Genomic DNA, 57,671 nt, shown 5'->3' with positions numbered 1-57,671 from the left:
CTTGCGTCCGTCGAGATCTCTTCGCGACAAGCCATAGGCCATCAACGCTGTTGTGAACATGCTGAACAGGGTGCCGACGATCGTAACGCCGGTCGATACCGTCATGGCACGAAAAATCGTATTGGTCGAGAAAATGAATTTATAGGCATCAAAGCTCCAAATCGTTGGCACGAGGATGAACTTCTTCATCGCCATCTCGGCGCTTGTGGTGAATGATCCGGCAACAACATGCAGAAACGGAAGCACCGTAACGAGCGCGATAATGGCAAGGAGCGTGAAGTTCACAATGGAAAATAGCCGCCCGCTAAACGTTTTATCCTCTACCATGCTGAATCCTCCTTAAGTTTTTGTAGTGAAGCTTCTGGCGACTTAACCTTCGAGCGCCTTATCCTAATAGATGCCTTCCTCGCCCATCTTCTTCGCGAGCCTATTGGCCGTCATTACAAGCACAAGCCCGATAAAGGATTTGAAGAAGCCAATCGCCGTGCTGTAGCTGAATTTCCCCTGTCTAAGTCCAGCCGTATAGACATAGGTATCGATAATCTCAGCAACCTCACGATTCATCGAGTTCAGCAGCAGGTACACATGCTCGAACCCAAGCTCAAGCACATCGCCGATCTTTAGAATGAGCAAAATAATAATAACGCTACGAATGGCAGGCAGCGTAATATGCCATACCTGTCTAAGCCGGCCCGCTCCATCCATCCGTGCTGCCTCATAGAGGCCAGGATCGACGGAGGCGATGGCCGCCAAATATATGATCGTTCCCCAACCCGCTTCCCGCCAGATCACCTGAATGATATAGGTTGGTCTGAACCACTCGGGACTGAGCAGGAAATTGACTTTTTCGAATCCAAAGTACTCAAGCAGCTCGTTCACAATACCGCCGTCCGACGTTAGCATGACGAAGCTGATCGACACAATAATGACCCAAGACATAAAATGCGGCAAATACACAAGCGTCTGAAACGTCCGTTTGAAAAAAGAGAATCGAACCTCGTTCAGCATAAGCGCCAGCAGGATCGGGATCGGAAAATAAAATAATAAATTCATGCCAAACAGCAGCAGTGTATTCGTTAAAATGTTCAAAAAATCAGGCTCGGTGAACAAACGTTCAAAATGCTTGAAGCCCACCCATTCACTCCCGCCAATACCCTTGAACGGCTTATAGTCTTGAAAGGCAATAGCAAGCCCAAACATCGGAATATATTTAAAAATAATGAAGAAAAGTACGCCCGGCAGCAGCATGACATAGAGCCATTTGTTTTTCCAAAGCCGCTTCTTAAGCTCGCTCGTTCTAGGCTGAGGTACCCTTGCCAGTTGAACCGCGTTTTCCTGATGAGCTTCTTGCATATGGGTTCTTCCTTTCCACGGGAGGTTATAGAGACTGCTCGAGCATGCGAGCAGCCTCTATGGGCTATTCTTTATTTTTTGTAAGCAGCATTGTATTCCTCGATAATCTGAGCCCCGCCGCGCTTCTTCCAATCCTCAACCGCTTTGTCGAATCCAGCCTTATCAATCGATCCATAAATATATTTGTAAGTGGCATCCTTTATAATTTCCTGAAGCTCCGTGCCCTTCTCGGTATACGTTTTCGAATCAAGCGGCGCAGTAGGATCGGCAATGGCGATCTTCTCGTTCTCGATAATGAGCTGCTCCGCATGAATTCTCGCCGGAAGCTCGTGGAAACCATCGTACATACCGTTTGTTTCCGGCTCACCAATAACGCTGTCCTTAAAGCCTTTGACCTCGCGCTCCGTCAGCTCTTTATCTGCCGATGCTTTTGCCTTGCCATCCACTACCGTATAATGAGTGCCTTCAATGCCCCAGAACATCATGTTCGCCACTTCCGGCGTCATCAGCTTATCGAAGTAAGCCAAAATCTTCTTCAGCTCGGCTTCATCTTTAATCGCAGATTTCGGGAATAACGCTACGTTGTTGTAGCCCGGAATGGACCATGATGCCAGCTTCCCGTCTGGTCCAGCAATCATGCTGTGTGTATCAACGACTGCGGTCGGCACGTTTTTAACAAGGTCCTTCACTAGTGAGTCCACATCCTGCATGGAGCCGATGTATACGCCTGCCTTGCCGCTCGTGAACATATTGACTTGATCTGTTTTGCTTGTCGCTGCAAAGTCTACGTTCATCGCTTTGGCGTCGCGAATTTTTTTGATAAAATCCATCGTGGCTGCATATTCAGGCGTCGTAAACTCTGGAACAAGCTGGCCGTCCCGCTCACCCCAGTTGTTCGGCGTGCCGAACCATGCGGAGGCCGTTTTGAACGCACCATATACGAGATCGTTCCGGTCAGCTAAACCAATCGTGTCCGGCTTGTTGTTGCCATCCGGGTCGCCTGTCGTAAATTTCTCCATCATCGCAAACAGCTCATCCACGTTAGCAGGTGCGGCGAGGCCAAGCTTATCTGCCCAGTCCTTGCGATAAATAATGCCTTGGCGAGCCAGCGGTCTGCCGATGTATAGCGAATATAGCTTGCCATCCACTTTTGTATTGTTCAAAATCTCTTCCTTCAGCTTGCTCAGGTTAGGAAACTCGCTGAAATAAGGGCCAATTTCCCAAAACTGACCGTCTCTGATCGCTTCCTTCATTTGAACGAAGGTCGCTTGGTTCTTCAAATAAGTAACCTGCGGCAGCGAACCCGTCGCAAAGGATGCGTTCAGCTTCTCCTCATACGTGTCTGCCGGAAAAAATTGATACGTTAGTTTTGTGTTCGTCAGCTTCTCCAGCTCGTTTTTGATTGTATCTGGCGGTGTCTCTGCGATGTTAAGAGGCAGCATGATCGTAATTTCAGTCGGCTTCTCCGGCTCTGCCGGTTTGTCTGTCTCTTCCGTCTTTGCTGCGCTGTCATTGGTTGCTGCTGGCGGCGTACTATTTTTTCCGTTATTGCTGCCGCTTGAGCAAGCTGCGAGCAATAAACTAAATGTTAAAACTACGCCCATCAGAATCGAAAACGATTTTTTCTTCATACAGCGTTGACCTCCATATATCGTTTTGGTTGCTACCTCTTCAAGCTACCACCTGGAAGAAGAGTGCCGAAACAATCATTTGTTCATATGGCATATCGTTTTAGAGGCATCTGAGCTAATGATTATTGCCGCTTCTGGTGACACTTTTGACTAAATACCGCAACACAAAAAGGGTGAAGATCGCTCTTCACCCTCAAATCATGTAGTTTATATGAAATGGCACTTATTTCATGGCGCCCTTTACTTCCAAGCAGAAACCTTGATCTTCTTATATTTGTTCACGAATCTTCTCTCCAGCTTCTTAAAAAAACCTTGGGTCTTTTTCTCTTCTTGTATGTTGCGCAGACCTCGTATAAGCAGCTGGTATCTCCATTCGTTATCATATCCGAGTTTATGTACTTCTTGGAAAAAATCAGGTTTCATCATACGTCACACTCCATGTCGTCTTATTCACTTCTGCCAATACTTAAGCAGATTCTTATTATATACTGCTGTTCTATGCAATTTCTAAACAATTTACGGGATTTTTCGACAATAATATATCTTTTTTATTTTAAAATCGATATTTATACCTAGTTCTTTGTGCTCATATGAATTCACTTCTATTTTTTATAAGCAAAAAAATAGCAGCCACGCAGGGAATAAATAACCTGCTTAGCTGCTCTATAAATAATGATATTGCCTACTTCTCTTTTAATATGCTGTTACTTGGAATCCGGCCCGCTCATTGCTTCTTGAAATATGCATCCGTATACTCGCTAATCATTAAGCTGCCTCCGCTGCGCTTCCAGCGTTCGACCTCCTGATAAAATCCTTCCATACTAATCTGTCCGAGAATATATTTGTATGTCGCGTCGGAAATGATTTTGTACAGCTCCATGCTCTTCTCATCGTAAGTCTTCGATTCAAGGCCAATAACCTTATCCGTCACGAGAAACTTATCGTTATCTGCGCTGAGACGCTCCGCCATCTCCCACATCGTTTCTTTCTCTGCTACCTTAAGTACATTCGGATTGCTTAGATCGGCAATCATAAGCGGATAAAGCGCGTTGACCTCTGTTACGCGCAGCTGCGACGTCTCTTCAGGCAGTTGAACCTCTTCACCCTCCATAAGATAGTGCTTGCCTTCTATCCCATACCGCATAAGATTGGCAACATCCTTATCCATCGTACGGTCGAAGAACGCAAGCTGCTCCAGCAGCTCCTCCTCCGTCCGAATCGCCTTTTTGGAAAATAAATATAGCCCGTTATAATTCGGAATCGACCAGACACGATACCCTTCCGGTCCTTGAATGCGATTCACCAAGGTGAAGCGCGCAGCAGGATTGATCTGCTTCGCTTCATCCGAGAGCCGCTGCACGTCGGTCATGCTGCCGATATATACGCCTGCTGCACCTCGTATAATGTTAGCCCGCTGCATCTCCTTGCTCGTTACCGCAAAATCCGCGTTAATGAGCTGCTCATCATACAACTTCTTCATGAAATTCATCGTATCCATGTAGGCTGCCGTTTCGAACTCTGGAACTACCTTCTTATCGACGATACCCCAGTTGTTCGGCGTGCCGAAATAAGAGCTCAGCGTCTTAAAGGCCCCAAATACCAAATCATTACGGTCAGCCAGCCCGACGGTATCCTTTATCCCATTGCGGTCCGGGTCACCGAGCGTAAACTGCCGAATGACCTCATACAGCTCCTCAATCGTTCCCGGCTTGTCCAGCTTGAGATTATCCAGCCAGTCTTCCCTTATAATAACGCCTTGTCTAGACGATGGCCGCTCCGTGTAAAGCCCGTATATGCCGCCATCTATTGCGGATTGCCCCAAAATGCCGCTATTCAAATGCCTTAAATTCGGGAACCGCTCCAAATAAGGGCCGATCTCCCAGAATGAGCCCGAGCGAATGGCATTTTTCACAAAAATATAATCGGTATGCTTCACGAAAGTCGCCTTCTTCAGCGAATTTGTGGAGAGGGCTGTGTTCATTTTATCTGTGTAGATGCCGTCCGGTACCCAGTTAATATCAAGCTTCACATTTGTTAAATCCTCGATGAGCGCAATGATCTCTTCACTTGGCGGATGGGGAAAGTGCAGCGGTGCCATAATGGAGATCGTCGTTTTTGTGTTTGCGTCTTTTCGCTCATTTGGAGCAGAAGATGCGGTGCATGAAGCGCAAATGAAAAGGATAAGCAGCACGATAAAAAAGCGACAGCCTGCGCGTACTCCTATGTTCCGTGAATGGATTACCACCTTAATCCCCCTTGTCTTATCAGCCTTTTCTCTTCATAATCTAAGGAAATGATTATTTGCGCGATAGATGATTATTGCTCAAAATGTATGCGTTTACTAAAATAAAGCTAATGCTCGCTCATTACTAGACAAGGTGTTGATAGCTGTGCGATCTTTAACCTTTTTAAGCAAGATGACGATCTTCGGCTTTCTGCTCAGCACGCTTCCCGTCATTTTTATCGGTGCATTCTCGTATGCGACCTCTTCCAGTGAAATTCAGAAAAATGTAAACCGTGGGAAAATGCAGCTTATCATGCAAATCAACTCCAATGTAGAGCAGAAATTGACGACTGTCAACCACACGCTGAATCAGGTTATTAACTCGACCGTGCTCAAAAAAGCGATGAATCAGCCGCTAACCGTCAACGATTTTGTGATGTATGATGACCTGCGGAACGAGATCCGCCATATGCAATCCTTTGACACCAAGCTTGAGGATGTCATCCTGATCAATGAGCGCCATAACTGGATGATCAAAAATTCCGGACTATATTCGTTTGAACAATATGCTTATTTCGATGAGCTGTCCAGCCTTATGCAAATGCCTGAAGGAACCTCATGGGTGCTTAACCCATCCAGCTGGTTTTATAGTGAGGAAGCCGCGGAAAGTGCTGCTTGCAGCTACAGCATCAGCCTCGTAAAGAAGCTGCCGACCAATGGGCTTGAAAAATACGGCTTGGCGCTCGCCAACATTCCGACCTGCAGCTTGCAGGAGCTGCTTAAGAGCGATGAGGACCCTTTTTCGACGATTATGATTTTGGATGATCAATACCGTATTCTGCTCCATCCCGACCAAGCGTTGATCGGCAAGCCTGTGCTCGAGAGCGGACTGCATATGGGACAGCTCACTGAGCCCTCCGGACAGTTTACACAATCGATTGAACAGAAGGATTATTCCGTCACCTATTACCGTTCCGATCTAAACGGCTGGACCTATCTCTCAGCCACGTCCATTGCCGGCATGACGAAGGAATCAAATAAAATTGGCACGTATACACTTTATGTATGTCTATTTATGCTCACGCTATCCATGCTGCTCGCTTGGATCGGTTCCCGGCATATGTATTCGCCAATTCAATTGCTGCTGAATCAAATCGGCGAGCGTCTGACCGACATTCAGAAGCGGAAAACAAATGAATTCCAAGCGATTGGGGAACGCGTCACCCATTTATTCCAGTCCAAAACCGAGCTTGAAAAAGAGGTTAGGCAGCATATTCATCAAGTGCGCACCTTCTTCTTCATGAAAGCCTTCCAAGGCAACATCAAGTCAAGTGAAATCCCGGAGAAGCTGGCTCAATTCGGCTATGGCTCTCAGCTAAAAGAGTGGAAAACGATGGCCGCGATTACGCTGCAAATTGATTTTCCTGATAACAGCCGTTACTCCAAAAGTGATTTGGAGCTGCTCCTATTCGCTGTCCATAACATCATCGAGGAGCTTATTCCCTTCGAGCAGCGACTCGCCCCGATCATTATGGATCAAACGATTGTGACGATTATCGGCAGCGCAGAAGTGGGCAAGGACGCTTTCCACAATGCCAAATATGCGTTAACGGAGCATCTGCAGCAGCAGATCGCAAGCTACCTAAACGTGCAGGTCAGCATTGGCATGAGCTTGCCGTTCGACTCCTTCTCATCGCTGGCGACAGCTTATAAAGAAGGCCTTGAGGCACTGAAGCAGCGCATGAAATTAGGCGAAGGCATCATTATTCAGTATGAGAATGTAAATGCCGGCAAACATTATTTGAATCTCAACTACCCAGGGCATATCGAGAATGAGCTTATCGATGCGATTAAGCTGGCCGAGAAGGATAAATCGAAGGAGCTGCTGCGAGCTTTTTTGCAGGCGGTATTTGTCGTGGAGCTATCGCCGCAGGAATATCAAATTCCGCTTGCCCGGCTGCTCAATAATCTGTTGATCGTTATGCAGGAATCAGGCGTAAGCCTTAATCAAATCCATCCGTTAAAGGGTTCCCTGCTTGAGGAGCTGCTTGAGCTGCATACCTCTGCCGAGATCGATGATTGGTTCTGGACTAGCGTTGTTTATCCAATGATCAACATATTCAAGGATCGTCAGGAGGCGCAGTACCACAACATTTCGGAGAAGATCATTGACCTCGTACAGCATTTGTACGACACCGATCTTACGCTAGAAGAATGTGCATCGCGGCTTCACTATAATGCCAATTATTTAAGCAGCGTTTTCCGTAAGGAGACGAATTATTCGTTTAGCGAGTATTTGTCGATGTACCGTTTCAAAATGGCAAAACAATGGCTCGCTGATAGCGAGCTGCCAATTAAAGACATCGCTGCAAAGCTGTGTTACAATAATCCGCAAAACTTCATCCGTTCCTTCCGCAAACAAGAGGGAATTACTCCAGGGCAATACCGCTATAAAAAACGCAGCGGATAGCCGATAAAAATAATGAAAGCTTTTGGAAAATAAATGCTCTTCAATATGAATGGGAGGCTTTACGCATGACACAACGACCGTCACGGGATGAATACTTTGATTATTATGAACAGTATATCGGCCTAGTAGGCGAAGGATCTGTTACGGAATGGCTTACAAAACAGCTCGCAAGCACAACTGAATTGCTTTCCGATATTCCCGAGGAGCAGGCTAATTACCGCTATGCGGAAGGAAAATGGACGCTTAAGGAAGTCATCGGTCACATCTCGGATAATGAGCGCGTCATGAGCTACCGTTTGCTTCGAATCGCACGGGGTGACAAGACACCTCTTGCCGGCTATGATCAGGACGAATTTATGAACGGCGCCACCTTTCAAGAATGGTCTTTATCACAGATTATCGAGGACTACATCTCGGTTCGCCGGGCTACTCTCGCTTTGTTGCGCGGCTTGTCGGATGAAGCATGGCTTCGCATTGGCGTAGCTAATGGCGGCAATATCTCCGCTAGAGCTCTCGCTTACATTATTGCCGGACATGAGACTCATCATTTGAACATCATTCAAGAAAAATATTTAGGAAAATAAATCGTTTTCTCTTATTCGCTCATTAACTTAATGAATAGCTAGATAAAATCCTATATGTAAACCTTTTATTATGATAAAATGGTTAACATATAGGATTTTTTTGCATGAGGAGCGGTACTTCTATGACGATTCGATTACGAGGACACCATCTGCTTTGTCTACTAGGCTACCGAGGTATGGGTTATTCGGATGATTTCTGCGTCAATATGACTGCCATTTACGAATTGCTGCTCGCAAAGCCTGAAACTGAAATTGAAATTATTTTAGGCCCAGACGATGTTTGCAAAGCATATCCGCCGGACAAAGCCTATCATTGCGAGGGAACCGTCTACAGCTTGGATGCAGCGATACTCGCAAAGCTTGGGCTCCAAGTAGCTGAGCGAGGAAGCTGGCAGTCCATATGTGACCGCGTAGCTAAAACGATGGTGCCTGAGGACATCAGTCATCTATGTATGACCTGCCCTTGGGAAAAATATGGCGTCTGTGCGGAGGGTGTTGGCCTCGTTATACAAGGCAAGTCTTTGCCTAAGGTAGGCATTAAGTAGACCTATGGAGAAAACATCAATGCAGCTATGTTATATTCGTTACAAACGAAATACAGCTAAATAGAACTAATTAAATTATTAATTCCCACAAGGCTGCGCTGAAACTGGCGCAGCCTTTTATTTAGTGCGCAAAATAAGCTGATTAATGCCTAATTATTAGTACAATTCCCACCATGCTTATTAAAATATAGTAAAATAGAAGGTGCTGCTATTTAAATTTCCGGAGGAATATTAATCATGAATGCTGGTCTTTCTATATTTCAAAAGCTGATGCTAGGGCTACTGCTCATGTTCTTCTTAATCATCATTATTTTCTGGATTATATATCGGCTTAATGTAACGGACATCCAAGAAGAACTAAAGAAAAACAAAATTGGTGAAGTCAAATTCATGACCTCACAACTCTCCACCCAGTTCGAGCAAGTCCTTATGAATACGACGACCATGTCTGAAGACCATTCGGTCAGAGGATATCCCTATGTCCTGCAATTCGGGGATGCCTATTCCAAGTACGAGGCGAAATTAGCTATTATTGACAAGCTCGCTCTCAACAGTGCCTCTACATCCTGGAACAACACGATCACTCTCTACTACCCTGATTTGAAGGAAACCGTCTCTTCCGACAGTACATTATCCTTCTCAACCTATAATCCGCCCTCCCAACGGCTGAATAAGTGGGTCGTGCACTGGGAGAAGGATGGTACTGGATATTATTCTAATTTGACCCGGAGCCATATCGGTCCATTGCTTATTGAAACAAGAGTCTCTTTGGATAATCTACTTAAAATGATGAAGCAGTACTCATCCGGAACCCCTTTGCTTTATGATTCTTTTAACAAAACGATTATCCAAACTGGTAATTCCCCTCTACTGGAGGATACGACAGGCCGAATTATTCCGTTAATTGAGGGAAAGAGCGGCTTTTTATCGGTCGACGACAATGGAACTGAATACCTGCTCAACTATATGAAATCTGACTTGCTTGATTTGTACTTTATAGATTACCACCCTATGCGTCAGTTCATTGAGCCTATTTCTCAAAATAATATTCTTTTTATATTTTCCATCATTGTGCTGCTGCTTATTTCACTGATGTATAGCCTCGTGCTGCGCAGGCAAGTGCAGACACCTGTTATTGTACTAAGGAAGGCTATTGACAAATTTGATCGCGGTGATTTTTCTAGTCGTGTCATCGATCTTCATGCAACCGAGTTCAGAATGCTTGGCAACTCCTTTAATCGTATGGCCGAGAATACGCAGCGACTCATTGAGCAGGTGCTCGTTGCAGAGCTGGAAGTTACCGAAGCAAGACTTAAGCAATACCAAGCTCAAATTAATCCCCATTTTTTGTATAACTGCTTGAATTATATTCAGAGTAAAGCCAGCATCGAGGACCATGAATCCGTAACTGCGATGACGCTTCATCTCGGAGCTTATTGCAGATACGTTCACAAAATTGAAAATATCGATTCTACCATTAACGAGGAGCTTGTCTTCGTTGAGCACTACCTGTCCATTTTACAGTTGCGTAAACGGTCGATGACCTTCTCTATTGATATCCCACCATCCATGTGTATGTATCGCTTGCCTAGAATGATCCTTCAACCGCTTGTCGAGAATTGCATTCAGCATGGCATAGAACCCTCTCTGCATCCCGGTCAGATCAAGATTAGTGCGGAGGAGGACGAGCAGTCCCTGCGTATATTCATTCAAGATAGCGGAGTCGGAATAGCGGAGGATAGACTCTCTATCGTTAATCAACATATCGAGGAACGCATATTTTCTGAGAATAAGGTAGGTACAGGCATGAGGAATGTACACCAGCGTCTCAAGCTATATTTTGGAAAGAGATCTGGGCTGACTATTCAATCTAAATTAGCCGAAGGAACTTGTTATATCATTACAATTCAAAAGCAGGAGGACAACCATGCTACAAGTATTATTAGTTGATGACGAATCCTATGTCGTCGATGATCTAGAAATTGCCTTCCCCTGGACCAAATATGGGGTTGAAAAGGTATATACAGCTTATTCCGGCATAGAGGCGCTGCAGGTCATTGAACGGAATTCTATTGATATTCTCATTACAGATATTGCCATGCCAGGAATGACTGGACTAGAGCTCATTTCACGAGTTAAAGAATTTAATAAGGCAATCAAATGCATTCTGCTTACTGGCTATGCGGAATTCGAATATGCCCAGGAGGCGATAAAGCAGGGGGTCGTAGACTATTTAATTAAGCCGCTTGATCATAATAAGCTCGGCCTCTGTCTTGAAGAAACGATAAATATCATGAAAGAGGAGATGGAGCAGACCGCATCCTACGAGCAGGCTTTATTCACGTTCCGGGAGCATCTTCCTGTCATGAAGGACAAGCTCCTTAATGAGCTGCTGCAAGGCAAGAACTACTCGGAGGAGGCTCTTGTCGACAAGCTTTCCAGCTTCTCACTGACCTATGGGAAAGACGATGATGTCTTTCTTCTTGTCATTCGTCTGGAGGAGCATTTCAACCGCTATGGACAAAACAGCCTGCTACTTTTCGAATATGCAGTGACAAACATCGCTTGCGAGCTGCTCGAGGACTCCTTCGAGACTTGGCATTGCCGAGATGCTTATGATTATCTTATATTTACGCTCAAAGCAAAACAAACAGACGGGTTTCAGAACTCTGAAAGTCTATTAAAGGAGCTTACCAGTCGTTCACTCCAATTGCATCGTAATGTGAATGAATACTTGGGGGGCGGCATATCGGTCATCCTTACCTATCCGGGAAAATTCAGTAGTGATCTTCGCCATATGCATGAGAATGCAGTCACAGCAATCAGAAAGCAAGTCGGAAACGGTACAGGCTATTTTCTAGCGCTTGCCGAGCAGCCGTCACAAGTATCCTACGTTCGATCCATGAACGTATTATATGATCCGCCTACGTTTATCCATCTGCTGGAAACCAGCCAATGGGACGGATTTGAAGACAGATTGAACCAAGTTGAGGAAGCTTTCAGCGCTTTATCCGAGCAAACGGAAGAGCATTTGGATGCAATAAGTACGGTGCTCATGTCCTCCTTCCATTACATAGCTCATAGAAACAATGTTCTCCTGTCAGATGTAGCGGGAAATGCGCTTATGTATAGACAAACGTTCCGCTCACTTTGTCAGCTTATTGAATGGGCAAAACAGCTTGCCTTAACACTAAAGGAGAAGCTGGAGAAAGACGTTTCTAGTCAACAACAAGCAATTATTCGAGAGATCCAAGTATTTATTTCATCTCATCTGTCGACAGTCAGCCTGCAATCGATAGCCGATTGCGTATCCCTCCATCCTGTTTACGTATCCAAGCTGTTCAAGCAGCTGAGCGGCAGCAGCCTGAGTGAGTATATTCTCAGTGTGAAGATGGAGCATGCCGTTGCTTTGCTCCGAAATTCAACCGATAAGGTATACGAAATTTCGGATAAGCTCGGTTATTCAAATTCACAATACTTCATTAAGGTATTCAAGGAGCAGCATGGTATGACCCCTCAGGATTTTCGGGATAAGACCTAGTTGAATTAAATAACAGCAAGAAGGGCAGCCCATAAATGAGCCGCCCTTCTTGCTGTTATTTATTTTGACTTAATTTCATCGTACCATTTGTTGACTTCTTCCGCTATTTTCGCTCCGCCTGAAGAATTATATCTTTCAACAAAAGCATCGAATTCATCAACCGAGGTTTTATTATAAATGATTTTGTTCAGTACTTCCTTCTCCAGCTTGCTTAGCATATCGCCTTTGGATAGCTGCGTCTCCGTAGGAGTACCAGTAAACATACTAGGCATAATAGCATCCTTCTGATCAACAACAATCTTCGCCGCTTGCATTTGCTCTGGAATAGAGGTAGTAAGCGTCTCTTCATACGGCGTGGACGGCTTTTCACCGTTCGCTAGTTTTGCTAACCCGTTGATACGAAGAAAAGGAATGATGGCTCCATCAAAGGTTAGTGTATATCGTATGGCATCTACCCAACCGCCAGGGATTTTATCACTATCCTGCTCGCGGTAAATCTCACCGTTCGGGCCAATATCATAGTCATACCCTTTTGCGAAGCCTTTAGAGAATGGACCATCCCCATCAGGGTTTGCCCAGTTGTCAAATAGGTAATTCTGATAGACGAAGAATGCATCTTTATTTTTCATGTTTTTATTGATAAGAACCGCACCTGTGCTAATTGGAGTTCCATGACGGCCAACCTTGCCATCAGGACCAGCAGGCAGCGGATACGGCTTATATTCAGAAGTAGGGACATTTGTTTTCAAATCGGGAATTGGCCAGCCTGTCATCCAATAAGGGCCAACAATGATACCTGATTTGCCAGCTGTGAAAGCTTCTGAAGCCTTTACTTCATCATACAGTCCCGACTCTTGCGAAATGTAGCCCTTCTTCATCCAATCCTGCAGCTTGGAGAGTGCAGGCTTCATCTCTGGCTGAATAGAACCATAGGCAAGCTTGCCATCGGCCCCTACGTTCCATTGGTTTGGCATTACGCCAAACATGCCAAACACCCATCCTGTCTCGGACATCCAAGTATTCAAATTGTTTTTAAAGCCAACGGATAAAGCTGTGGTATCCTTCTTGCCATTACCGTCTGGATCCTGATTAGTAAAGGCCTCCATTACCGTTTCAAGCTCATCGATCGTCTGAGGAGCCTTCAAGTTTAATTTTTTCAACCAATCTTCACGAATATACATGACTGGATCATTATTGTAGGCATTCTCCAAAATCGGAATTCCCATTCGTTTTCCATCACGCATGTACGGGTTCCAAACCGTTGGGTCCTGTGCCATTGCTTCTTTATAGGTATCGGAAGCATATTTATCGAACAGTTCTCCTGCATCCGCAAACTGCCCGCTCGAAATTAAATCAGCAATCAGCGTTGGATCGCCCCTGAATGAAATAATATCCGGCATTTCCTGCCCCGAGGTAAGCATCAGCCTAAGCTTCGTTTGGTAGGCATTGTTTTGATCGCTGACCGTCCATAAGTACTTAATATCAATACCCAAAGTGTCTTTCGCCCACTTTGTATGAACGTTATTATCAATATTTTCGCCATTTTTGAATTTTAAATTGGTTGTAATAGGGAAGACCGTCGTAATGGAAACAGGCTCCACATATTTTCCATTCTCGAACTTCGCTGAATAAAAGGAATCATTATCGGCCTTTTCTTCTGTTTGATCGTCTTTATTGCTGCCGCAAGCTGCAAGCGATGCCATCAGCATTGCCCCTGTCATAACCATAACAGCCGGCTTTTTCAATTTAGTTAGCATATCTTTATTTCCCCCAATTGAATTTATTTGGTTTGCTTTGACCCTTCCAACCAAATCATAGATAGATCCTACTGTGCAGCAACACCCCTCTCATGAAGCAAATCCATTATTCCTTCACGGCACCAAGTACAATTCCTTTGACGAAAAATCTTTGAAGGAACGGATACACAAGGAGAATGGGTGCCATGCCGATAAAGATTTGAGCAGCCTTTACAGTTCTTTGTGAAATATTTTCCAAGTCTTCAGGACGCACCGTCACTTTGCTGAAATCTTGCTGTACGATAATGGTCTGCAGGAAAGTCGCAAGTGGATAGTTTTTATGATCAGTCATAAAGATTAGACCATCAAACCAGGAATTCCAATGACCAACCATTGAGAATAACGATAGTGTAGCAATTGCAGGCATCGATACTGGCAAATAAATACTGAATAGTGTTCTCAGATGGCCAGCTCCATCGATGAATGCAGCTTCCTCCAAATCCCTAGGCACCCCGCGAAAGAAATTAAGAAGGAGTATCATATTCCATACTGATACAGCTCCCGGAATGATAAGCACCCAAAGCGTATTCATCATGTTTAGCTTTTGAATTAGAATGTAGAAGGGAATCAAGCCACCGCTGAATAACATCGTGAAGACAAAAAACCACGTATATATACTTCTGCGTTTGAAATGTTGAGCTTCTTTAGATAGTGGATACGCCGCGAGCGTAACGAGTACCATACTGATCATCGTGCCTAATGTAGTACGCTGAACAGCTACCCATAAAGAGCGAATAAAATTCTCATTCTCCAATGTCTTGCTATAGGCTTCAACCGTGAACTGAACGGGCAGCAATCCGACCAAATTAGCGTTCGCAGCTGCTTTCCCACTGAATGAAACAGCTAAAATATGAATTAATGGAATAATGCAAGCAATAGATAATATAGTTAGGAACGTATAGTTGATCACTGTGAATAATTTGTAGGTGTTCGATTTATGATACATACTGTCGGTTCATCCTTTCTAGAAAATACGGTAATTGGCCAGTTTGTAAGCCAAGCGGTAAGCTGCGACGATAAGCACGAAGCCTACGACCGATTTGAAAAGCCCAATTGCTGTGGAGAATCCGAACTTTCCATCTATGATACCGATACGATAGACAAACGTATCAATAATATCCCCTTTGTCGAAAACCAATGCATTATACAGATTGAATATTTGGTCAAAGCCCGCATTCAATATATTGCCTAAAGAGAGTGTTCCAACCACGATTGTAATTGGGATAAGTGCTGGGATGGTAATGAACAAGGTTTGATGCCATCTGTTCGCTCCATCTACTTCCGCCGCCTCGTACAATGACGGATTAATTCCTGCTAGTGAAGCAAGGAATACGATCGTTCCAAATCCAAACTCCTTCCAGACATCGCTTACAACAACGATAAATCGGAACCAATTGCCGTCGCCGAGGAAGAATATCGGTTTTAAACCGAACACCGCGCCTAGAAACTGATTGACGAGTCCTTCACTGGACAGCATGTCCAGCAAGATGCCCCCTAAGATGACCCAAGAAAGGAAATGCGGCAAGTAAACCAGCGTCTGTACCGTCCGTTTGAAAGCCGCCTTTCTCACTTCATTGAGCAAGAGAGCGAAGGTAAACGGAGCGATGAGTCCTGAAACCATCTTCATTCCGGCTATAATAACGGTATTCCAAATGACTTGTACGTACTCTGGCGTACTGAAAAGGTAACGAAAGTGCTCCAAGCCAATCCAATTGGATTGGGAAAATCCTAGCCAAGGCTTGAAATCTTGGAAAGCAATTACGAGTCCGAACATTGGAATGTAAGCAAAGATTAAAGTAAGGATAACCGCTGGCAGCAGCATCGCATCCAGCACCAACGCCCTTTGCCATTTGGAGCGGCGATCCGTGCGTTTAGACAGCTGTGGAGCGGTCTCTGCAAGGGCATCTGCTGGCGTTATTGATTTCTTCATTTGTGTGCTTCCCTTCTGTTTGAATGACATAAACCCTATCTGTCCTATCGTCTGTTCTCATTATAAGTGGCGCCTAGAGACGCTACTATGATAAATCATAAGCATCGATAACAAATTGTTAATATCCGAGCTGACGCTGTTTGAATACAAATAAAACGCCAAGCCCCCTTCTATAGAAGAGAGCTTGGCGTCATTAAATCCATTCATTATTTGCTTGTATTCAGGATCATGAGCATATTATATAAAGCTTGAACTGACTCTGCCCGAGTAGTATGCTCACTAGGAACAAAACGATGATCATCCTTGCCCTTCATCATTCCATGCGAAGAAACAATAGAAACAGCGTTCTCCGCCCATGCTGAGATGTTAGCTTTGTCTACGTATACTAGCTCGACGTTAGTCTCCTCAGGTTTCGTTTTTGCTTGGTATGCATACGCATTGGCAAGCATAACCGCCATTTCTTCACGGGTAATGTTTGCAAGCGGAGCAAACCGATCCGCTGACACACCCTTAACAATTCCTGCGTGAAAGGCAGCATTAACCGCCGACGAGAACCAAGTTCCTTCCGCAGCGTCTTTGAAGCTGGAGGCCCCTTGCTCTTTAAGTCCAAGCAGGCGTACCAATAGAACGGTAAACTCCGCTCGCGTAATAGATTTGTCTGGAGCAAAGAGAGCAGCGGTTTGGCCATTCACAATCTGTTTTGCAGACAGCACCTTCAACGGCTCGTAAACCCAGTGGCTTGAATTAACGTCATTGAAGCTCTTATCATATTCAAGCAGCGCGTACTTACTGAAATGCGCAAGATCAACAGAGATATGATTCGTTTTTTCGTCATTCTTCCCGCCTACATATTCCCACTTATTGGTCTGCTCATTCAGCATGTAAATGCCTAAGAGCGACTTCTTCATATTGGCTTCCGCTGAATAGGAGAAAGATAGGGTGACTACTCCATCAAATGTGCCAGCCTTAATCTCACGACCATTACCTGTTATTAAAGACAGTTCGAAGGACCAGCTTTCTCCGCCAATAAACTTCGCAGATAACCCTTGCTCTCCTTTTAGCTGCTGACTGCCTGAAGCTTCTTTAGCGGGCTCCATACGAAGCGACAGCTCAGCTCCATTCCGCAATTCAGGCTTCAACTGATCAATGAGGAGCTGGAGCACTTTTGAATCAATTGTTAGTGTAGCAGACCCCTTGGCTAGCTCCAGCTCTCTGCCTTTTAATAGACCAGCTAATTGAAGGGGCAGCCGTACTTGATGCTTACCTTCTGGTACGCTGATGCTCACCTGATTAGGCGACCCGTTCTGAAAATTCTCCTGAGTAATGGTCATCACAGGATCAGCAGTGCTGCCAGATTGCCCAGAGCTTCCAGGTTTGTCACCGCCATTATCGATACCACTGTTATTTTCTGACTCGGCAAAAGTCAAAATGCCGAATTGGGAAGTATTTCTCCATGAATCGTTTGTTGGATCGTTCCATTTGGCGGTGCTGTGCACTCCTTCCCCCTGATCGTCATTCACCTGAATGTCCAGACCTATTACACTATCTTTATTCGGACGAAGCTCAGGCAGCGCGATCTTCACTTCCATGCGGTAGCCTTTCTCTGTTTTTACAACTGCGCTCTCCAGACGAGAAGGAGAAGCATTTCCAGCAAAAGTTGCCGCATTATCAATATTTATCCGATATTGTGCATCGTCATATTGATAGGTCGAAGTTCGTTGATGATTTTCATCGATGAAAATTTCGATTGAATCCTGCAGCCATGGCTGCGGATCGTCTGATTTAAGCAAAGGATCGGTTACGTCGATTAGCAGCAGCAGACTGTCATCCGTCCACATAGAGCGAGCTTGAGCCGTTGCTTTGTTGTTATTATTAGTTAGATCCACAGCGAATGGCTTTGCCTTTTCCCACTCGCTTTCCATTTGTCCATCAATACGTGCAGTGCCTTTTATCGACTGTGCGCTTTTTGGCATACTTGCAAGCTGAATGACGCCATACTTGCTTGTGTCCAGATCTTGACTTAATGTGCTGTCATTCCAATAAACCGGCAGCATCTCGCTTGTCGATGCATCCTGAATACGAATATCGAATCCGATTTCTTCCGTTCCTTGCGCTAAGCCTTTCCAAGGAATAACGGCTTCTAGCCTATAACCAGTTGCTGTTTCTTTTATTTTATAGCTGCTGTCGCCATTTTCAGCGCCTGACCGATTAAAAGTAAGACGACGATCATCTGACTCATAAACCGCTGACTTTCCATTATTCTCATCAATAAACAGCTCTAACTTGTCCGCTGCGTCACGGGTAGCATCTTTAACCTCTACTTGAACGTAAAGATTGGTCATATCCCATAAGGTACGGAACGTTGCAGACTCGCTGCCGCTGCGTTTAAGCCGTGTCTGTACAGCTTTTTTCCATACGGAATCTGCAGAATTCTGATCACCCGCCGTTGGCGTTGCCATGAGTGATACCGTACGGTTTGTAATAATCGGAAGTGTAAGTGGATCTACAATTCCCCAGTAGACTAGCTTAGCCTGGAGATTCGCATCGAATAGCATAGCCTGATTATTGTAGGATTTCTCGTCTTGCAGTCCCCAAATCGTTACAGAGGAAATCTTGTCCTTATAGGTTTTGTATAAGTCAAACAATTCCTTATATCTATGTGCTTGTTTTGCAGCTATGTCAGCAGGCATAGGCGTACCCATGCTCACTCCGCTATCAACATCCAGCTCGGTAACCTGAATATCTAGCCCTAGCGAAGAGAACAGCTTAATTGTCTTTTCAACTTCTTCAATTGGTGGCGTAACCAACCCATAGTGAGATTGCAAGCCTACCCCGTCGATCAGACCTTTAGCTTTGAGGCGCTTTAGCAATTGATAGATATGTTCTCTTTTTTCCGGAACCTCTGTGAAGTAATCATTGTAATACAGCTTGGCATCAGGGTCCGCAGCACGAGCAAATTCGAATGCCTTCTCGATGTAATCAGGACCTATGAGATTATACCACGGTGAAATTCTAATACCGTCCGCATCTCCCCCATTGTCAGCAATAGCTTCGTTTACAACGTCCCATGCGTATATTTTTCCTTTATAACGTGTCATTACAGTCTCTATGTAAGACTGAAGGCGCTGCAGAAGCAAGTCGCGGCTGGCAGGCTGTCCATTGCTGTCCGTAAACATCCACTCGGCCGCATCAATATGCCATAGAAGAGCATGTCCACGCAGCCCCATTCCGTTATCTTGAGCATATTTCACATAATAATCGGCTGCATCGAATGTATACTGATTCTCAGCTGGGGAAATAAACTTTGGTTTCATTTCATAAGTTGCCGTTATGCTGTTAAAATGCTTTTTGAGAAGCTCCCCATAGGCTCCTTCCATTTGCCAGGTATAGACGGCAGCACCAATTGGAAAATCATCCTTAAAATAATCCTTTAAGGACACGATATCGTTTTGAATCGATAGCGCCGAAACAGGGACTACTGTTACTTCATCTACATAAAAAGATAACGTATCTGAAGTATTCTCCGTAATGTAAGGCGTTTCGATGAATAGTTTTAGCTCCGTAGGAGAATCGCTGTAATTAAGTTGTCCCTTAAGCTCATACCATTGCTGCCACTCCGATTTCTTAATCGTAATGGTATCTAGTGCATTCCAGCTCTCCGATCCGGACTTCTTATAGGCCGTCATTTGCAATTTGATGTCAGAGGCTGGCTCTTCCTTTAATCGAACATAGGCTTTTAATTCATATTCCTTGTTCTTTTGAAGGTGATTTTTAAGCTCAAGTGCTGGCCCATGAAACGTACGGCTCCGCCCTTCTACCAACATACTGTTGCTGCCGCTATAGGCTTCAGCTGCGGAAACGGTCAGCGCCTCATGTCCGACTCGTGGCAACCACCCCTGAAGCGTTCCATCTTCAAAATCGATAAACAGTCGATCATCGCCCACCGGGCCCTCCAAATCAGGCACGAGCTCTATGGAAACATCATCAAAATAAAAGGAGGTACCTGCCGTGGCTTCTGCATAAAGATCATATTGGCCATTCTTGCTCCCTGTCGTATAATTCCTTTTAATTAAGGTCCATTGCGATGCGGCATTCTGATCCGCCGTGCCTATCTGCTCCCAGTGGTCTTGCCCGTCAATGCGGCTCTTCATTGTAAGCTTAATATCAGCTGGCGTTGTACCGGGGGATAGCTTGACCCAAGCACTAATGGAGTAGGTGCGGTTAGGAGCCAACAATTCTGTTAAAACGTAATTGGGTCCCTCCCAATCCTCACTCCTCCCAGAAATATACAGGCTATGAGAGCCGCCATGATACTCATCTCCTGAGACCGTTAGCGACTCGTTTCCTTTACGCGCCCAGCCCTGCGTTGTTCCATTCTCAAAATCTGAAGTGAGAATGGTTGTGCTGCTCTCGTTAGCAAACACCTGCTTAGAGGGAGGAAGAATGATAGTGATAAGCATGGCAAAAGCGATAAATAATGCGAACGGTTTAGTAAAATTCATATAAATCCTCCTTAATGTGATGATCATAGCGCTGCAACTAGCTCTTTGTTCCATTCTTTTGTTGTGCGATTATATAAACCAAAGGTGGCACCGAATTCCCAGTAGGCCTAAGGCATGCTTAGTCGCTCTGCATCCAAGCGTTCGGTCTCCGTCCAAACCACTCGGGAAGCCATGTCTGCCGTGCGATAGACGCCAAACTCCCCTAGTTCCATATTCCTCAGCCATCCACTCCGCACCTTGATGCGTTGGCTTCCTCAATGACCATATCCCACGCCCCTTCAACCGGGGCATCCAAAGCGCACCCCTCTCTTCTTCAATGCTTTTCCCCCTAGTATATAAATCCCGCTCTTCACTTCATGTACTACAATCGGATAGTTGAAGTATAGCTCTAAGGTAAGCGTTTCCATATAACAAATACATCACTCACATAACAAATTATTAGCTTTGTCCCTAATCGAGTAACCTTTTTTCATATCAAAGTAAATAGAACAAAAAAAATGCGATAAGGAAATGCTGCTGAGCATCTCCTTACCGCATATCAATTTATTCATTAATTGCTATTTTCTCCAGCCCTCTCATATAAGGCTGAAGTGCAGCTGGGATACGAATCGAGCCGTCTTCCTCCTGATGATTCTCGATGAGTGGAATGAGAATACGCGGGCTAGCCACTGCTGTGTTGTTGAGCGTATGGCAATATTTTAACGAGCCATCCTCTGCACGGTACCGTATATTCGAGCGGCGTGCTTGAAAATCATGCAGGTTCGACGACGAATGCGTCTCCCCGTAGGCCTGCCTGCTTGGCATCCATGTCTCAATATCGTATTGCTTATACGTTTTTTGCGACATATCGCCAGTACATACTGCCATGACTCTATAGGGCAGCTCAAGGCATTGAAGCAGTTCCTCGGCATTAGCCGTTATTTCCTGCAGCAGCGACTCCGACAACGCCGGATCAGCCTCGCACAAAATAACCTGCTCGACCTTGGCAAACTGATGTACACGGTATAGACCATGAACATCTCTGCCAGCCGAGCCGACCTCGCTGCGGAAGCATACCGATGCAGCAGCCAGCTTGATTGGCTCTCCTACCTCTATAATTTCGTCCGCGTAATAGGTAACCATAGGTACCTCCGAGGTGCCTACCAGCCATTTATCCTCGCCTGCAATCCGGTAGGTCTGATCCTCACCAAGCGGGAAAAAGCCAGTATGCTTCATCGCTTCGGTGCGGACCATTAATGGTACTTCCAGCAGTGTGAAGCCTTTTCTCAGCAGCAAATCGACAGCCAGCTGTTGCACGGCACGATGGAGCAAAACGCCTGCCCCCTTCAAGTAATAATTGCGGCTGCCTGCTGCCTTCACACCTCGCTGCACATCAATCATTTGGTGCAGCTCACCCAGCGCCATATGATCCTTTGGTTCAAAAGGAAAACTCGGGGCTTCGCCAACACGCTTTTGCTCTATATTGTCTGCGTCCGATCGTCCGTCTGGCGTGTCTGGCGATACGATATTAGGTACCAACGCCATGAGCTCAACTGCATGCTGCTCTACTATCGCAAGCTCTGCTTCCACTGTGCCCAGCTTCTCATTTGTTTCCTTGACCTTATGCTTCGTTTCTTCCACTTCAGCTTGAGCATTCTGCCTCACTAGTGTGCCGATAAGATTCGAGAGCTTGTTGCGAATTTCCCGTAAAGCATCCGATTCCTGCATTAGCTGACGTTTCTTCTCGTCCCAGAGCATCAGCTCTGCAATAGAAATCTGAATCCCCTTCTGATTCGCAACCGTCTGTACCTGCTCTTGATTTTGCCTAACCCATTTCATGTCCAACATGCTAACCGCGCTCCTTTTCATTAGAAAAACACAAAAAACGCCCTCCATCCCAATGGGACGAGGAGCGTTTTTTACTCGCGGTGCCACCCAAATTGATTAAACAGACGCACTGTCTAATCCTCTTTGTTCCGCGATAACGGGCGGGCCCGGTAAACTTAGGGGGAAGGTGCTTCCCTCCCCTTGACGAGAACGCCTCCGAGTGGGATTCTCTTCACTGGCGTGATCCGATAATTAATTTTGTAGTAATATAACACATTATATAAGGCCAACACAAGTGTCATTGTGGAAATAAAATTCCAATTCAGCTTTTTAGTGTGCCTCATATGCAACTTTATCCACTTATTAACAGTCAGTAGGTTATATGAAGGGGAGGTGCATTTGTTGAGATATGGTCTTCTACTTACATTCTTACTCATTATGTTTGGGCTGGCAAGCTGCGAAAGCTCCGGAGCGAACAATGGCTTAACCACTCATACAGAGCAGGTGAACAAAGATCACCTGACGGAATCGTTGTCCAAATCAAGCGATAAATTAATCATTGCCAAAAGAGTTGGCATGGAAAACCAATACGAAGATCATAAGGAAATAAACGATGAGAAGTCTGTTTCTACTGTGAGGAGCATTTTAAACAAAGGCGAATGGGAAGAAGTTAAATTCCTAATGACAAGACCAGCCGATTATAAAGTTCATTTCCAACCTACCGATGGGTCAGAAGCAAAAGCGGTACTATATGAGGTTTGGTTTACGAACGACAACGCTGAGATTTATATAAGCGGCATTCATTCTTACAAAAAAACGTCGAAAGAGGATGCAGAAACGCTGGGTACTATTTTAAAATAACGGATTCATTACAAACGTATAAGGAGCATATTATGAAATCCAAATTACTCGAAGTATTAATTTGCATTGTTTTAGGCTTTTTTTCAGGCATACTGCTTGCTGGAACGGGTAGAGATGTTGCGGATAGCGGAATTGAAATATTGCTCGGATGCATTTTCTGGATACTGGTCTTTTCTTATATTAGAAAAAAATGAGGCATACAGTAATGAAAATGTTCCGTTCTCTTCTCTTTTTAATCGTATTCGTCTCCCTGTCTCTAACGATTGCACCTTCCAAAAGCTTCGCATGGTCATGTGCCGAGAGCGATGCACCCAAGCAATTGTTTAAAAAACATGATTTTGTATATATTGCTAAAGCTATGGAAACCTCCTATGAGGAATCAGCCGGTATGAATCCCAAAAGCAGAACAACCTTTGAAGTGAAGTCGACATTAAAAGGCACCTCCAGCGATAAAGCAACCATTGTCACGACTGCTGGCAGCGAATTTACTGAAGGCACAGACTATCTAGTATATGCTTATCAAACAACAAAGAAAAATTACTTATACAAGTATGAACCAGGCGAAATAGCGACTGATACTTGGTGCGGCGGAACAAAACCATTGTCGCTTGCAAGTTACGATCTTGAAGCGATAGATGAATATAAAAAGATGACTAACATGGTTTATTTTATTATTATTCCCATCGTTGCTGCCGCTGTTATCGTCACCGTATTCCTTCTATTGAAACGTAAAGGGAAACTAGGACGACGCTAATGCATTATTTTGGGGATTTATGATTGAGATTAGGACAACTCGTTTAAAATAACATGGAGACAGAACTGATGGGCTTGATTATACAAGCCCTTCATGAAGGAGGCTTCTCATGCTGAATGAGATAACAACAATACCGCGTAAGAATAAAAGGCGGAAAGGTTTTGCGGCTTTCGCCGCTTTTGGCATAACGATGACTTTATTAGCTGGCTGCAGTCAAACAGGAACGAGTGAAATGGATGCTCAGCCTAATCCAGATTCCGCTGCAATCGCTCCCGCTAATCAAACCGAAGAAACAAATGCTTCTTCAGAGAAGGATAACCCCTTCGCCGCTGCTGGCATTACGGATCCTAAAGCTTTTATCAAAATGTTTGAAGCGGTTAAGACAGCTGTTGCCGCGGGTGATAAAGAGGCCGTTGCAGACCTAGTGCTGCTGCCGCTTCGAGTAAACGGAAAAACATCGATGGAGATTACATCCAAAGTAGAGTTTATAGAGAAATATGATGCCATTATGACAAAATCCGTGAAGGATGCGCTAGCCGCGCAGAAGGTGGATGATTTGTTCGTTCGCGATCTAGGTGTGATGGTCGGAGACGGTGAGCTTTGGTTTGGAGCATCAGCCGAGGAGCCTCAAGCATACGGCATTATTGCCGTTAATCTAGAAGTTGGTAGCACTGAAGTGCCCCCCGTCAAGTAGACATTACAAAAAATAAAAACTGTTAAACGGCCTTAGTCCTAAACTCCATTGGACTGAGGCCGTTTAGTTTTGCCTGTAATCGTTCGTAATTGTAAAAGTGAATGTAGGCTTCAATGTCCCGTTCAAGCTCATCAAAAGTTCGGTATGTATGCAAATAAAATTTTTAGCACTGCAAGGTTTCCCAGAAGGATTCTATGGGACTGTTATCAATGCAGCTCCCTACGAGGGACATGCTATGGGTTAATTTTTTGCCAAATGACTTTTTGAACCGCAGAGAAGTGTATTGAAAGCATCGGTTTACTACTGGATGCGCTTGTGGTTAATCTGCCGCTCCGTTTCTTTGCATAAGTGAAGGGTCAATCGACGGTACCCGTAGATACCGCCTACCTTCTCATGCAGCGAGATCATCGCTCTTGTGAGTTTCTGGTTTTCTAGTTCACGTACGCTAGGCTTGCGGTTCAACCATTTGTAATAGCTGGATCGTGGAATCTCTGCAATTTCACAAAGTATCTTTATGCTGAACTGCCCGTCTTGCTGTACAGCTTGAATGGCAAGATAGATGTTTTCTTGACGTACTTGACTTAGCGTCGCCTTCTTTCGAGTTCCTCTAACTTTTTTAGAAATGCAATTTCTGCGCGCAGACATTCATTTTCAGCCTGCATCTTCTTCATGGCAAGCTTTTGGCGGTCTGTGTCAGTTAACTCTTCTTCGGTCTTTTTACGTCCACGTCCATCCTGCAGCGCATCTTGCCCGCCGTCTTGGTATTTCTTCACCCACTGATATACCTGTTGGTAGGAAACCTGATGTTGCTCCGCAGTCTTCCCATAGTCATCGTTATTTGTCAGGCAATATTGAACAATCTCTATCCGTTCTTAGGTAATCCAACACCGCTATAGGTAGCGGCCATAAGGCCTAGTTCACCACTTTCAATCTCTCCGATAATAGTAGGTTTCTCTAATACGGAATATATAACTTTAGACATGAAAATGCTCCCCTCATAGCAACAGGTTTTTTATTATTTCACCTGTCTACTATTTGGGGAGCATATCAGCTAATGAGTAGGATTAATTAGCTTTAATTGTTCTTTACCAATGAATTATTACTTCTTTGTGGTATTATTTGTTAGTTAATACATGTCTGAGAGAGTTTATACAAATAAATGATTAAGCACAAATATCCTATTGGGGAGACCTATGACTGATATAACTTTAGACAATATCAAGATTACAGTAGACTCAAATGACACTGATTACAACCAGGTATGTAATAATTTATATGAGTACAATGTTCGTGCGACAAATGGGTTACTAAAAAAGCCAGGCAAGGATATTAATTTATATCTAAAAGATAAATCAGGCAAAGTCGTGGGCGGTTTATTTTGTGAAACTGGTCTTACGGTTTGCATATTGATGTATTTTGGATAGCTAATGAATACAGAAACAAAGGATATGGAAAAATCATGATGGCAGAAGCTAAGCGGATAGGGAAAGAACTTGGCTGTATATTTGCTCATACTTCCACATTCACGTATCAATCGCCGGAATTTTATAAGCGTATGGGATATGAGATTTTTGCCGTTAATGATGAATACCCAGAAGATATAAAACAATTTTTCTTTAAGAAGAAATTATAGTATAAATATTTTTCAAGAGGAACGATAGACTAGCGTATTGCAACCCTGGAAATTCACTCCGCTAACGGGCAGATTAGTGGGCGTTTATCAGTATTTTGTCGAGAAGGAGATAATTTTATGACTGATCACGTGGTTCAGTTACGACCTATAACTAAAGACAACGAAACTGAGTGCATCAATTTAAAGCCCCAAAAGGAGCAGAAGGATCTGGTAGCTCCCAATGCAGATTCCCTTATACACGCTACGAAAGAACCAACATCCAAGCCTTTTGGTATTTATACTGACGATACAATGGTTGGTTTCCTGCTCTTTGACAATGAAATTTATAAGGACGGGTACTATTGGATACTGCGATTCATGGTCGATGCGCGTTTCCAAAAGAAAGGCTACGGATCGTTGGCAATAAGAGAGGTCATCAAGATACTATCCGCCAGGCCTGATTGTAAGCAAATTAGGGTTAATCATGTACCACATAACACCGCCGCGAATCGTTTATATAAAAGTCTCGGCTTTCAAGAGACTGGTGAAATGGAAGACGGGGAAATTGTACTTAGTTATTGTGTCAAACGAGACATCGGTGATGATCATTAAGCTATCGGGTAACGATAGTGGTATAAAGACACGACGGCAGCCGATCAAATGATGATCAGCTGCCGTTTTCTCAACTAGCTGGATTTATCGTTAATAACTCAAACAGATGATATAATTGAAAAATGGGATTTCATGGGACAATGGAAAGGAAGGGACGTTTTTTGTTTACCAATCATGTTGGAACTACAGCATCGTTGAAATATCCGTTTGATTGTCTTACAGATTTGATATTTGTCACTGAAGAAGAGATTATACCAGCGGATATTATCCTGGTTCCTGGTGGCAGTCACACTAAACCAATGAAGATTGCATCGGAGTTATTCCATTCAGGGATGGCAAGTTACATATTACCTTCAGGTGGCTATAATGTAAAAATCGAAAAAACAGAATGGGAATTTCAAAAGGAGATTGGTATATCTTTAGGTGTTCCGGAAGATCGAATACTTAAAGAAGATCAAGCGAAAAACACATTCGAAAATGCAAGAAATTCCTGGAATGTTATCATGGAGCAGCAGATTGAAGTAAGACATGCGATATTAGTTTGTAAGTCCTTTTTCTCAAGGAGGGCACTGATGACTTATCAAACCGTATTCCCTCCGAACGTAACCTTCCAAGTTAAGCAAGATGATTTACGTTATAACAAAGAAAACTGGTTTCTTGATGAAGTTGGAATAAAAACAGTTCTCACTGAAGCAGAAAAAGTCACGAAATATTTTGGACATCACATTCCTAATTGGGTCCATCAGAAGGAACAGGTATGAAGCTAACGGGAACTCGATAGTTTAATCATGAAGGGCAGACCAGAATTTGGTCTACCGCTTTGTCATTTAACAGTTCATTTCATAGGGCTTTTTTCATTGTCTACAATATTGGGGCTTGACCATATCATGTGGTGGGCTGTTTTATATGCATTCTAACCTATTTCTTCGTCAGAGCTTTTAACTCCTCGATCGCCATCGTGATGTGTTCCTCTCCCAATGTCGTTTCCGCTCCATAAAAAAACAATACATTGGCTACATGGTGGGAACGATAAGGCGCCAAATCCGCCGCTGCCCAGCTATTAGCAAAATCCTCTAAGCCTTTTTTAGCCTCTTTGCTTGATGAATAAATATAAATACTAATACTTTGACTCGTATTATAGTTGAATTGCTCCGGTTTTATATCATTATAGGCTCTAGAAAATACAGCACCCGGGTTTATATCGGTTTTTGCGGTTAACGAGATGCCATGTCTTTCAAATACACTCTTTATTTGATCCAATGTTATCGTTTCTTCGTTTCTTTCGTTCAAACCGCCGCCATAAGCACAGCCTGTAACGGCTAAACAAATCATACAAACGATTATAATCATTTTCCTCATAACATCGCCCCTTTGACTGCTATGACGTGTAAATAAGGAAATAAGTTACAGGAGCTCATCCCAGCCAAGCCCTAATTCGGTAACGGTATCATTGCCTATTTGGATATCTTTTTTCGTAAAGGCCTTCGCCCCTAATCGATAATAAAAGTTGATTGCACTATTTTTCTCCAGCACCCATACCATTAATGTTTGATAATTATGTATTCTCAAATGATCGACCACAGCGGAAAACAGTGCTTTTCCGAACCCGAGCCCCTGGTACTCCTCCAGCAAGTATATGGAGTAAAGCTCTCCGTCGTAGTCGTATTGCTCACTCCTGCACTTCCCACCGTTTGCGAATCCTACTATCGTACCTTCATCATTTTCAATAACGTAAATCACTTCATCAGGGTTCGAGCGATTAAATACCCATAACCAATTTTTAATACGACTTTCGATGCTTAGCTTGGACAAATAATCATCCGAGATTATCCCTTTGTAGGTGGATTTCCAGCTCTCTACGTGAACATGAGCGATATCAGGTACATCGTCAATCGTCGCCAGTCTAATCCGCATATGATCCTCTTTTCTAATCGCGCAAATGGAATGAATACACTTTATAATCGCCATTATCCGATGAGAATTTTAAAATTTTCCCGTTATCAGGCATTCCCCTTCTTCTTTATTCAAATCGGTTTGCCCATGCCTAACAACATAAATCATAGTACTAGCCTCCTCATTTTATATATATTTCCATTGGATATTATTGGAATGAGTGATACTATGATTTTAGTTGATATGACTTCTATATCGCAAGAAGGATGCAGTAATGATTTTGTTATGATAAGCATGTTATGTTCAGTACATAATTAGAATGGGAGGAACCAAAATGTTAGTTGTCACTACAGAAAATATTCCTGGTTATCATATTGATAAAGTATTAGGCCACACGTTTGGTGTAGTAGTAAGAAGCCGCGGCCTTGGAGGAAATATTACAGCCTCTGTGCGAAGTATATTCGGTGGAGAAATAAAAGAATACACTGAAATGATTGAAGATGCCCGTAAGGTCGCTATAGACCGTATGATTCAAAATGCACATGCCATGGGAGCAAATGCAATCGTGATGATGCGATTTGACTCTGGTGAAATCGGACAAACGATGTCTGAAATCGTCGCTTATGGTACTGCAGTTGTGGCTGAGAAAAATTAGCGATGCCCTATTTCATGAGCATTTACTTCGCCCTTCAATTGTTGGTTATTATTATCGCTATTATTAGTACGTTTATATATCGACGTAGGCGGCTAAAGCAACGCACGCTTCAGCCTCCAGCTGGTTTCCAGAAAACGAATGAAATATTTATTGATCCAACAACAGGCGTTCAGCAGCAAGTATGGTTTAACCCTAGTACTGGTGAAAGATTTTATGAAAGAACGGATAACAATAAAAAATAAGCTAATTCTCGGTGGCTAAAGCTGCCTTGAATTAGCTTATTTTTTAAAAATTCAATTAGACTCCTGCTAAGTGCACCACAGCATGACTACTCATAAGCCCGTATTTCAACAACTTCTGCATAAGGGCATCCATTTGTAGCTTCAATTACAACGCGGATCTTATTGGTACGGATAGGCTCCAGCTGATGCGTCCGTTTACGTTTTCTATTATCCGTCTCACGCAGCAATACCTTCCACTGCTCATCGACAAAAGCCTCAATTCGATAATCCTTAACCAGCTCAGGAATAACTTCAAATGGCGTTCTATGATGGTGCAGGTTGATTAGATCCTCATTCACATCATCATTGAAGGTAATATGAATATTGGATATAGAAACAGAGGAATCCCACTCAAGTGAAAGCCACTCTGGCTTATTGCTCTCCATTCGATTAGAGACCCATGTATGAGGACCGCCATAAGGTCTTGTGTAGCCATCAATAGCAGATACTGCTTCGTATGCTGTAGTCTCAGGGAATGCCTTGAAGCAGAAAGGTGTTCTGTGCAGCCCTTTCATTTGCCAAGCCATGGTCTGCTGCGTATCCAAGAAACTGGAGAAATCAGCGGATGAATCAATCTTATTCTCGAAGCACAACACACCGTAAAGCGGCGTTTCAGACGTATACAATTGCAGCTCCGGGTTCGACTGAATCACAACGAATAAATTGATCGCTTCTTCCGCCTTATAATCAAGCGCAAAATCAACCCACTGCTTCGTTCCCTGTGTTACTTTCACGGTATGCTTGGAGATAAGTCCCATTGGAATATAGTTTTCTTTTTTTCCGGTAGAATGAATTTCAATCGTCATTTCTGTATTTGCCAAAGCATCAACAAGCAGAGACAGCTTGTTTAGCTCCGAAGTGACCGGGAATGTTATTCCAACCGAATTCAGTAAAGAATAAACCTTAGACGCATCATCTATATGCACGTTTCTCATCGTACTCGAAGCAGCTGCTTTGGCGCTTCTCCCCAAATCGCCGGCATCCTCATTGCGAATACCAATAATGGAAGCATCTTGTCTAAGGAGTGTTTGCTGCAGCTCTGCAAGATGAGACTGACTTAGCTCTCTTGGTGTAATTCCCTTCATAGCAGAGAGGGCAGCTCCCGTCCCAGCCGCTTCTCCCATTACCGCACAGGTAGCCATCACTCTCGTCGTGCCAAAAGCAACATGTGTCGCACTAACATTTCTGCCGGCGAACAATAAATTATTAACGTTGCTGGAATACAGCGAACGGAACGGAATATGGTACGTACCATCTGCATGGAAGTGTTTGGAGCCGCTCTCTTCCGCATACATTCCCTTTGGTGGGTGCAAATCGATGGACCAGCCACCGAACGCTACTCGATCCTCGAATTGCTCCTGCGCCACGATATCATTCTGATTGAGGATATAATCACCAACAAATCTCCTGTATTCCCGTTTGCCTGGAAGAGATCCTACCCATTCTAGAGTCATATTATCCGCTTCAAATTTCCCTGAGTTTTTAATATAATCCCAGATGCCATAAATAACGGACCACAGCTCATCCCGTATTCTCTCATTCTCATGAACGGTATCCAGCTCCCCGCCCCATTCAATCCACCAGTAGTGGCAGCCCGAATCTCCGCTTCGCATTACCCGGCGTACCGGTATGGAGGTTTGGGAAATATCCTTGGCAAAGCTTGGCGGGATATATTTGACTGGTTGGCCTGCATCCTTTGTATAAAATAAAATCGTGCTTCCGAGCGTGATGTCATCCGCAACTTCAGGAGCCCAATCCTCCTTAAATTCATGATGCGCTTCCCGTCCAATTCGAAACTTTGCTCCTGCTAGAAAACCGACCAGACCGTCCCCGGTGCAATCTAAAAACATTTTGCTCTCGAAGCGAATTTTGCGTTCAGATCCCATCATCCAGCCTGTCACGGAATGAATCTGACGATCCACCTCTGAGCCTGTTGCTTCAACCTCATGTACATCTGTGTTGAGGAACAGCTCGATGTTTTTCTCCGCTTTAACGGCCTCTAATACGATCAGATCCCAAAGATAAGGATTGCCATCAGGATTGCGATACTGATTTTCTACAAACAATTCACCCATAATACCCGTTTCTCTGGCATAACGATTCACGCCATGCCCTGTAGCGCCGCATACCCAAACGCGCACCTCGCTGCTGGAGTTGCCTCCCAAGACAGGTCGGTTCTGTACCAAGGATACTCTCTGTCCCAGTCTAGCCGCAGCAATGGCAGCGCAAACGCCGGCGAGCCCGCCACCAATGACGGTTACTTCTGTCTTTATAATTTCAGATCTCATATCATAACGCTCCTTTTCTTTGTGAGTGATCAGCCCTTAACGGCAGAGCCGGATATGCCCTGAATAATATATTTTTGACCGATGATAAAAATTAGGATCATAGGGACAATCGCAGCGGTTGCCGCAGCCATCATGCCGTTGTAGTCGACGTTATTTTCCAAAATAAAATTTTGCAATCCGAGCGGGATCGTATATAAATTGGGGCTGGATAAAAATACGAGCGCGTTCTCAAAGTCATTCCAGTGCCACGAGAAGTCGATAATCGTAAAGGTAGCCAGTGCCGGCTTCGCTAAAGGCAGAACAAGCTTAAAGAAAATGCGAAAATGGCCGGCACCGTCTATAAAAGCAGATTCCGTAATTTCCTTCGGAATGCTCATAAAAAATTGCCTTAGCATAAACACGCCAAAAATCGAGAACAAGCCCGGCAATATAAGCGCCCAATGCGTATTGTATATATGCATCCAGTTAAACATGATGAACTTCGGAACAAAAATAACCTGTGGCGGTATCATCATCATGGACAAGTAGACGAGAAACATGGCATTCCTGCCTCTAAACTCGATTCTCGCAAAACCATAAGCAGCGAAAGCGGATAGAAACACTGCGCCGACTGTGCTAATAATGGAGATTTTAAGTGAATTCAAATAATAGGTGATGAAATTATAGTCACCTGTCCAAATTCGTTCATGGCTTCTCCAATCAAGCTTAGAGGGCAGCCATCTTGTAAATACTTCACTTGGACTCTGCAGGGACGTGCTGACCATCCATAGAAACGGAAGTATCATGAACACGCCGCAAATGAGCATGAGTACAGTTAACGGCATCTTGGTTTTGACAGAGCTGACTAGATTGTTCATTGAAAACTCCCCTTTCTAATAGTGGACCCAGCGCTTCTGGCTAATCCATTGAATAACGGTTATCCCCATAATAATAGCGAATAAGAACCATGATATCGCTGAAGCATAACCCATTTCATAATAGCTGAAGGCTGTTTTGTAAATGTATAGCGACAAGATCGTCGTGCTTCCGCTCGGACCGCCTTGTGTAATCGCTTGAATGATGGAGAAGGATTTCATCGTCATGATTAAGCCCGTAATGAGCAGCATAAAGGTAGTCGGACTAACAAGCGGCCATACAATTCGCCACGTGACAGTCCGGCTCTTCGCCCCGTCTATCTTCGCTGCTTCCAGCAGCTCAGGCGATACTTCTTGAAGTGCTGCAAGGTAAATAATCATGTTGTAACCTAACAAGAACCAGATCTGTATGATGTCAATCGCATACATCGCAGTCTCGGTATCAGCGAACCAGCCTGGCGGCGATACAATGCCAATCCAGCGAAGTATTTCATTGATCGGCCCTTGAGAAGGCTGAAACAAGAGCATCCAAACGAATGCAACAGCTACCCCGCTAGAAATATAGGGAAGAAAAAACATCCCCCGCAGCAGCCCTTTCAGATATACATTCTTATTCAGAACGAGAGCGACGACAAAAGATAGTCCAAGCGATACTGGAACAGAAAGAAGGAATATCGCCGTATTCTTAATCGCATTATAAAACTGATCATCCTGGAACATCCGCTTTATATTGTCCATTCCCGTAAACGAGACATTTGGATTCGAAAATTGATAATCGGTAAAAATCAGTCCAAAGGAAAATAACGCAGGTACGACAAAAAACAATAATACGCCCAACATATTCGGAAGAATAAACACATAACCCAACCAGCTTTGCTTGCGCATCCAGCTCGTTTTACTCATAACAACCCGCCTTTCTTCGTTCACCCGTAAAAAAAAGTAAGAAGGACAAGGCTGCTCCTTCTTACTTTCTTTACGCAGCTTATTTCTTGATGAATTCGTTGTGCCGCTCTGCCATATTTTTCAACGTCGTGTCGATATCTTGTTTATTGAGGAAATACTTCTCATATTCTTCTTTGCGCGCATCGATCACTTGCTGAGGCACGTTAAGCTGGAATGATTCGAATTTGCCGAATACCACTTTGTTAAGAGAATCCCGATCATAATTTTCTTCATACCCTTTTAGGAGCAAATCAATCGCTTCCGTGCTGTCTACACTTTTGGATGACGGAATACGTCCGCCCGGAGCCATTGGCAGCATTCCGCCATCAGCGTACCATTTCACAAATTCCCAAGCCGCTTCTTGATTTTTGGATTTCGCGTTAACCGAAATCACGTCGCCCAATCCTCCTGGATATTTGAAGTTGGTTTGATCCTTGGAGATACGCGGAATTGGTGCAAAAGCAATTTTGAAATCATGCGGGAAATCGACTAGATTGTTCGCATTACGGAAAATAAATTCACCCGCTGTCAGCATCGCTGTCTCGCCTTTTAGGAACATCGTATCCACCGGCATCTTGCTGGTCAGCTGCTCGCCATATTCCGGAGTTGATTTATCCTTGAACATCATGTTGTGCAAAATTTCAAACCCTTGCTTCCAATAAGCATTATCGAAGTTCGATGTGCCGTCTGCTTTCACGTACCCGTCTCCACCGATCGTGCCATCGAATTGCGTAGTAAATGCAGCATCATGCTGGAGCAGGCCCCATACATTAGGTTGTTTCAATTTCAGTGCATATTCCTGTAAATCGGACCACGTCCAATCTAGCGGAGGAATAGGCAAACCTGCCGCATCAAGCATATCTTTGTTCAACCAGATGAACGCCATGTTTTTCTTTGTAGGCATGCCGTAATACTTGTCATTAATCATCCATTGCTTCGCTTCAGGGCCCATTTGCTCGTCAATGTTGTAGTCTGTCTTTGCGCTCATATCTACGGCTACACCTGCATCTATTCTCTTTTGAAGGCGAGAGAGGGTGTAGTTTATATAAATATCTGCATCTTGCCCAGCAAGCAAAGCAGTATCCAGCTTTAAGTTGCCCGCATCATCATTAACGAACCGAACATATTCCACTTGTACATTTGGATTCTCGGCATTCCATGCGTCAACAACTGCTTGAGGTCCCGCTTCAGGAGGCACGCCGCCCCATAGCGTAAGCTTAATCTTTTTGGTTGTTGTGGCGCCGCTGTTTGTTGGTGTCCCCGAAACATTATTTTTGTTGTTCCCACCGCATCCAGCGATCAGAACCATGACAAGAATAAGAGAAAGAGCACTTATCAACATTCTGTTTCTTTTCATTTCTTTGCCCCCTACAAACTTGTTTAATTGCTTAGTTAAATCTTATCACCGGGCATTTCGCGGGGTAAGGAACGATATTTGGCGATTCATGATACATTCTTTGGATCATTTATTTTGCTCTTTGCGATATTCACTTGGCGTCATGCCGCACCATCGTTTAAATATTTTAATAAAATAGTTGTCATTCTCGAATCCTACTTTCCTTGCAATCTCGCCTATTGATTGGCTTGTTTCCTCAAGCAGCATCTTTGCTGCCTCAATTCGGCGGTTCTGTACATAGTGAATAAAGGTTTGGCTCGTTTTTTTCTTAAACAAATCACTCACATAGCTTGCATCCATAGAGATGAGCTCAGCTGCACGTTTTAATGTGATTTCCTCAGCGTAATGCTCCTCAATATGGCGGATAATTTTATTCATCTCAGGATGATCCGTAGGTTCAGACGTATTCTTCTTCGGAAACCACTTGGCTGCTTTCCTTAATTGCTCTCGCTGCTCTAATTCAAGGGTTACCTTCTCTAGTGCCTGCTTCAACCCGCTCACATCCATTGAAAGCTTAAGTAAATAGCTGGACGCTCCGAACTCCAGCGACTGCCTTGCATACTCGAACTCATTCATACAGGTAAGCATAACGAATCGGCAATCAAGCCCTTCTTTCCTGACAGATTTCAGCAGCTCTACTCCATCCATCATGGGCATATCAATATCGGAAATGACCACGTCCGGCTGCAATTCTCGAATCGCCTGCAACGCTTCCTCGCCGTCATTAGCAGTGGCTATAATTTCAAAAGGAAGATTAGCTTTGCTCATCAACTTGCTGAGACTCGCTCTTGCATGCTGTTCATCATCAACGATCAATACGGTCCACATTGCTGTCAGCCTCCTTTAAATAGGGTTTCGATAATAATAGAGGGAGATGCATCATTACCTTTGTTCCCTCTTCTGATGAGGCAAGGGACAAGCCTGTACTCTGATTTTTGAAAAGAAGCTCCAAGCTTTCTCGAATATTTTGAATACCGATGCTCTTCCGCTTACGGAACACCTTCTTCTCTTTGGCGCGTTCTACCCCTACTCCATTGTCCGCCACTTCAAGATACAAAAGATCATGTCTCGCCTCTGCTTTGATTTCAATTCGGCCGTCACTCCGTCTCCCTCCAAACCCATGTATAATGGAGTTTTCTACCAAAGGCTGAAGACAGAATTTTGGAACCAGTGCAAAGTTTAGCTCGTCACTTAGCTCATAGCTGACTGTAATATGCCCACCGAAGCGCGCGCTTTGAATGCGCATATAGGAATCGATAAGCGCAATCTCATCTTTCAGCAAAATAAGGTCAACCTCTACATTTAATGTCGTCTCTAATATTTTTCCGAGCGAAACACAAATTTCATAAATGTCATCCTCATCCTTCTCAAGCGCTATGCTTTTAATAACATTAAGCGTATTCAAAAGAAAATGCGGGTTCATTTGAGATAAGAGAACCTGAAAGCGGACGATCTGCCTCTGACGTTCCTCTAATTGAAGCCGTTCCATTAAGCCATTTATATCGTCAATCATGGTATTGAAGCTTCGCGTAAGTGCAAGAATTTCACCTCGCCCTTGTTCTGGAAGCTTTACTTTGAGGTTAGTCTTGACCGATATCTCCATCTTTCGCTGCAGCGTTTTTAGAGGAACGGTAATCGTTGAAGAAATAAAATAGGTCATCATGACAAACACAAGCGTAATCAACCCGAAGATGGCGAAAAAGCGTTTTTTCAACGTTTCCACTTCTTCAAACAGCAAGGACAAGGGTACTTTTTTCACAATAAATCCATTTAACTGAGCAATATGGCTGAACGTATACAATACCTTCTCATCTTGGCTAACAATGGAAGCGGATGCAGAGGGCTCTTTTACTTCGAGCATCGCTGATAAAATGGCAGGATCAATCGCTTCATTGGCATCAGACTGCACCATTGATTTTCCTGTATGATCCAATAAATAATAAATGCCTTCGCGCTGCCTATCTCTCATCACCTTGTTGAACCATTGCTCATAATCGATGCTGATACGGGCATAGGCATACTCTTTGAGATTCTCATCGCGGAGCATCTGATAGAGACTAAGCATATTTTGATTGGGTTTAATAACCGGACTCACATAATTGGTATCGCTTGCATTCCAAATGGAGCTTTCCCCTTCATTGGAGGAAAGCATCTTTACCCATGCTTCATTCGTAATCGAGGAGTAATTCAGTGGCTCACGTGGAGCAAAGGAGGTATAGGCATAACCTTGTTTATCTACCAGCGTATAATACACCGTTGCACCAGTCAGAAAGAAGCTGTTCTCAATGCTTGCGAACTTATTCTCCACCAGTTCCTTCCGCGTTAGCGGATCTTTCTGCTCCGGATTTTTCATAACCGAGCGGATGGTGTCATCCTGTTCTAATAGCAGGCCTGTCTTCATAACAAGCCCGAGCACATCCAGGAAAGACTTCTCGATATCGAGAAGCTGATCCTCGTTTTTGGCGGAGGCTTCCTCCTGCAGAACTCTTTCCGTTTCACTAAAATTATAAATAACTAATAAAACGAATGGAGCTAGCACTAGCAGCAAAAAAGCCATCAATATTCTGTTTTTGAACGTTTCTGGAGTTAAGCCTCTAATCCATTTGTTCACGCGATATGCCCCCCATGTGCTCTCATCTGTTTAAAAATTGATTCGACATACCTCTCAAGATAACGCGAATAGTCCGTAGGAGCAAGCTTGAAAATAAAGCGGATAACTCTCCTTCATCATGACATAAGCGAATGAATTGACCTAACTTGCGGTGTTTGCGCCCAGTGAAAAAAAAGAGCCCTTATGGGCTCCCTCAATGGCGTGTTGTCGCATACCATAAATTATCTTCTTGAAAGCACCTTCGTGCTCCGCTTAATTCTGTATTTATAGAGAATCCTTTTTTTAACGAGGCCTTCTATTCATAAAACGTTCCGTGTTTTTCATAAAGCCATACTTTTCGTATAGTCCATGACCATCGAGCGTACCAAGTAGACCCATCATTCCTTCAAATTGCTCGGTTATCACTTCTACTAATTTCTTCCCTAGCCCGGCGCCTCTATATTCCTCATCAATATAAACGTCGCACAGATAATACATAGTCGCAAAGTCCGTCACTACACGAGCAAAACCAACCTGCTTGTCCCCATCATACACGCCAAAGCAGACCGAGTTATTTATTGATTTTTTTATCATTTCTAATGACCTTTTATTTGCCCAATAGCTTCTAGCTAAGAAGCCACAAATGGTGTCAAAATTAAGCATTGATTTATCATCGCTTATTACATACCGATCATACAATAGCTCCATATCAACACCCAACTCCCCTATTATCCTCTTAGAAAATCAGAAGCCTTATTTTCGCGAAGCCAACTGACCATAAAATCAAACAGCTCCACAGAATACTTGTGTTCTAGCGGTCTTGATGGCATTGTCTCTACAATTTGTTGTACATTATCTTCAATTGATACGGATTCAATGAAACTGACCAAACCCGGAATAAATGAATTTAAAGCTTCAAAATATTGCTTTTGCGGTTCAATAAATGTTAAATTCATTTCAAATCCGCCACGTCCCCTAGTTGCGTCACCTTCTTTGCGTTTACGCAGCTCAGCCTCATTTATGCTCAATAAATAATACTTATCTGGAAAGCCAATCTTACGGGCAAGCAATTGCTTATGGAAATAATCCGTTACGAACTCAAGCGACTGTCCGCCAAAGAGAGTATACCCAAAAGCCCAGTTGTACCAGAAGGGCTGAAATAGATCGATGTCAATAACAACAAAACGATGGTCCTTACTCTTCTCCTGCGCTATTCTGAAGCGATCAAGCTGACGCTCAAAAAACCATTCAGGATACTCGTTTTCTGGGCGTTTCCACAACGTATTCACTTCGGGAATATGATAACCGCCGTATTTTAATGCTAATGCGCTTGAGGTGGTCGTCTTGCCAACTGCACTCGCACCTTCCATATGTATAAATGTCATGATAACACCTTCACATTCCGCTTAATTCTGCGTTTATAGAAAATCCATGAAATGAATAGCGATTCCTCTGATTTATGGCTTGCAACCTTATCTATGAAGTAAAAATCTTGGGGACCTACCTCTATTTTTGTAATGGGCAGCACCGGCGATTCACTAATCCACTCGTCAAAAGACACGACAGAATGACTAACCATTTTGAACGTATCCTGTGGTAAAATGTACACCATTCCGCTCGTCCAAGGTGCTTTATTTTTAGTCTCGCTAGTGATAGAGAAGAAATAATAGCTCTGAGATGCCTTCACTTTTAAACAAGCATTTCGAAAGTTGCCTACCACTTTACTCCGATCAAAAACCGCATAAAACAACGGCCAAATGCCATCTTTTGTGCCAAATATGGCTTCTACATATTTACCGTTAAAAAGCGTCTGCTTTCTTAACTCGAATTGTTCAATATTTTTATGATTTGACCCGTGCATAATGACTGGTTTTGTCATTGCAATATACTGAACAAAACGGAATTTTGGAAAAGTGCTGGCGTACATTATTTCAGATTTATTGCGGACAGCATCCGAATACAATCTTTCATATTCATTGACCTCGTCCTCTGTGAACTTAAATACAGAGGAGCGATAAAATAGAAGTCCCAGCAGCACTGATACTACCTTGGTTACCATACAATTCCCTCTATTCGGACAGAGCCATTATTTTTTCACACTTCTTATGAAGGTATTGCCCACAACAAGCGTAACGGCGATAACAACAATAATTACTAGAGTATCTTCAGTATCATGCACACGATGGGTTAAATCGAACAGATACCCTAATTCGAAAAACAGGATAACTAACCATATAGCAAAATAATGTTTTGTGCTCATCGTATCAGCCTCTTTTCTCAAAACGAGTTATTTAGTAAAATCATTCTCGCTTTGCTTCCAATTATTTTTCACAAACAAAAAAGCGATAAGCAACAAAAATAGACCGCCGATATAAAACAGCACTGTCTTTAAATGAAATGCTTTTCCTTCATATTCGCTCCCATACGCTGCCTTAATGAAAGTACCGTCGTCCCGCTTTATCGCAATGGCCTCTTTTATCGATATATCCTTAATTGCGTAGTATTCCGTTCCTTTCGGATAAACGTTTGAGAAATTGCCAGAGTACGTTCCTTCTTTGTCTGAATAGGAAGTAACCTTACCGATTTTAGAGCCAATCTGTGCGGATTCCACCTGAGTATTTGAAACTATGTAAGACTTGCCTTCGTTCACAACGAAACGCTGCGCCCAATCCGCATGAGCAGTCCCTAACGTAATAAATGAACTTACTGCGAAAAAAATACTCATTAAAAACATAAAATTCCTCATTTGGTCTCACCTCCCTATATTGTATCTTATTATGACGAAAAGATAGAGAGAGAGTTGCATGAGAATCATAATAAACAAATAAGGGGCTGTCTCAGAAGTAGGATTACCTACGCTTGAAACAGACCCTGCTTTGTTTTTTTGAAGGAGCATAAGCATATTTTCCCTATCGCTTACGAACCTAATCTCTCTTATTTAAACCATTCGTAATGAATTAAAATTACAACGAACTCCAGAATCGTTATTTTGCGAAAAATAGATCCTAACACCTTACATAGCTTACTATAACGTCAATTAGTTTCGTTAAAATTAAACAAACGTAGTTTTTTGCATAATAAGCATAGTACAGTTCGTTAGAGTAAAGATCATGGGTTTTGGGTTGTGAATATGTGAGAGGCAGCTTCTTCCGCATAATTTAATATAAGTATACGTTGGCCATGTCCTTCTATTCGATTCACAACTTGTTTAGCCGTTTCGAAATTAAAGGTGACGCGCCCCGTGGTCTCAAATCCTTCCGGCATCGGAACGAAGCTATGAACCTTCGCAACAACAAATACGGTATACGTATCTGTTTCCGTCCAATACCAGCAGGCAACAGGTATTCTCTCCGGCATCAGCAGCAGTCCGGCTTCCTCCACCGTCTCCCGATCCAGCGCCTCGTCGATGCTCTCGCCTGGTTCAATTCTTCCGCCAACCGTCGTCAGCGTCTGCTCGTTGCGATCCCACACCATCACGATAGAGCCATCCTCGAGCAAAGGAATACTATGTATGCCAGCGATTCTTTTATCCGTCGGAAGCTCATTCACTCTCTTCAACATAAAATCCTCTCCTTCTGCCTATAGCTGCTTATCTTCTAGAAGGTGACAGACCTCTTCTAGCTTCAAACCGCGAGATCCTTTTACTAAAACAACATCATCTTTACTCAGGATTCGCATGCACTCTCCAGTTAAAGCTATTTTTGATGTGAAATGTTTGGCTTCTCCCTCAAAACCATTATCGAGAAGCGTATCCGAAATTATTTTGCTTATATGACCGTAAGTAAACACCGAGTGAATTTTTGATAAATCCACACTCCGGGCTACTTCTTCATGAAACGCTGCCTCGGCATCTCCTAGTTCGAGCATGTCCCCTAATATTAATACTTTTTTATGGAATCCCTCTAAGTTTTGAACCGTTTCAATGGCCGCCTGCATAGAAACAGGACTGGCATTCCAAGCATCGTTAATAATTAAGAAACCCTTGGCCGACCAAATCCGCTCCATTCTCATTCCTGAAATCTCTAAATTGCTCAGCCCTAATTGAATATGTTCTTCATCGATTTTAAAAAGGTTTGCAACAGCAATCGCGGCAATGGCATTGGCCACATTATGGCTACCAAGGAGCGGCAATCGGAATGGCATATGATATTGCTTTAATGTGAATAAGAGATCTGATTGCTTGTGCTCTATATTCAGAGGAAAATAATCGTTGGATGGAGATAGACCAAATCGAATGGTTGCTCCTGTCCACGGAAAGCCTCTCTCCTCCAGTCCCTTAACGAGCAGCGGCTCATCGCCATTAAACAGGAAATTCCCTTCAGAGTTTAGTCCCTCAATTATTTCCAACTTGGCCAAAGCGATTTGTTCTCTAGAACCTAGATTCGACAAGTGAGAAACGCCAATCATTGTAATTATAGCAACATCAGGCTTTGCAATTTCAGACAGAATTTTAATTTCACCTCTGTTGCTCATGCCCATTTCTAAAACAACGATTTCTGTATCATCTCTAACCTCTAATAAAGAGAGCGGAAGTCCGTACTCGCCATTGAGATTTCCACTTGTTTTCTGAACGTTAAACGTTGTACTCAATAAGGTATAGGCCATATCCTTAACCGTTGTTTTGCCATTACTGCCTGTTACAGCAATTACCTTGCAGTTTAATTGGCTTCGATACGCCATGGCGATGTTTTGCAGTGCTTTTAACGTATCTTCTACTATAATAATCGGTAAGCCTTCAGGTGGCGGGATATGATCTGCTTGCCATAAAGAAGCAACTGCCCCCTTTTCAAAAGCCTGCTTAACGTACTTGTGTCCATCGTCGATCCGTACGATTGGAATATACAAATTGCCAGGATGAATCGTTCTTGTATCAATGGATACGCCATGGACCTTTTGATCCAAGAATCCAAACAAGCTATCTTGCAACGCATAACCATCAGACATATTTATAATTTCTTCAAGGGAACGTATGATCATTAAAATCCTCCCTTTATCAGGTTTACACACTTGTATAGATACCCATATTTTACCTTAAATTAAATTACTTCGCTCGTATTTCCCTTCCGTTCCTAAATATATGCCCTGTGCTATATAAATGAACAAAAACGCTTGCGGCTATGAGCCGGCAAGCGCATTTCGAACAGCTAATATATATTTTGACTGATCCAGCGGATTGACACCTCGCCTTACCCGTTCCGCCTTTACATCAGGCGGACATTCGCGATACCCGGCGAAGAAGGTTGCAAGCGCACCTCTGCCCTTGGTTAGTGATCCAAATCTCGCAGGAAACTCAAGAGACGTAGCAACAGGAATGATCCCTTCAATTTCCATTCTCTCCTGCCTGACGACTGGCGTATCAAACTCGCCTCGCATTAGAATGAGCTCATTCATCAGCTTGCCGCCCGTCTCTTCTGGGGCAGAGAGGCGGAAGGAGAGCATTGGCTCCAGCAGCTTTACTCCAATACGCGACAAGCCATCCATAATGCCCATTGGGGTTGCGACTGCAAAATCTAGCGGATGCGTATGCCATACATGATGTTCACCCTCAACGAGAGTAACCTTTATATCCGTTACCTCCCAGCCAAAGAGCCCCTGCTGAAGCGCTTCGGGCACACTTCTTGCCACCTCGTTCTGATAGCGGTCAAGCAGCCGCTCTGATCGGACAACGGAGCTGAACGTTATCCCGCTCCCGCGCTCACCAGGCTCAATATGAAACCGCAGAATTGCCCAGCATGGCTTCGGCATCGTATAGGCAATGAAACCCTCGCCTGATTGAGCAGGCGTCTCTTTATAGATAACCGATGGCTGATCGAATTCAGCCTTTAAGCCGTACCGATTGTTCAGCACATGCGTCAGCACCTCAATCTGAATCGGCCCCATGACTTTCAGGTGCAGCTCGCGCTGCTCCTGCAGCCATTGCAAATCGAGCAGCGGATCTTCATCCGCAAGCTCATGCAGCGCCGCAACGACAGCCGGATATTCGGCTTCGTTGCTCCAGCGCACCTGTACCGTCAGCAGCGGAACAGCCATCCGCGTCTCACCGGGAACAAACTCAGCGCTGCCTATAATGTCGCCAATGCGCGCCTGAGTCCAACCGCAGACCGCTGCAATATCGCCTGCCGCGAGCAGCCCTACATCCTCGGCCTTTTGCCCATCGATTTTGCGAATCTGCGTAATTTTCTCTTCGATCTGCTGCGTCTCATTGCGGACGGAATCACGATTGCGAATCACCCCGCTGTACAGGCGGACATAGGCGATTCTACCCATCGCTGCATCGCGCTCGATACGGAAGACGACGCCCGACACCGGACCGTCTGAGACGATTTGAGGCGGCGGCAGCAGCGTAATCATTGCTTGCATGAGAGGCTCGATGCCTATCCCACGATTCGATGCGCCAAAAAGAATTGGAAATAATTCACCGCGCTGCGTAAGCGCAGGCAGCAGTTGATTCAGTTCTGCTTTGGGCAGTGTGCCGCTGTCCAAATATTGAACAAGCAGCGATTCATCTTGCTCTGCTACGGTCTCCTCCAGCTGCTGCAAATAAAGCTGCGCTTCCTCCGTCTCACTCTCTGCTATTCCCGAAACGAGCAGGCTAACTCCACCGCTGAAACTATCCTCGATACCAAGCGGAGCCTGAACTGGCGCTGCTTGATTGGATAACAAACGCTTAATTTGCTGGATCGTTCCTATTGGATCTGCACCGATTCGGTCCAGCTTGTTCACGTAAATAAGCGTTGGAATGTTTCGTTCGCGCAGCGCATGCCATATGACTTCTGTCTGTGCCTGCACACCCTCAACTGCCGACAGAATAAGCACCGCTCCATCCATGACGCGCAGTGAACGTTCGACCTCAGAGAGAAAATCGACGTGCCCCGGTGTATCGACCAGATTAATCGTTACTCCTTGCCAAGTAAAACGGGTTGCTGCTGCACGTACCGATATGCCTCTTGAGCGTTCCACTTCTAGAAAATCCGTCTGTGACGTGCCTGCATCCACGCTGCCAAGCGAACGAATGCGACCGCTATGGAATAAAATCTGCTCTGTTGTAGTCGTCTTCCCCGCATCAACGTGAGCAAATATTCCGATGTTCCTTATATGTGTTGAAGCATTTGGCTCCATATTGCATATCCCCTTACTCTCACTAGCTGTTCCTTTCCTTATCCTACCGCTGAAAGCGTTTTACAGCAACAAAAAACGACCCACCGGGCAAATGCCCGATGAGCCGTTAATAAATATGCTTCTTAATCCATTAGCCTTGATGAATCGCTTCAATATCAATTGAAATCTTCACTTCGTCGCCAATGAGCACGCCGCCCGTTTCAAGAGCAGCATTATACGTTAAGCCGTAGTCGCTGCGTTTCAGGCTGCCCGTCGCGCTAAAGCCTACTTTATCGTTGCCCCAAGGGTCTTTGCCTGCGCCTTCGAAGCTGACTGCAAATTTCTCGGAACGTGTGACGCCATGAAGGCTCACATCGCCAACAACGGAATATTCGCCGTCGTCTGTTTTTGTGATTGCCGTTGCAGTAAATACAAGCTTCGGAAACTTCTCGATATCAAAAAAATCATTGTTGCGCAAATGTGCGTCACGATCCTTGTTGCGTGTGTCCACGCTATCAAGATCAATCGTAAGCTGGATATCAGCTGAAGTCAGGTCATTCGCATCAGCGGAAATATTGGCTTCAAACGCATGAAAAGTACCTTTTACTTTTGCGATCATCATATGCTTTACCGAGAAATCGATGCTGCTGTGCGTGGAATCAACCGTCCATTGTGATTTTGCCATTTTAAAATTCCTCCAAATAAAATATTAACTTACTTTTTAAAACTTACTAACTTATATTATGTATATTTATATCTTATTGCGTAATCCTATTTATGTCAATTGTATTTACAAAAAAAAGACACCAGTGAAGTGGTTAAACTTCTCTGATGTCCATTATTCATTATGATTTGAGCGAGCAGCTTTGCCTTAGCTCATCTTAACCCTGCAAAACTGCGGATTTCTCCTTATTATCACGCTTAACGAGCCCATATTTCTCCCATTTTCTACTCTTCCATCGGAAAAACATAATAACGGCTCGCAGCCATTCATCTGCTGCAATCGCCAGCCAAATACCAGCGAGGCCCAGATCAAGCTGGAATACGAAGAAGTAGCCAAGCGGCAAGCTCATTGCGACCATAGAACCCATTCCGATATACAGAGGGTACTTTGCATCGCCTGATGCACGCAGTGAGTTGATAAGCACGATATTAATCGTACGGCCAGTCTCCAGCACGATGCTTAGCAGGAGCACATTTATGCCCAGCCGAACAATTTCCTCATCGTCCGTAAACATTCGCATGAGCGGCTCGCGGAACAAAATAACGAGCAACACGGCAAGCAAGGTTACGGCACTTGCCCAGCGCACGCTTTTCCATACTTGACGGTAGGCAATCGTTTGCTCGCCTGCACCGACCATCCTGCCTACGATAATCGCAGTACCCATGCCAATTGCGAAGGCAAACAGGTACGTAAACATCGAAATATTATTCGCATAGTTTTTCGCCGCCAAGGAGGCCGCGCCAAGATACGTAGCATAATACAAAAATACGATTTGGCATGCCTGATACATCACTTGCTCCAATGCAGACGGAATGCCGATTCTCAGTATTTTAAGGATATACTCCTTGGACAATGCAATATAATACTTGATTTCAATCCGTACTGACATAATCCGGTACAGCATCCAGAAGAAGACGATGAGCGCTAAACCACGGCTAATGACTGATGACAACGCCGCACCTTGAACTCCCATCTCCGGAAATCCGAATTTCCCGAAAATAAGCAAATAGTTTCCGATAATATGAACGATATTCATGCCAAGCGATACGAACATCGCTTCCTTTGTAAAACCGTGTACACGAATAATGGCAGATATCGAGTTGATGATAGCTTGAAGGAAAATCATGCCGCCTACAATGGCTAAATAGCTTTTCGCATGTTCAAGTATTTCACCTTGCAAATTTAACGTTTGCAGCAAATGTCCGCCGAACAACACGAACATAAGGCTTATAAAAATCCCGACTACTAGATTGAGCGAGATTGCGAGCGCTGATATTTTGGCAGCTTCTACATACTTGCGAGAACCGATATATTGCGCAACGACTATGGATGCCCCGTTGCCGATTACCTCTAATAGTAAGATTGCTATATGCAAATATTGATTTGATGCACCAACGCCGGATACCGCATTATCCGAAATTGCACTCAGCATCAGCGTATCTGCAATACCCATCAGCATAAACAAAAAGATTTCTAAAAATATGGGCCATGTCAGAAAAAATAAGCTTAAGCCCTTCTGATCCTTTTGCCCTGTTCCATTACCAGCCTCTGCTGTTGTCATGCTGTCACCTGCTTCTATTATAAAAAGTAAAACACAAGGTATCGTAGCATATAAAATAGCTTATTGCACGTTAGAATCGTACCTTTACATAAATAATTTTTTTGTATTTCTTCTACTAAAACAATCTTCCTATAATGCCGAGTCGTTACCTTTTTAGAAGCAGAAGATTCACAGTTAGAAAGAAAAATCAACTATTAAACATGTTATAATTAGTGTCTAATTTTATTCAACGATACAGTAACAAATAAGGAGTGTACTCATGAATTCAATATTGTTTATTGCAGCGTGGGCTATAGTTGGCATTTCTATTGGCGGTCTAATCGTGGTTTTTAAAAATAGATCTAAGAAATAAGTATAATCCAGCCTTTTTTACAATAAAAAAAGACTGTACTTGGGTCGCCAAAGCAACCTAAGAACAGTCTTTCTCTTTATAATATAAAATGATAGATATCATTATTGCTCTTCAGACTCTTCCTCAGCTTCTTCTTCCTCAGCTGACTCTTCTTCTGCTTCCTCAGAGGATTCTTCCTCCGTAGCTGCAGCAGCTTCTTCCACTTCTTCTTCCAGTTCAGCCTCAACAGCTTCTACTACTTCTTCAGCTGGAGCCTCTTCCGAAATCAGTTCAGCGGTTTCTTCCACGCCTTCTTGAACTACTTCTTCTTCTTGGCTCATGTTTATTCACCTCCTACTTCTTATTACCTTAATTGTAGCGCTTTCATAGAACTAAACAAGAGGTGTAAAATGTCGTTTCATAGGAACTATTTTCGCATTTTGTATTGTTCGATTCCATTTGCGTTTCTTCGACTTTTTTTCCCCGCCAGAGGTCTAGTACTTCGTTCCGACTTACGGCGGTTTTGCATAACAGATGAACTAGATAAGATGTATAACGACTAGTAAAATCGCTTCTATAATATAACTGTATATGGTGCTATCATTACTTTCAGGGGGCTCATTCCATGCATTATTTATTCATTTATTTTGAACTCGGCACGTTAATGCTCTTTGTCATTTTTTCATTAATAGTTGCTGCCAAAGCATCTAAACTGGCTTATAGCCAAACCGAGCAGCAGCTTAATTACAAAACACGCAAGCTGTTATTTTGGTCTGTTTGCTTAAGCTTCCTTACAGTGGGAATTGCTGGAGCAGATTTAATACTGGCTTCGATGACGCATCCTCAGTTTTGGACACATCGGCTGCTCATTCACACGCCGTTTGCCATCATTCCAGTGCTGCTCATTTGGCTTGGTTCATACCCAAAAATGCGCAGGCTCATACGGCGAACGAACGCCCGGACTGATAATGCTAATGATGTAGCACGGCGCCGCCAAGCATCCGATCCCGTACTTATTGTTCCCTTTCAGCTAGCACCGCTTTGCTCATTTGCCATGCTTTATTTTGCTTTTATTCCACCTCATTCATTCCGCTGGTCTTTCGTGACAATGACGACCACCTTCTTTTTGTTTATTGCTTGCATCGTCTGGATGCTTCAAACTCACCGCAACCAGCTTGCAGCGGAGGCACCACCTGTTTACCGCCCTTGGCTGCGCAAATTGCGCCATACTGGCGTTCTACTCGTTGTTTTAGCCATACTGGGCATTCCCTTTATGATGGCCTTTGAGGGCAATCGCCTGTCTGAGCGGCTAAGCATTATCCCCGACGGAATAGATGAAGCTTTTTCTCTGCATCCCTCGGAGCGCCAAATTGTCATCCAGCACTGACAACCCCTATGCAGAGGAGGAGTAAGTACTAGACTTTAGTCCAGCTAACCATTTTACCTACAGCAGGAGGACAGTTAATTTCAATGTATGCTATGCTGAATTCAGCTAATAAAACGTTGATTGGGGTGCAATAAAACAATGAAGCTAAAAACCATTAGCGGGTTTGTCCTCCTGCTGCTCGGAGCTGTGTTATTTCTAAACCAAGGCGAAGAATTTGGCCCAGGCAAAATATTTGCCTACTTCTGGCCATCGTTATTCGTCATACCCGTTGGGCTTTTCTTCCACTGGCTGTACTTCTCCATGATTGGCAGACGTGGATCAGGCCTATTAATTCCGGGAGGCATTTTGTTCACTGCAGGTGTCGTTTGTCAGATCGCTATGTTATTCAACAATTGGGGGTACATGTGGCCGGGCTTTATTCTCGCCGTTGCCATTGGCTTGTTCGAATTTTATTGGTTCGGCAATCGGAACAAATGGCTGCTTATTCCCATTAACATTTTGACTGTGTTGTCTATTCTCTTCTTCGCCGTCTTCTCCATTGGCTCCCTCTACAGCAAGTTTTTACTCAGTCAGCCGATCATTGCGATCATCCTTATTCTCTGCGGCGCTGTCATCCTGCTGACGAAGAAGAAAGACATCTAACATCTCCCTCCTATGGTATGGTATAATCACATGCATCGCGAACCTAAGCACATGCTTACGAAGTGGTTTGCTTCGCTTATGCTTACGAAGTGGTTTGCTGCGCAAACCTTTAGGAGGAAATAAAAGATGTTGTCTTTTGAACAAAAGCTTGCAATAATTGAAGGCTTTCCTGAATTAGAACGGAAGGATGTTTCTCTTGGCCGCACTAACTTCCATTACGAAGAAAGCGCACATGAGAAAAAGTCGGTCGTGCACCATCTGCATCCGAACGGAAACGGTTATGTTTTCGCTGGCTTAGTTAARGGTGTAGCAACCGATGACAAAGGCCTAGTCAACATTCGCGATTTCAACGAGGAAGAGCTTCGCTCGCTTATTGAGAAATCGATCCATTCTCTATCCATCGCACCGCCAGAGAAACCGGAATCGAAGAAAAAGAAAAAGCAAAAGGCACCGCAAGAAGAGCGCTGGATCGGACCGGACAATGCTGTGCTAACACTGCTGTTCGAAGAAGATCTTTGGTATCTATATGCCGACTTGAATCTGGAATCCGCTTTCGAGACCTACGAGGAAGCTGAGCAGTACTTAGAAGAAGAGCAATTCTCACGCGCCTAGCCGATACATGGCAACGAATGTTTGTTCATAGGTACCAAAATCCGTATTGCTTCATAAAAGGAGAAACGATTGCTGTTTCTCCTTTTTTCTGTGCGCCTAAACAGGATTTTTGTCATTCCGTGTCTAATTGTAAGTAGGAGCATCTTAGACCGTGGGAGGAATTATTTTTGTCAATTAAAGCTAAGCTATCCTTCTCCATATCCATAATAGTAGCTGTCATACTGACACTAAGCACCTTGCTCTATTACTACACAACAAAAACTGAAGCTGAGGCTAATCTAGAAGTTCAGTTTACTAATATTGCAAAGCAAATAAGCAGTACGGTCGAAGCGTCAGAGAACGCCCGCCAGTACATGGAGGACACACTTGGCGACAAGCTGCGCATTGCCTCTCTAGCGGCAAAGTCACAGCTGAATCCCGAAATTAAAAATGTAACAAATGAGCAGCTCGTAAAGCTTAGCGCTCAGCTTGGCGTCGATCATATTACATTATGGCAGCGCTTTGGAAACGATGTGGTTGCGAAACGTTCCTCAGACCCCAATGAAATTAATATGAGCTCAAAAACCTGGGATTACTGGCATGTTGCCTTTTTACAGCTTTTCGACAAACAAGAAGTAAACATTGTGCAAGGTCAGAAGCTCAAAAACTTCTGGTCAGGCCCGTTTAATTTCTCAACGTCGGATCCGTCCGAAATTCGCAAATGGGGCTATTACTATGACGGTTCAACAAACTATATCATCAATCCATACGTCAACGCTCAGGTGCTGCTTGATTTCGACTATACCATTGGGACAGATGCAATCGTTAACAAGATCATTGCCGATCAATCCGATATTCTAGAAGTTACCGGATTCGACCTTGCGTTTTACGGCAAGGACAAAATTATTAAATACAAACAAGGCATTCCCGTTTACAACCTCGACGTTCGAGCCATTCCGTTTGGCGACTATAACTATCAGGATCAATCAAACGATTTTTTAAATATTCAACAAGTCAATAAAACCGGTAAGAGCCTTACTGTCAAAAGAAACATCAACGGCGTTCCGGTTATCAAAAACTTTATCCCGATTAAGACGAACAAAAACTATGTGTTTAGCGTCGTTTTTGATCAGAAAGCGATTCAAAAGCCCGTTAATCAGCTGCTGGTTATGCAATTTGTCATTTCACTTGGACTCGTGCTTATTACGATGATTGCGAGCTATTTCATAGCCGGCTTCATGCTGCGCGGTCTCAATCAAGTTATACGTAAAGTAAACGCGATTGCTGCAGGAGATTTTGGGGAAGTCATTACGATTCGCAGCGAGGATGAATTAGGTTTGCTTGCCTCTCGTGTCGATACGATGGGCAATAATCTAAATCATTATACAACTCAGCTTAAAGCTGCTGCGGAAGAGCTGCAAAGCACGAAGCAGTATTTGGAATCATTCGTCAATCATACATCGGACGCCATTCATGTCACTGATTTGGAAGGCCATGTCATACAGGTCAATATCGCTTTTGAAAAAATGTACGGCTGGAGCCAAGAAGAAGCGCTTGGCATCACGCTTGATAACGTTCCGCGAGGCTACTTAAGCTCACACCAAGAGCTTGAGGCTACTGTACTGCGAGGCGGCTCTGTAACGGATTATGAAACTGTGCGTTACAGTAAATCCGGCAATCTCATCGATCTCAGCATTACGATTTCTCCTATTCGCGACGAGCTGGGCACCATTATTGCGATTGCCACTATATCTCGGAATATTACTTCACGCAAACAAACAGAAGAGATCATTAGGCGGTCTGAGAAGCTATCGGTCGTTGGGCAAATTGCTGCGGGCGTGGCGCATGAGGTTCGCAATCCGCTTACGACACTGCGTGGCTTTGTACAGCTGCACAAGCAGACCGGCTCGTTATCGCCAGCCCATCTTGAGATTATGCTTGGCGAGCTCGATCAGATTAATATGATCGTCAGCGAGTTTCTCGTATTCGCTAAGCCGCAGGCCACGATCTATCAGCCTGTGAATATCATCCGCCTCGTTGGCGATATTATGATGCTGCTCGATTCAGAGGCAAAGATGAGCAATGTGCAGCTTGCCCTGCTCGCGGAAGCCGAACTTCCTGAGGTGATTGGCGAGGCTAATCAGCTGAAGCAGGTTTTCGTAAATATTATGAAAAACGGCATTGAATCGATGACCAGCGGCGGCGTACTCTCTGTGAAGGTGGCGTGTGATGCTAATAAGGTAATCATCCTGCAATTTATCGATCAAGGCTGCGGAATTGCTGAGAGTGATTTGCTTCGCCTAGGAGAGCCTTTCTTTACGAATAAAACGAGCGGAAATGGTCTCGGCCTTATGGTAAGCCAACAGATTATCGCTGCGCATAAGGGCACCATTGTGTTCCACAGCGAGCTCGGCTCAGGCACCTGCGTTGAAATATCATTGCCAACGGACAGCTAGGATAACGACCTTGCTGTCCGGTTTTATATTATTTTGTAGAAAATTAAGCTACTATGGTAAAATGTGTCCGTAGCCTATTACCCATCCATAGTTTTATTTAATAAGTACGTATTATCATTCCGCTACATTGGGAGTCGCTTATGTCATGACTATGAATTCCCCTATGTCACAGTACATTATTATTGTCATTATTTCAGGCGTTCTTAGCGTGCTGCTTGCCATATATGCTTATTACAACAAGAATAAATTTTCAGGCATGAGCGTGTTTATGTGGATGACCGTTCTATCAGCCGTATACACCTTTGCTTTCGCATTTGAGCTTGCCAGCGATTCGCTTCAAGAAATCCGCTTTTGGTTAAACATTGAATATATAGGCATGCCCTTTATCGCTCCTTGCAGCCTCCTGCTCATCATGCACTATGTTGGGCTAAATAAATTCAATACGTTCAAAAAATCATGGGTCTTATTCGTTATTCCTGCCATAACGCTGCTCATGGTCACTACCAACGAATATCATAATCTCTTTTATAAAAACTTATATTTGCGGCCTCATGTTGCTACAACAGTGGTGGATGTAGTGCCTGGCATCTGGTATTACGTGCATGGCGGATACACTTTTGGATCTATGCTCGCCAGCTTGTTTATATTGGCGCGTCATTGGCAGAAGACAAAATCCATTTATCGCAAGCAAATGCTCACACTGGCAGTAGGCATTTCGCTCCCTATGTTAGGGGCACTTATGTATGTGCTTGGTCAAACTCCGCTTGGGATGGACCCTGTTCCGATTCTTATGTGTGTGACATCCATATTGTATGTCACATCCATATTCTCGACTGCGCTGCTGACCGTTGCGCCTATCGCGCGGGAACATATCTTTGAGAGCATGCGCGACGGCGTTCTGGTTCTTAATTTAGAAAATCAAATCATGGACTTTAATGGCGCAGCCACAACGATTATTCCTGCGCTTACTCCTTTAGCGATTGGCCAGAAGCTGGATCACATTTGGAAGCGCGGAGCCGAATCAGGCGCCTTTTCCTTCGGAATGGACGAAACCGGAGAGTACGAGCAGGAGTTCAAATGGATTCGAGGCGGGGAAACGTTCTACTACCGGATAAGAGCCTCCAACCTATTAAAGCCAAATGGCCAGCTTGCTGGCAGAACCATCGTGATGATCGATGTGACGGAATACACGCTGCTTCAGAATAAGCTGCGCCATCTCGCGGAAATTGATGGGCTTACTTCTATTTATAATCGAACCTTCTTTATGGAAAAAAGCAGACAGCTTCTTTCCTCTGCCCATCAAACGAAGCAGCCGCTTTCGTTTATTTTGTTTGATATCGATTATTTCAAACAAATCAACGACCGTTATGGGCATAGCTTAGGCGATTTTGCATTACAGCATGTCGTAATGATTTGCCAGCAAACGCTCCCGGCTGATGCCTTATTCGGACGTTATGGCGGAGAAGAGTTCGCTATAAGCTTGCCGAATACATCACTTGTACAAGCTGGTCAAATCGCTGAGCAGCTCCGTGCAGCCATTGCCGGAAATCCGCTCTACAGCGCGGCTAGAGCGATATCCATAACCGCTAGCTTCGGGGTCGCTGAGGCAAAATCCGCCGATGTTCCGCTTGAAGCGTTATTAAGTGAAGCAGACGTGGCACTCTACCAATCCAAGCATAGCGGAAGAAACGCTGTGCATTTATCCAATCAGGACCGTGTACATGCAAATCAACAAAAATAACCATACTAGCATGAAAGAGATAGGTGGGATGACTTCATGTTTAAATTTGCCGCCTTGCGCGACATTTTGCGTTTTCGGCCAAGTCCTCCGCAAGTGATGACCTTCGGCTTTATATTTCTTATATTGATTGGCGCCGAGCTCTTATCGCAGCCTATATCTTATTCGAATGACGTTTCGCTTTCTTATCTGGATGCTTTGTTTATGTCCACCAGCGCAATTTGCGTAACAGGACTTACTGTATTAAATCCCGGCACTCATTTTTCCACATTCGGTCAGGTTGTCATCATCGCATTAGCCCAAATCGGCGGATTAGGTTTTATGACGATGGCAACCTTATTTGCTTTGCTGTTTCGCAAGCGCATTTCGTTTCGGGAGCGGCTCGTGCTGCAAGAATCCATGAACTATGGTTCGACAGAAGGCATCGTACGCATGATTCGTAAAGTTCTACTCTACGCTCTAGTCATCGAGTTAACCGGAGCGGTACTGCTTAGCAGCTATTTCATGCTGGAAATGCCGGTCGGGAAGTCGATTTATTTTGGCATTTTCCATAGTATTTCTTTTTTCAACAATGCTGGCTTTGATTTGTTTTCCCAATTTCCCGAACGGGCAAGCAGTCTCATCCATTACGTGGAGGACCCGTTTGTAAATATCGTATCGATGCTGCTGATCTTTTTTGGCGGAATCGGGTTTATCGTCATATCAGAGCTCGTGAACTATCCAAAAAACAGAAAGCTCAGCTTACATAGCAAGGTTGTCTTGTCAGTTACCGGCCTTCTCACCGTAGTTGGCGCGATTGTTATTTTTGCCTTGGAGTTTTCCAATTCCAGTACGCTTCACCCGCTATCCGCAATCGGAAAAATTTTTGGCGCCTTGTTCCAATCGGTTACAGCTCGTTCAGCTGGTTTAAGTACGGTTGATCCCAGCATGCTGCGAGAGGTTACACAGTTTTTCATCATCCTGCTTATGTTTATCGGCGCGGGCCCCGGCTCAACGGGCGGCGGTATTCGTGTAACGACCTTCGCTATTCTCATTGGAGCAATCGTAGCGATGATGAGGGGAAAAGAAGATGTCGTCTTGTTCCGTTATCGCATTTCCAAAACCCAAATTCATCAAGCGATTATGTTCACCATGATTGCGTTCTCGATTATTTGCGGGGCGACCATGCTCCTCTCCATCACGGAGACAGGGTCTTTTCTTGCCATATTGTTTGAAGCGACCTCAGCCTACTGTACGGTGGGCATGTCAGCAGGACTAACGAGCCACTTGAGTGAAATCGGAAAAATTATTATTATTTTGCTTATGTTTGTCGGACGGCTAGGGCCTGTCACGTTGGCCTTTGCGCTTAACACACGTACCAAAAAAGAACTCTACCGCTACCCTGAAGGCAAGATCACGATTGGGTAAGCTCGCATTTGCATCGATAATCTAGTGAATGATACGATAGCTAAAGGCTAGTCGTTCCGGAAGGCTACTAAAGGAGTTAACGTCATCATGATTAAAAATTCACATAACGATTCGATACTGGAATCTCGTGAGGAATGGCGCCATAGCAGTAAACGAGTGCTGATCGTGACTGCGGTTGATGCCGAGCGCGATGCGGTTCTCCGTGGGCTAGATGGGTTAAACCGTGTCGACGTCATAACAGCTGGAGTAGGCGCAGCGTCGGCGGCAGCACGCACAGCGGCGTACTTAACTGCTGCAGCTGAATCCTACGATTTGGTCATAAGCGCAGGCATTGGCGGCGGTTTTGTCGGAAAAGCAGAGATAGGCTCATTAGTCGTTGCCGACCTCATTGTTGCTGCTGACCTAGGTGCCGAGACGCAGGATGGTTTCCTTAGCTTGGACGAGCTGGGGTTCGGATCAGCACGTATTGCTGTAAGCACGACTTGGAATGATCGTTTGTATGCTGCTATTCAATCAGCGGGCTTAATGGTGTGCAGCGGCGCTATTCTTACCGTTACAACAGCAACAGGTACGGCTGAGACCACTGCTGCGCTAAGCAAGCGAATCAGCGGTGCGTCTGCGGAAGGAATGGAAGGCCATGGCGTAGCAGTAGCTGCATCCGCAATTGGTATTCCAGTTACTGAAATTCGCGCGATATCCAATGCGGTTGGACCGCGGGATCGCTCCGCATGGCGCATTGGAGAAGCATTAGCCTCATTAGAAGCAGCTAGTAAAGCCATACGGGAGGTTTTTTAAAATGAATATCGCTTATTCACCCTGTCCAAATGATACTTTCGTTTTCCATGCTTGGGCGCACGGGCTTATTCCGGGTGCACCTGAGCTGGACGTTACCTATGCCGATATCGATATTACGAACAATTGGGCTGCAAAAGGCAAAGGGCCCGAAGTCATGAAAATATCTTACGCTGCACTCCCTTGGGTATTGGAAGATTATAAGCTTCTACCTTGTGGAGGCGCACTGGGCAGAGGCTGCGGACCGCTCGTATTAACTGCCGGAGAAATAAAAAGTGCTGCTGATCTAGCCGGCAAACGAGTAGCTGTACCAAGTGAGCGCTCAACCGCTTATCTCTTATTCCGATTATGGGCGGCTCAACATATTCCGAACGGGGATCTCGAAATTGTCGTTATGCCCTTCCACGAAATTATGCCTGCAGTTCGCGATGGCCAAATCGATGCGGGACTCGTTATTCATGAAGCCCGCTTCACTTATCCCACATATGGACTCAGCATGCTGACTGATCTAGGCAGCTGGTGGGAATCAGACACAGGCTTGCCTATTCCGCTTGGGGCCATCATCGCCAAGCGCTCATTGGACACAGATGCGATTACCAATTGGGTTCGCGAATCCGTTGAATATGCATGGGCTAATCCCGAGGAATCTCGCCCCTATATTATGATGCATGCGCAGGAGCTCTCGCCAGACGTTGCGCAGGCGCATATCGATTTATACGTCAATGAGTTTACTGGAAACCTTGGTGACGACGGGTATGCCGCGATAACTGCCCTGCTTGGCCGTGCTGCTGAAGAAGGGCTCGTCCCAAGCTTCGACTTGTCGCTGCTGCGCTAGCGCAAAGCTATTTAGAAACGAAGGCTTCGCAGCAGACCCGCTCCCATCTACACTGCATTTTCTTGCAATGTAGCGACTCATCTGCAGCCTGCTTGTGAGCTGCACTTTTTGCAGCAAAATGAACAACAAAACCCCCAATTCCGATGAAGTGCACCCCTTAGAATAGACATTGGAAAAACCCCTAGGTTATTCCGATGAAATTCTAGGGGGTGCATTTTTGTGGCGGTTAAAGGGCAAAAGTTTAAGCATTATGAAGATACAACGAAAGTGGAGGCAATCCGCTTACATGTTGAGA

The 57,671-nt window shown here is 44.3% G+C and carries 54 protein-coding genes (1 of these 54 running past the window's edge); 21 read left to right on the top strand and 33 right to left on the bottom strand.

Annotated elements, in window-relative coordinates:
* The 5 genes from AB4Z50_RS00270 to AB4Z50_RS00250 form a co-directional block, all read right to left on the bottom strand.
* Window positions 1-327 carry the start of a carbohydrate ABC transporter permease gene (locus tag AB4Z50_RS00270; protein ID WP_076266349.1) on the bottom strand. 549 nt of this gene lie to the left of the window's left edge, so the window shows 327 of its 876 coding nt (coding positions 1-327); its start codon is at window positions 325-327; the stop codon falls past the left edge of the window.
* 63 nt (window positions 328-390) lie between these two features.
* Window positions 391-1,353, bottom strand: a complete 963-nt coding sequence (locus AB4Z50_RS00265) for an ABC transporter permease (RefSeq protein ID WP_441874618.1) — start codon at window positions 1,351-1,353, stop codon at window positions 391-393.
* A 71-nt stretch (window positions 1,354-1,424) separates the two neighbouring features.
* Window positions 1,425-2,984, bottom strand: coding sequence for an extracellular solute-binding protein (locus AB4Z50_RS00260; RefSeq protein WP_441874617.1), 1,560 nt, complete (start codon window positions 2,982-2,984; stop codon window positions 1,425-1,427).
* A 240-nt stretch (window positions 2,985-3,224) separates the two neighbouring features.
* On the bottom strand, window positions 3,225-3,410 hold the full coding sequence (locus AB4Z50_RS00255) for a hypothetical protein (RefSeq protein ID WP_076266352.1): 186 nt from the start codon (window positions 3,408-3,410) through the stop codon (window positions 3,225-3,227).
* A 298-nt stretch (window positions 3,411-3,708) separates the two neighbouring features.
* Window positions 3,709-5,229 (bottom strand): extracellular solute-binding protein, encoded by a 1,521-nt coding sequence (locus AB4Z50_RS00250; RefSeq protein ID WP_441874616.1) that lies wholly within the window; start codon window positions 5,227-5,229, stop codon window positions 3,709-3,711.
* Between the two features lie 145 nt (window positions 5,230-5,374).
* Between AB4Z50_RS00250 and AB4Z50_RS00245 the strand changes: the two genes are divergently transcribed.
* From AB4Z50_RS00245 to AB4Z50_RS00225, 5 genes are all read left to right on the top strand, one after another.
* Window positions 5,375-7,678: an AraC family transcriptional regulator gene (locus AB4Z50_RS00245; protein WP_441874615.1), complete on the top strand. Its 2,304-nt coding sequence runs from the start codon at window positions 5,375-5,377 to the stop codon at window positions 7,676-7,678.
* A 65-nt stretch (window positions 7,679-7,743) separates the two neighbouring features.
* Window positions 7,744-8,262, top strand: coding sequence for a DinB family protein (locus AB4Z50_RS00240; protein WP_441874614.1), 519 nt, complete (start codon window positions 7,744-7,746; stop codon window positions 8,260-8,262).
* A 122-nt stretch (window positions 8,263-8,384) separates the two neighbouring features.
* Complete coding sequence (locus AB4Z50_RS00235; protein WP_441874613.1) at window positions 8,385-8,807, top strand: DUF1284 domain-containing protein; 423 nt, start codon at window positions 8,385-8,387, stop codon at window positions 8,805-8,807.
* Window positions 8,808-9,044: 237 nt separating this feature from the next.
* Complete coding sequence (locus tag AB4Z50_RS00230) at window positions 9,045-10,757, top strand: sensor histidine kinase (protein ID WP_441874612.1); 1,713 nt, start codon at window positions 9,045-9,047, stop codon at window positions 10,755-10,757.
* Window positions 10,735-12,348, top strand: coding sequence for a response regulator transcription factor (locus AB4Z50_RS00225; RefSeq protein WP_441874611.1), 1,614 nt, complete (start codon window positions 10,735-10,737; stop codon window positions 12,346-12,348). The genes AB4Z50_RS00230 and AB4Z50_RS00225 overlap by 23 nt, the downstream gene beginning before the upstream one ends.
* Window positions 12,349-12,407: 59 nt before the next feature.
* On the opposite strand, the gene AB4Z50_RS00220 is transcribed toward AB4Z50_RS00225, so the two are convergent.
* The 6 genes from AB4Z50_RS00220 to serS all read right to left on the bottom strand — a co-directional run bounded on the left by AB4Z50_RS00220 (window position 12,408) and on the right by serS (window position 22,403).
* Window positions 12,408-14,105 carry an extracellular solute-binding protein gene (locus AB4Z50_RS00220; protein ID WP_441874610.1) on the bottom strand — a complete coding sequence of 566 codons (1,698 nt, stop codon included), beginning with the start codon at window positions 14,103-14,105 and terminating at the stop codon, window positions 12,408-12,410.
* A gap of 106 nt (window positions 14,106-14,211) precedes the next feature.
* The gene (locus AB4Z50_RS00215; protein WP_441874609.1) at window positions 14,212-15,090 is read right to left on the bottom strand and encodes a carbohydrate ABC transporter permease; all 879 of its coding nucleotides are present in this window, start codon (window positions 15,088-15,090) and stop codon (window positions 14,212-14,214) included.
* 18 nt (window positions 15,091-15,108) lie between these two features.
* Window positions 15,109-16,074: an ABC transporter permease gene (locus tag AB4Z50_RS00210; RefSeq protein ID WP_441874608.1), complete on the bottom strand. Its 966-nt coding sequence runs from the start codon at window positions 16,072-16,074 to the stop codon at window positions 15,109-15,111.
* A gap of 206 nt (window positions 16,075-16,280) precedes the next feature.
* Window positions 16,281-20,576: an endo-1,4-beta-xylanase gene (locus AB4Z50_RS00205; RefSeq protein WP_441874607.1), complete on the bottom strand. Its 4,296-nt coding sequence runs from the start codon at window positions 20,574-20,576 to the stop codon at window positions 16,281-16,283.
* 107 nt (window positions 20,577-20,683) lie between these two features.
* A complete protein-coding gene (locus tag AB4Z50_RS00200) occupies window positions 20,684-20,812 on the bottom strand; it encodes a hypothetical protein (protein WP_441874606.1) in 129 nt (42 codons plus the stop codon).
* Between the two features lie 307 nt (window positions 20,813-21,119).
* On the bottom strand, window positions 21,120-22,403 hold the full coding sequence (gene serS, locus AB4Z50_RS00195) for a serine--tRNA ligase (RefSeq protein ID WP_441874605.1): 1,284 nt from the start codon (window positions 22,401-22,403) through the stop codon (window positions 21,120-21,122).
* Between the two features lie 381 nt (window positions 22,404-22,784).
* Here serS and AB4Z50_RS00190 point away from each other — a divergent pair, with 381 nt between their 5' ends.
* From AB4Z50_RS00190 to AB4Z50_RS00180, 3 genes are all read left to right on the top strand, one after another.
* Window positions 22,785-23,243, top strand: coding sequence for a hypothetical protein (locus AB4Z50_RS00190; protein WP_441874604.1), 459 nt, complete (start codon window positions 22,785-22,787; stop codon window positions 23,241-23,243).
* Window positions 23,244-23,448: 205 nt separating this feature from the next.
* Window positions 23,449-23,997 (top strand): hypothetical protein, encoded by a 549-nt coding sequence (locus AB4Z50_RS00185; protein ID WP_441874603.1) that lies wholly within the window; start codon window positions 23,449-23,451, stop codon window positions 23,995-23,997.
* Window positions 23,998-24,106: 109 nt separating this feature from the next.
* Window positions 24,107-24,691, top strand: coding sequence for a hypothetical protein (locus AB4Z50_RS00180; protein ID WP_441874602.1), 585 nt, complete (start codon window positions 24,107-24,109; stop codon window positions 24,689-24,691).
* A gap of 22 nt (window positions 24,692-24,713) precedes the next feature.
* Here AB4Z50_RS00180 and AB4Z50_RS00175 read toward each other — a convergent pair whose 3' ends face one another.
* The 3 genes from AB4Z50_RS00175 to AB4Z50_RS00165 all read right to left on the bottom strand — a co-directional run bounded on the left by AB4Z50_RS00175 (window position 24,714) and on the right by AB4Z50_RS00165 (window position 25,536).
* On the bottom strand, window positions 24,714-24,845 hold the full coding sequence (locus AB4Z50_RS00175) for an IS3 family transposase (protein WP_441874601.1): 132 nt from the start codon (window positions 24,843-24,845) through the stop codon (window positions 24,714-24,716).
* Between the two features lie 146 nt (window positions 24,846-24,991).
* Window positions 24,992-25,153 carry an IS3 family transposase gene (locus AB4Z50_RS00170; protein ID WP_441874600.1) on the bottom strand — a complete coding sequence of 54 codons (162 nt, stop codon included), beginning with the start codon at window positions 25,151-25,153 and terminating at the stop codon, window positions 24,992-24,994.
* A gap of 119 nt (window positions 25,154-25,272) precedes the next feature.
* On the bottom strand, window positions 25,273-25,536 hold the full coding sequence (locus AB4Z50_RS00165; protein WP_441874831.1) for a helix-turn-helix domain-containing protein: 264 nt from the start codon (window positions 25,534-25,536) through the stop codon (window positions 25,273-25,275).
* 554 nt (window positions 25,537-26,090) lie between these two features.
* On the opposite strand from AB4Z50_RS00165, the gene AB4Z50_RS00160 reads away from it, so the two are divergent.
* The 3 genes from AB4Z50_RS00160 (at window position 26,091) to AB4Z50_RS00150 (ending at window position 27,676) form a co-directional block, all read left to right on the top strand.
* Window positions 26,091-26,324, top strand: coding sequence for a GNAT family N-acetyltransferase (locus AB4Z50_RS00160; protein ID WP_441874599.1), 234 nt, complete (start codon window positions 26,091-26,093; stop codon window positions 26,322-26,324).
* Window positions 26,325-26,441: 117 nt separating this feature from the next.
* Window positions 26,442-26,915, top strand: coding sequence for a GNAT family N-acetyltransferase (locus tag AB4Z50_RS00155; RefSeq protein ID WP_441874598.1), 474 nt, complete (start codon window positions 26,442-26,444; stop codon window positions 26,913-26,915).
* A gap of 161 nt (window positions 26,916-27,076) precedes the next feature.
* Window positions 27,077-27,676 carry a YdcF family protein gene (locus tag AB4Z50_RS00150; RefSeq protein ID WP_441874597.1) on the top strand — a complete coding sequence of 200 codons (600 nt, stop codon included), beginning with the start codon at window positions 27,077-27,079 and terminating at the stop codon, window positions 27,674-27,676.
* Between the two features lie 157 nt (window positions 27,677-27,833).
* On the opposite strand, the gene AB4Z50_RS00145 is transcribed toward AB4Z50_RS00150, so the two are convergent.
* The gene (locus AB4Z50_RS00145; protein WP_441874596.1) at window positions 27,834-28,274 is read right to left on the bottom strand and encodes a hypothetical protein; all 441 of its coding nucleotides are present in this window, start codon (window positions 28,272-28,274) and stop codon (window positions 27,834-27,836) included.
* 45 nt (window positions 28,275-28,319) lie between these two features.
* Window positions 28,320-28,883 carry a GNAT family N-acetyltransferase gene (locus AB4Z50_RS00140; RefSeq protein WP_441874595.1) on the bottom strand — a complete coding sequence of 188 codons (564 nt, stop codon included), beginning with the start codon at window positions 28,881-28,883 and terminating at the stop codon, window positions 28,320-28,322.
* 259 nt (window positions 28,884-29,142) lie between these two features.
* Between AB4Z50_RS00140 and AB4Z50_RS00135 the strand changes: the two genes are divergently transcribed.
* Complete coding sequence (locus AB4Z50_RS00135; protein WP_076266362.1) at window positions 29,143-29,463, top strand: heavy metal-binding domain-containing protein; 321 nt, start codon at window positions 29,143-29,145, stop codon at window positions 29,461-29,463.
* Window positions 29,464-29,477: 14 nt separating this feature from the next.
* On the top strand, window positions 29,478-29,705 hold the full coding sequence (locus AB4Z50_RS00130) for a hypothetical protein (protein ID WP_441874594.1): 228 nt from the start codon (window positions 29,478-29,480) through the stop codon (window positions 29,703-29,705).
* Between the two features lie 86 nt (window positions 29,706-29,791).
* Here AB4Z50_RS00130 and AB4Z50_RS00125 read toward each other — a convergent pair whose 3' ends face one another.
* From AB4Z50_RS00125 to AB4Z50_RS00045, 17 genes are all read right to left on the bottom strand, one after another.
* Window positions 29,792-32,032: an FAD-dependent oxidoreductase gene (locus tag AB4Z50_RS00125; protein WP_441874593.1), complete on the bottom strand. Its 2,241-nt coding sequence runs from the start codon at window positions 32,030-32,032 to the stop codon at window positions 29,792-29,794.
* Between the two features lie 29 nt (window positions 32,033-32,061).
* Window positions 32,062-32,889 (bottom strand): carbohydrate ABC transporter permease, encoded by an 828-nt coding sequence (locus AB4Z50_RS00120; RefSeq protein ID WP_076266365.1) that lies wholly within the window; start codon window positions 32,887-32,889, stop codon window positions 32,062-32,064.
* 15 nt (window positions 32,890-32,904) lie between these two features.
* On the bottom strand, window positions 32,905-33,789 hold the full coding sequence (locus AB4Z50_RS00115; protein WP_339205520.1) for a carbohydrate ABC transporter permease: 885 nt from the start codon (window positions 33,787-33,789) through the stop codon (window positions 32,905-32,907).
* A 79-nt stretch (window positions 33,790-33,868) separates the two neighbouring features.
* Window positions 33,869-35,185 (bottom strand): ABC transporter substrate-binding protein, encoded by a 1,317-nt coding sequence (locus AB4Z50_RS00110; RefSeq protein WP_441874592.1) that lies wholly within the window; start codon window positions 35,183-35,185, stop codon window positions 33,869-33,871.
* 105 nt (window positions 35,186-35,290) lie between these two features.
* On the bottom strand, window positions 35,291-36,052 hold the full coding sequence (locus AB4Z50_RS00105; protein WP_441874591.1) for a response regulator transcription factor: 762 nt from the start codon (window positions 36,050-36,052) through the stop codon (window positions 35,291-35,293).
* Window positions 36,030-37,835, bottom strand: coding sequence for a sensor histidine kinase (locus AB4Z50_RS00100; protein WP_441874590.1), 1,806 nt, complete (start codon window positions 37,833-37,835; stop codon window positions 36,030-36,032). Before AB4Z50_RS00100 ends, AB4Z50_RS00105 begins: the two co-directional genes overlap by 23 nt.
* A gap of 282 nt (window positions 37,836-38,117) precedes the next feature.
* Entirely contained in the window at window positions 38,118-38,408 is a 291-nt protein-coding gene (locus AB4Z50_RS00095) for a GNAT family N-acetyltransferase (protein WP_441874589.1), read from the bottom strand.
* A gap of 134 nt (window positions 38,409-38,542) precedes the next feature.
* A complete protein-coding gene (locus AB4Z50_RS00090; RefSeq protein ID WP_441874588.1) occupies window positions 38,543-39,199 on the bottom strand; it encodes a hypothetical protein in 657 nt (218 codons plus the stop codon).
* Entirely contained in the window at window positions 39,196-39,873 is a 678-nt protein-coding gene (locus tag AB4Z50_RS00085; protein ID WP_441874587.1) for a hypothetical protein, read from the bottom strand. The genes AB4Z50_RS00090 and AB4Z50_RS00085 overlap by 4 nt, the downstream gene beginning before the upstream one ends.
* 27 nt (window positions 39,874-39,900) lie before the next feature.
* Window positions 39,901-40,074 carry a hypothetical protein gene (locus AB4Z50_RS00080; RefSeq protein ID WP_179089745.1) on the bottom strand — a complete coding sequence of 58 codons (174 nt, stop codon included), beginning with the start codon at window positions 40,072-40,074 and terminating at the stop codon, window positions 39,901-39,903.
* A 27-nt stretch (window positions 40,075-40,101) separates the two neighbouring features.
* On the bottom strand, window positions 40,102-40,560 hold the full coding sequence (locus AB4Z50_RS00075) for a hypothetical protein (RefSeq protein ID WP_441874586.1): 459 nt from the start codon (window positions 40,558-40,560) through the stop codon (window positions 40,102-40,104).
* A gap of 362 nt (window positions 40,561-40,922) precedes the next feature.
* Window positions 40,923-41,375 carry an NUDIX domain-containing protein gene (locus tag AB4Z50_RS00070; protein ID WP_441874585.1) on the bottom strand — a complete coding sequence of 151 codons (453 nt, stop codon included), beginning with the start codon at window positions 41,373-41,375 and terminating at the stop codon, window positions 40,923-40,925.
* 18 nt (window positions 41,376-41,393) lie between these two features.
* On the bottom strand, window positions 41,394-42,791 hold the full coding sequence (locus AB4Z50_RS00065) for a UDP-N-acetylmuramoyl-tripeptide--D-alanyl-D-alanine ligase (protein WP_441874584.1): 1,398 nt from the start codon (window positions 42,789-42,791) through the stop codon (window positions 41,394-41,396).
* A gap of 138 nt (window positions 42,792-42,929) precedes the next feature.
* Window positions 42,930-44,933, bottom strand: coding sequence for a GTP-binding protein (locus AB4Z50_RS00060; RefSeq protein ID WP_441874583.1), 2,004 nt, complete (start codon window positions 44,931-44,933; stop codon window positions 42,930-42,932).
* 130 nt (window positions 44,934-45,063) lie between these two features.
* Window positions 45,064-45,597 carry a YceI family protein gene (locus AB4Z50_RS00055; RefSeq protein ID WP_441874582.1) on the bottom strand — a complete coding sequence of 178 codons (534 nt, stop codon included), beginning with the start codon at window positions 45,595-45,597 and terminating at the stop codon, window positions 45,064-45,066.
* A 196-nt stretch (window positions 45,598-45,793) separates the two neighbouring features.
* A complete protein-coding gene (locus AB4Z50_RS00050; protein WP_339205531.1) occupies window positions 45,794-47,197 on the bottom strand; it encodes an MATE family efflux transporter in 1,404 nt (467 codons plus the stop codon).
* A 453-nt stretch (window positions 47,198-47,650) separates the two neighbouring features.
* Complete coding sequence (locus AB4Z50_RS00045; protein ID WP_441874581.1) at window positions 47,651-47,869, bottom strand: hypothetical protein; 219 nt, start codon at window positions 47,867-47,869, stop codon at window positions 47,651-47,653.
* 284 nt (window positions 47,870-48,153) lie between these two features.
* Here AB4Z50_RS00045 and AB4Z50_RS00040 point away from each other — a divergent pair, with 284 nt between their 5' ends.
* The 8 genes from AB4Z50_RS00040 (at window position 48,154) to AB4Z50_RS00005 (ending at window position 57,376) form a co-directional block, all read left to right on the top strand.
* On the top strand, window positions 48,154-48,915 hold the full coding sequence (locus tag AB4Z50_RS00040) for a hypothetical protein (protein WP_441874580.1): 762 nt from the start codon (window positions 48,154-48,156) through the stop codon (window positions 48,913-48,915).
* 138 nt (window positions 48,916-49,053) lie between these two features.
* Complete coding sequence (locus tag AB4Z50_RS00035; RefSeq protein ID WP_339205534.1) at window positions 49,054-49,557, top strand: hypothetical protein; 504 nt, start codon at window positions 49,054-49,056, stop codon at window positions 49,555-49,557.
* A gap of 126 nt (window positions 49,558-49,683) precedes the next feature.
* Window positions 49,684-50,169, top strand: coding sequence for a hypothetical protein (locus AB4Z50_RS00030; RefSeq protein WP_076266379.1), 486 nt, complete (start codon window positions 49,684-49,686; stop codon window positions 50,167-50,169).
* A gap of 167 nt (window positions 50,170-50,336) precedes the next feature.
* Window positions 50,337-52,604, top strand: a complete 2,268-nt coding sequence (locus AB4Z50_RS00025; protein WP_441874579.1) for a PAS domain S-box protein — start codon at window positions 50,337-50,339, stop codon at window positions 52,602-52,604.
* Window positions 52,605-52,749: 145 nt separating this feature from the next.
* Window positions 52,750-54,345, top strand: a complete 1,596-nt coding sequence (locus AB4Z50_RS00020) for a histidine kinase N-terminal 7TM domain-containing diguanylate cyclase (RefSeq protein ID WP_441874578.1) — start codon at window positions 52,750-52,752, stop codon at window positions 54,343-54,345.
* 36 nt (window positions 54,346-54,381) lie between these two features.
* Window positions 54,382-55,749 carry a TrkH family potassium uptake protein gene (locus AB4Z50_RS00015; RefSeq protein ID WP_441874577.1) on the top strand — a complete coding sequence of 456 codons (1,368 nt, stop codon included), beginning with the start codon at window positions 54,382-54,384 and terminating at the stop codon, window positions 55,747-55,749.
* Window positions 55,750-55,836: 87 nt separating this feature from the next.
* A complete protein-coding gene (locus AB4Z50_RS00010; protein ID WP_441874576.1) occupies window positions 55,837-56,544 on the top strand; it encodes a futalosine hydrolase in 708 nt (235 codons plus the stop codon).
* A 1-nt stretch (window position 56,545) separates the two neighbouring features.
* Window positions 56,546-57,376, top strand: coding sequence for a 1,4-dihydroxy-6-naphthoate synthase (locus AB4Z50_RS00005; RefSeq protein WP_441874575.1), 831 nt, complete (start codon window positions 56,546-56,548; stop codon window positions 57,374-57,376).
* The last annotated feature ends 295 nt before the right edge of the window (window positions 57,377-57,671 follow it).

Origin of the sequence: Paenibacillus sp. 2TAB26 (genome assembly GCF_052115145.1) — a bacterium.
Classification (GTDB): domain Bacteria; phylum Bacillota; class Bacilli; order Paenibacillales; family Paenibacillaceae; genus Pristimantibacillus.
This window is presented reverse-complemented; position numbering and strand designations above follow the sequence as displayed.

Excerpts from the sequence above, each read along its gene's own strand:
- AB4Z50_RS00265 (WP_441874618.1), bottom strand. The coding sequence starts at position 1,353 with ATGCAAGAAGCTCATCAGGAAAACGCGGTTCAACTGGCAAGGGTACCT.
- AB4Z50_RS00260 (WP_441874617.1), bottom strand. The coding sequence starts at position 2,984 with ATGAAGAAAAAATCGTTTTCGATTCTGATGGGCGTAGTTTTAACATTT.
- AB4Z50_RS00255 (WP_076266352.1), bottom strand. The coding sequence starts at position 3,410 with ATGATGAAACCTGATTTTTTCCAAGAAGTACATAAACTCGGATATGAT.
- AB4Z50_RS00240 (WP_441874614.1), top strand. The coding sequence starts at position 7,744 with ATGACACAACGACCGTCACGGGATGAATACTTTGATTATTATGAACAG.
- AB4Z50_RS00235 (WP_441874613.1), top strand. The coding sequence starts at position 8,385 with ATGACGATTCGATTACGAGGACACCATCTGCTTTGTCTACTAGGCTAC.
- AB4Z50_RS00230 (WP_441874612.1), top strand. The coding sequence starts at position 9,045 with ATGAATGCTGGTCTTTCTATATTTCAAAAGCTGATGCTAGGGCTACTG.
- AB4Z50_RS00225 (WP_441874611.1), top strand. The coding sequence starts at position 10,735 with ATGCTACAAGTATTATTAGTTGATGACGAATCCTATGTCGTCGATGAT.
- AB4Z50_RS00220 (WP_441874610.1), bottom strand. The coding sequence starts at position 14,105 with ATGCTAACTAAATTGAAAAAGCCGGCTGTTATGGTTATGACAGGGGCA.
- AB4Z50_RS00215 (WP_441874609.1), bottom strand. The coding sequence starts at position 15,090 with ATGTATCATAAATCGAACACCTACAAATTATTCACAGTGATCAACTAT.
- AB4Z50_RS00210 (WP_441874608.1), bottom strand. The coding sequence starts at position 16,074 with ATGAAGAAATCAATAACGCCAGCAGATGCCCTTGCAGAGACCGCTCCA.
- AB4Z50_RS00205 (WP_441874607.1), bottom strand. The coding sequence starts at position 20,576 with ATGAATTTTACTAAACCGTTCGCATTATTTATCGCTTTTGCCATGCTT.
- serS (WP_441874605.1), bottom strand. The coding sequence starts at position 22,403 with ATGTTGGACATGAAATGGGTTAGGCAAAATCAAGAGCAGGTACAGACG.
- AB4Z50_RS00185 (WP_441874603.1), top strand. The coding sequence starts at position 23,449 with ATGAAAATGTTCCGTTCTCTTCTCTTTTTAATCGTATTCGTCTCCCTG.
- AB4Z50_RS00180 (WP_441874602.1), top strand. The coding sequence starts at position 24,107 with ATGCTGAATGAGATAACAACAATACCGCGTAAGAATAAAAGGCGGAAA.
- AB4Z50_RS00155 (WP_441874598.1), top strand. The coding sequence starts at position 26,442 with ATGACTGATCACGTGGTTCAGTTACGACCTATAACTAAAGACAACGAA.
- AB4Z50_RS00145 (WP_441874596.1), bottom strand. The coding sequence starts at position 28,274 with ATGAGGAAAATGATTATAATCGTTTGTATGATTTGTTTAGCCGTTACA.
- AB4Z50_RS00140 (WP_441874595.1), bottom strand. The coding sequence starts at position 28,883 with ATGGCGATTATAAAGTGTATTCATTCCATTTGCGCGATTAGAAAAGAG.
- AB4Z50_RS00135 (WP_076266362.1), top strand. The coding sequence starts at position 29,143 with ATGTTAGTTGTCACTACAGAAAATATTCCTGGTTATCATATTGATAAA.
- AB4Z50_RS00130 (WP_441874594.1), top strand. The coding sequence starts at position 29,478 with ATGAGCATTTACTTCGCCCTTCAATTGTTGGTTATTATTATCGCTATT.
- AB4Z50_RS00125 (WP_441874593.1), bottom strand. The coding sequence starts at position 32,032 with ATGAGATCTGAAATTATAAAGACAGAAGTAACCGTCATTGGTGGCGGG.
- AB4Z50_RS00120 (WP_076266365.1), bottom strand. The coding sequence starts at position 32,889 with ATGAACAATCTAGTCAGCTCTGTCAAAACCAAGATGCCGTTAACTGTA.
- AB4Z50_RS00115 (WP_339205520.1), bottom strand. The coding sequence starts at position 33,789 with ATGAGTAAAACGAGCTGGATGCGCAAGCAAAGCTGGTTGGGTTATGTG.
- AB4Z50_RS00110 (WP_441874592.1), bottom strand. The coding sequence starts at position 35,185 with ATGAAAAGAAACAGAATGTTGATAAGTGCTCTTTCTCTTATTCTTGTC.
- AB4Z50_RS00105 (WP_441874591.1), bottom strand. The coding sequence starts at position 36,052 with ATGTGGACCGTATTGATCGTTGATGATGAACAGCATGCAAGAGCGAGT.
- AB4Z50_RS00095 (WP_441874589.1), bottom strand. The coding sequence starts at position 38,408 with ATGATAAAAAAATCAATAAATAACTCGGTCTGCTTTGGCGTGTATGAT.
- AB4Z50_RS00090 (WP_441874588.1), bottom strand. The coding sequence starts at position 39,199 with ATGACATTTATACATATGGAAGGTGCGAGTGCAGTTGGCAAGACGACC.
- AB4Z50_RS00085 (WP_441874587.1), bottom strand. The coding sequence starts at position 39,873 with ATGGTAACCAAGGTAGTATCAGTGCTGCTGGGACTTCTATTTTATCGC.
- AB4Z50_RS00080 (WP_179089745.1), bottom strand. The coding sequence starts at position 40,074 with ATGAGCACAAAACATTATTTTGCTATATGGTTAGTTATCCTGTTTTTC.
- AB4Z50_RS00075 (WP_441874586.1), bottom strand. The coding sequence starts at position 40,560 with ATGAGGAATTTTATGTTTTTAATGAGTATTTTTTTCGCAGTAAGTTCA.
- AB4Z50_RS00070 (WP_441874585.1), bottom strand. The coding sequence starts at position 41,375 with ATGTTGAAGAGAGTGAATGAGCTTCCGACGGATAAAAGAATCGCTGGC.
- AB4Z50_RS00065 (WP_441874584.1), bottom strand. The coding sequence starts at position 42,791 with ATGATCATACGTTCCCTTGAAGAAATTATAAATATGTCTGATGGTTAT.
- AB4Z50_RS00060 (WP_441874583.1), bottom strand. The coding sequence starts at position 44,933 with ATGGAGCCAAATGCTTCAACACATATAAGGAACATCGGAATATTTGCT.
- AB4Z50_RS00055 (WP_441874582.1), bottom strand. The coding sequence starts at position 45,597 with ATGGCAAAATCACAATGGACGGTTGATTCCACGCACAGCAGCATCGAT.
- AB4Z50_RS00050 (WP_339205531.1), bottom strand. The coding sequence starts at position 47,197 with ATGACAACAGCAGAGGCTGGTAATGGAACAGGGCAAAAGGATCAGAAG.
- AB4Z50_RS00045 (WP_441874581.1), bottom strand. The coding sequence starts at position 47,869 with ATGAGCCAAGAAGAAGAAGTAGTTCAAGAAGGCGTGGAAGAAACCGCT.
- AB4Z50_RS00040 (WP_441874580.1), top strand. The coding sequence starts at position 48,154 with ATGCATTATTTATTCATTTATTTTGAACTCGGCACGTTAATGCTCTTT.
- AB4Z50_RS00035 (WP_339205534.1), top strand. The coding sequence starts at position 49,054 with ATGAAGCTAAAAACCATTAGCGGGTTTGTCCTCCTGCTGCTCGGAGCT.
- AB4Z50_RS00020 (WP_441874578.1), top strand. The coding sequence starts at position 52,750 with ATGACTATGAATTCCCCTATGTCACAGTACATTATTATTGTCATTATT.
- AB4Z50_RS00015 (WP_441874577.1), top strand. The coding sequence starts at position 54,382 with ATGTTTAAATTTGCCGCCTTGCGCGACATTTTGCGTTTTCGGCCAAGT.
- AB4Z50_RS00010 (WP_441874576.1), top strand. The coding sequence starts at position 55,837 with ATGATTAAAAATTCACATAACGATTCGATACTGGAATCTCGTGAGGAA.
- AB4Z50_RS00005 (WP_441874575.1), top strand. The coding sequence starts at position 56,546 with ATGAATATCGCTTATTCACCCTGTCCAAATGATACTTTCGTTTTCCAT.